The following is a 57,671-nucleotide window of genomic DNA, read 5'->3' on the forward strand; positions in this document are numbered from 1 at the left end:
GCCACTCGTTCAGGCTCGGGGGAAGAAGCAGTTCCTGGCCAGGCGAATACGGGCGGAAAGTGGTTCCCATCAGTCATCCTGTTGCTGAAGAATTTTGATCTATTGTGCCAGAATGTAGCTTCTGCCGCGCAGACTCCTAGGTTGGAACGCTGTCCGAATCCAAGAGCCTTGGCAAAGGGCGTTGTATCACCGGGCACCTCTGAGCCAGTGACTCTCTGGTTGTGGACACTGTAACCTCGCTCTGCAGCCTGTTCGAGAAGCCATGGGAGCTCTCTCAGCGATAATGCATCGAGAATCAGTATGGCTTTGCCCTTGGTTTGCTCTGACCAGAATTGCTTCAGTGCTTCACTTGTTCTTGGTGCAGTATCCTCATAACTCTGCCATAGCTCCCAGGCACTCCCCGAAAGAAGGTTATCCAACTTCGCGCAGGCTCTATCCCTCTCCGTGGTCTGTGCGTCCGCAATATCTGGCCGTAACGGCGACGAGAACCGATCCCAAAGAAGCTTAAAAAGAGCTTGCCAGGCTTCAGCCGCAGGCAGACCGAAGATTTGATCAAGGTCGTTACTTTCCATGAGTTTTTCTTGTTGGGACGACATGCTTACTCTCGCTCTTCCTTGTCGACTTCAAGCCCATAGGTAAGGCCATCAGGCAGATTTTTGAGTAACTTCTCCAATTGAGCACCTGTCAAATTGCCCACGTTCAAATTCAGGTTGTGCAACGATGTGCCAGCATTTACACCCCATGACTCCAGCTTCCCAAGGAGGCTCAGGGCAGATGTGGGCGGAGTTTCCAGCCGCTGTTGACGACCAGAACCACCAAAAAGCCCACCGCCTGGCAGTGGCGACGGTTCAGGCGGTGTAGGTACCGGGTTGCCGGGAGCTGGAGGCTCTTGTATCCCACCCGGTGGATTGGGCTGGGGAGTCGCCCCGCCACTACTTACCGTCGAACCCGGTAGATGCACGGTTGTATCGTCAAGCTGACGGCCTGTACCAAGGCGACCTCGCATACGACGCCACGCATCCTCCTCAGTTTCACCGGGATTGCGCTCCATCATTTCTCTTCCGAGCAGATTGATGGCCACTTTGCCTTGTGCGCAAACCCGAGTAATCAATTCTTTTGCCTCTATTTCTCCCAGCCAGGGGATACAATGTTCCCCACCACCCATGGGCTCTTTGAGCTGATCCAGAAGTTCGCCGACTGAGCGATTGGTGGTTGCAGCATCGGCAACCAATGTCTCCAAATCCTCAGGGATAAACAGTTCCCTGCGGGTGATTTCCTCGATAGCCGGGAGGATATGACTGCCATCGGTATTGTGACTGGTACTCAGGAACACACATCGTTCCGGTTGGCCGAAATTCCACTGATCGAGAATCGAAAAGCGGTCAAAACGGATCTTCAGCTGGTCTCTAAGCTCCTTTTGATACTTCAGGTGCAACGCAGAATAGGCTGCATCGCCTTTCTTCCACTGATCCGCCAGGAAAACCGCTCGGGCAAGCACCATCAGCGCCTTGTCGTAGAAGACGTGTTCGGAGCCCTTCTTCGGCAGAAGGAATCTAACCGTATTACGGTGCTTGCTGATGAACTCTTTCAGCCATCTCCCTAGTTCGGCATCGGTAACACCCGGATTTGGAACAACCACAACAGGTATCCGGTTGTCCCAGTTTTGTGGATGGTCACGTTCGTCGACTTCAGACCACGGGTCCTTATCCCAGTTACGTTTAAGAACAATGACCCTATTCCCCTGGGAGATGCCATCCGCTCCAGAGAGAACATAGCGAATCTCATCGGCAAGGTGGTCGAGATCCGATCCGTTCTCGAAGAGTCGGTCATTCTTGGCGTGCGCCATCAACTTCGCTTGGGGGTTTTCTTCGTTGAGGAAAACCAGTCGGCTGCCTTTTCGATGAATATTGAAACTATTCTCTTCAATCAACGCCAACTCAGCCTGGAACTGATTGTCGTCTATCGGCTGGTTTCGGGTGATATCGACCTGAAGTACGTGTGCCTCTGCTCCGGCTTGGGTCTCAAGTGAAAGAGACCGCAGCCACAGAGAACTGAGGACTTCCTCCAAATGTGGGACAGTTTGACCTCCTGCACGAAGGGCCTGTTCAACGGCTTCCTTGTTTCGCAGGGCTTTGTCCCGAAGGTCTCGATGCATTGCGTTAGCTACCGAGTCCAGCAGCGAAGCGACGACACTTTTTTCATCCGTTATCGAGAAGTCAGCGGCGGTTATGACAGGACTTTTCTCTCCAGCTGTCTTGAAGACGTCGACCAGATAACGAATCAGATCCCTTGTGTCCTGAGCATCGGTCGCAATAAGCACCTGATCATCAAGTAGCTGCATTAGCTCGGGGGAATATGGCCATGCCTCGATGAACTCCTGCAGCTTGGAATCGTGCTCTGATCCCGAAACATGGTTCAAGCGGAGAAACTCACCAAAATGAGGTTGGATCAACGACTTAATATCGCCCGCCTGCACATTCAAGCGATTCTCAAAAATACGGTAGAGCAATAGCCGCTGTCGGTCTTTTTTGGCCTGTGGCCCTTTGAAATCCACACGAATGGGATTAACGCGATAAATTTGCTGAGCGGCATCAGACGCGCCATCCCGGACTGATACAACGAGACTCAATAGGTCCGGATTGTTCTCGGCAATCTGGGAAAGAATCTGAATAAAATTGAATGCCCACGTACGCCATGGATACTGTTTGCTATTCGTCAGGCCTTCATACCATGTCTGAAACTCGTCCAGGATCAGCATTGTGGGCTGCTCCTGGAACATTTTTAGAACGATGTCGTACCCTGGCACCTCAGTTTTCTGGCTACCCTGATGTTCCCAGATTCCCTGCGCTACTTTCCCGTTGGGATGCTGATCGAACAGCAGATCCCACAGAAATTTGTACTGGTGTAGCTCCATACTCTGAGCTATCACGTGCATATTGCTTCGGAGCTTGATCTGCTTTAACGCTTCATTTTTGGTGGCAGCAGCCCAATCTCGGCACCAGGCTTCACCCGCATCAGGATCCTTCAGCATATGAGAGACGGCAGCCATAAGATGGGATTTACCCTGCCCGCGGGCACCAATAATGACCACTGGGCGAGCCTGACCAGGCTGTATGGCTTCAACCGTTTTCAGCAGATCAACAGACGGGTATGTAATATCCAGAAATTCTTTCGCTGTCCGGTCCAACGCGCCCGTGCCGCGCCTGTTTGTAAAACTGATCATCGTCCCGCTAAGGCGGCGGCCGGTAAATTCTTCGCGTAGCTTCAGTCCCAGCATGGGGGCTCCTTGTGTTCAGAATCTCTGATAGCAAATTAACCTGTTAGCCCCACTGGTAGACGTGGAGCAGTTGTCTCAGACTTCAGATCCAGACAAGCAATTCAAGCGCCTGATAAACCACTATTCAAAACATATAGGTAGGGTGCGCTATTATAGACAGATGGCATCAATACTGCTTGATCTGGGGCTAGAATCCAAGCGGGCAGATACATGCGGCATACCATTCAACCGCAGTTTTACCAACGTTTAGAACCGATCTTCTTCGCAGACCAAATACTCCAGCCGGTCACTCTCCACCGCCAGCACATGAGCACAGTAGATGAATTCCCGCCAATGCAGGCTATCAACCGGATGCACGCAGCGGCCGACAATCTCCTGGTGGTCATTCATCATGAACTCGACCACGTCGGTAGAGCGATTTCGCTCCCATGTAAGCTCTACAATTTTCTCAACAGCCAGTATCCTCACAACGTCCGAAGGCACTGAGGGGCTGATGAAAATACACTGCCCGTCGCACTCCGACAGGAAAACTGTCTGAGATCGCTGCAACTCGCCCTCTTTGAACCAAAACTGGAGACCGATCGTTTTCCCGGAATCGACCACATTTACCTTCAGGGCCTGTTGACCGACTTGAATTTCTTGGTCTTGCCGAAGTCGTTCGAGGAGTTGAGAAACGACAGAGCCTGGCGGTCGGTATTGCTTCGGGTCGTGTCTTTCATGAAACCGATCAAGGAGCGCCGTCATATCCCTCTCGACCGTTACGATCTCATCCCCCACCAGCATTTCAGCATCGTATGCCAATCGCCAAACGTTCCTAGCAGTTTGGTAAGCAAAGGTTCTATGGAGCGTCGTCCAGGACTGCTGGTGCATCAACGTCGCCAGTTCAGCATGGGATCCTATCTGGACTTGGGTTCCACGACCGTCCTGGTGATCGACCACGACTCGGGCAAGGATTTCTCCAGATGCCCTGGCTGTCGTCAGCCGGACTTCCGCCATATCCGATACCTGTCCCACCAGGTCGCTGACCTTCAGGTTAACGCTCAATGGCCAGCGACCGCGCTCACCTACACCGAGCGCTGAGCCAATCAGCTGCTTCGCCTGATCGACGTTCGCCTGCACTTGCTTTTGGGTCTCCCTGATCTGCTGTTTGAGAAAACTTAGGTGTCCCATATCAGATCTTGGATCTGCCGGATCAAAAGGACTTTCCAGAAAATCTCTTATCTGGGGCTCTATTCGGGTGCGATCGGCGATTTCGGATTCGGCAATCTCCCCCCTGTCTGAAGCGACGGTGTTTCCGATCTCATGGAGCGAGGCCATGTAACGATTGATGCTTTCCGAGAGTCGACGAATCTGAACGCGCTCAATGCTCTCCTTCACATGAGGGAAACTAACCTGTATTAAGTCATCCTCTTCCGGATCACTGAAGCCTTCACAAGTGAGCCGCCGCTGTGCCAGTGAGCCAACACGGTCAACCCGGCCGTTCTTCTGCTCGATGCTCACTGGCGAGCCTGATACGCCGTAGTGGACAACGCTGTCACAGAACAGGTGCAGGTCTTCCCCTTCCTGAAACACGTTCGTGCTTACAAGTACCAATGGATACCCTGGCATACGAAACTTGCGGGCCTGGGCTGAGCGCTGTCCCGGCGCATTGGTCTCGCCCGTGGCACCAATGACCGGGGCGATCGGGTTAAGCTGATTACTCAGATAGCGGCGATATTCGTTGGTACCCAGGTCGAAAATGCCAGGAAGGTTGGCTTTCAATATTGCCGGCAGCTCATCCGCCAGCCCTTTTAGCTCACGATAGGTTGAGAACCCGGGTACTTGGGACTGTCGAGTTAACTCCGCAACGAAATCTTTAATCCAGCCAATGAGGACGCTGGTATTGAGATCTCCCTCTCCCTGCCTCAGACGCGACACGTACAGATCAATCATGCCGTGGCCCGTGCGAATTACCGTCGATATAAGTGCTGTGTGGATATCGACGGTCCTCAGAAGCGCTTGGATGTCCTCAGGGTTAGTGAAAGCTGCCGTTTCAGTCAGCCGACGAAGCACCTTTCCTAAACTTGGCTGGATTTGCCCCCTCAGCTCATCGCTAGCCTCTAGCTCAGAGAACAGTGTTGGTAAGCAGAGCTGCTCTCGAACGTCCTGGGGGCTAAGGGGAACAGCGTCTTCCTGCACCTTCTGATGACTGAGAGAAGCTTGTAGGTGATCTCGAAGTGGAGAAAAAGCAAAATGTCCGAGCTGGTTGACCCAGGCATCAAGGAAGAACAATTGCGACAGCCTGAATTTCCGCAGGTACTCCTGCGCCTGAACCCTTCCAAGATCAGCAAGGGATGTTTCGGTTGCAGCGGCCAAACATTGCTCGATAACTTGGCGTAGATCCACACCGCTAAAAAAGCAGATGAGCTTTGCCCAATTCACCTCTAACAGAGGGCTAGCGAGGCGCGTGGGTTGGGAAACGCTTTGCCTCACCTGATCCGGCGTTAAAAGATCTCCCCAGTTCTTCTGTTTTTGAGGCTTTGGCGCATCGCCTCGGAAGAACCAGTTGAAGAGGTTGTCGTTCTTCGGTGGCTGCCGGAGTTCGGCCTCTCCAGTGCTGCCCTCCTCGGCGAGGCCTTCATCTATGCGCTCGTCCCTGAATCGGCTGATTTCACTGTATTCGCTGATCACGCCTTGCATAGAACTCAGTGCTTTCGGGCGACCTTGCAGGCGGAAATTCAGGTAATTGATCAGCCAATCGTCATAGCATTCATCGAGTTTCTGCTTGAGTTCTTTGACGCTTTTCACCCGACGCACGAATACAAGCTGTTTGCGGTTCTCCTTAAAAACCGCATTGGCCAACTGCTTTGCAACTGTGTCCATTTTAGGGTGTGGCAGTGACCGCCCGAGGTTTGCATTTACATAGCTGTCGACAATAGCGCCAACCACGTTCCGGTCCTGCGCATCGCGTCCCCTGTCATCGGGGTCTTCGCTATCGAACTCCACCCGGGGGGAGCGAGTGGTTTCACCATAGCTCTCGAAAGATGCGAGCATGCCCATTTGGAAGGACGGAGAGCCATGCTTATGGCCAAGTGCATCGCCGACTTTCTTCTGAACCAGGGCGGTGACCAGCTTCTGTTCATCCGTTTCCAGTTCAATCGCTGCCTTTTGCCCATCGCGCCACTCCGCACGGTACATATTGCGGGTGTATTCCCGGTCGCCGATTTTCAAACGGTTGAGGCGGCGCACCATGAACCGGGCAATCTCTGCTTTGTCCGTTACAGACTGGGCGTTCCTCAGTAGGCCGTCCTTCCCAACCAGAGCAAGTTGGTTTCGTAGCTGTTCCAGGTTGCGGTCGTAAGGCGTGGCTGAGAGCAGCAAGGCATTGCGTACGCGACGCTGAAAAGGTTTGTCCTCAGCGTTTTGGTTTTGATAGAACCCCAAGACCTGAGAAAGTACGCGGTTTCGGTCGCTGCTCTCGAAGTTGTGTTTGAAATTGTGGCTCTCGTCGATAACCACCAGGTCGAAGGTGGGCAGCACGTAATTCAGTGCCCGGGCGAACTCGTCTTTTACTCCACGATGAGTGGGATCACCACTTGGGACCGAAAATGCCGGTAACATTCTCTGCAGTTTCTTGCGCTGCTCGTTCCAGCTTCTGATTGCTTCCTCATCGTATTCATCGGCAGCCTTTTTTAAGCCAAAGCTGAAACTCCCATTGCGAACGAAAAAGTCAGCATAGAAGCCGGAGGCTGCTGTGCGGATGAGGTCTTCCAGGCTATCGCATTTGGCCACAGGGGCAGCCGGCTTGCCCTCCGGAGTACGCACTCGGTAGCTAGCAGTACAGACGTTCCTGTCGATAAAGCTGGCATGTTCCCGCAGCCATTTATCCTGAACATTAGCACTCGGGCAAATATAAAGAACCCGCAGGGCCGGGTTGAAATACCGCATCAGCGCAACAACTCCGAGCGCTATGTAGGTTTTTCCCATTCCGACTTCATCGGCGAGATAACCTAACCCGATATTCTCGGTGTTGATCATGTTGTAGAGAGCCACCGCGCCACGGAGCTGGACCTCGCCGAGCGATTTGAGCTCATCCCTACCACCACTGAAATCAAGAATATGGCGTGCAGAGTCTAGGTCGAGAATAGGGTAAGGTTTCATGCGCTACCCTCCGCTCTTTCGATCCGGTACTGCTGCAGAAATTGAGCCTCAAACCAATCGAAGAACCGGTCTCGATCATCCTCACGCTCACTGGAAAGCTTGATCAATTTGCTCTCGCGTATCTGTTGAAGAAGCGTTTCGATAAACTCCAACTGCTCTGTGACATAGGGGCGACCTGCAAATTCGGCTGATCGATAGACTTCCTTGGCACTGAGTAATAACAGATACGCACTGACCGGATGGAGCGGCTGATCACTCTCCTGCGCGGGTTCGAGTGCAGCTGCAGCCCGGCCTACTAATGTTGGTAGGCTATCCACGCCGGTGCCGGTGAGGTAGTAATCCTGTTTCTTCGGTGAGGATTGCTCGTTGCTGAGGTCACGCCTCAGCATGCGAAATGCGTGGAACAGTTCGGCATATTCGGAAAAGAACTCGTTCTCCAGCGGTGCCTCTTCGATCAGGCTGGTTTCCCCTCGCTCGCCCAGTTCAAACAGTCTCTTAACCCGTGCGTCCGTCAGCAGCAGCTGACGGCGTTCGGGAGACATTCCGGCATAAATAGCCAGGATCTGTTGAGGAGACAGTGTCGCGAGCTCGGGTTGTGGTTTGTGCGACCAGTGTGTTTGCTGAAGCAAAACACGGTGCGGGGCGATTAGTTCACCGGAATCACAAACTCGTCCAGACACGAGGATCAGGGAGCCGTTGGCTAGCGCCTTCTCCAGAGCTTCCGTGTCGCCAGTGTAGTCGCTCAAACAGTTGCCGAGAGGCCAGCCCTTCACTGCCGTGCTATCTACCCCGTCAGGGCCGATTAAATCAATTTCGATCGGGCTTTCAGAGTCCACTCTCCCACGCAGGATTTTGGTCAGCCAATCAAACGTGAGGGAGATCTGCGGCATGATGCCCTGCTCTTCGCCGTCAATCTCGCCCGGGGCTGGTTCGAGTGATCGTTGGCTAACCTCCGGCAAATCGTCGGAGATCGTCTCCAGCAGCGACTCTGGATCTGTATCTACCAGAAAACCGGCTTCAACATTCTCATTGAGCGCTTTGTACGTGAAATTCACTGAGCCAACAAAGGTGAAAGCCCGATCAGCGCCAATGAAATTGAAAATCTTGGCGTGCAGTTCCCTATGAGGCTCTTTTCCTACTCCCAATGGGTCTGATGTTGTTTTAACCCAATCGGACCAGGAGACGTTCTCCAACCTATCAATATGGGCCAGATAATCGATGTTGCAGAGCGCCTCTTGCTTATCATCACGCGGCAACAATAGGCGCACATTACTCACGCCCAGATCCTGAAACGCCTCATGAAGATTATTCCTGGAGTCGTCAGCGAAAAATGGCGAGATAATCTCCAGTTCAACGGGCTTTTTAAGCTGGCTGGTCTCTGCGGATAGAAAATCCAGAAACCGCGTTGTACTGGACAATCCGAAGTAGTGGACTGGTTGTGCTTCAGGATCCGCTACGCAGTTAGCCAAAAATCTCTGAATTTCAGAAACAGCACCATTGCCCGACTGGACTACCTGCTTGCCTTGCAGGTATTCAAGATCCTGTTTCAGTACCCGCAGAAACTCTCCATCGCAATTCTTTTGGCAAATTTCCTCCCAGTGCTGGCATTCAATGTTATCCCACCAACCAGCCTTAGTGAGGTTATTGGAACCGGCGGATATCAGTAAGGAGTCACTTTCCCCAGCGCCGTTACCTACAAGCAGGAACGATAGCTTCGGGTGGAAAGCGCGATTTCCTTCTGAAACACCGTGACAGCCGTATTCCATTCCAGGTGAGCTTTCACCCTGAATACGAAATATGTTCTGATCGTAAAAGACATCAATCGGCAGTTCGGCTTCCCTGAGGGATTCTCGCACCTGGAACTGTTTCACCCGTTCATCGATCGAGAATGAGCTGTTTTCTGGCAATAAAAGAGGAACAACTTCCAGCTCAAAAAATGCGGGATCGAACGTGTAGGTAGTAAAGACAGCGGCTTTTACTAAGCGCCCTCCCAGCCGTTCTTCAAGGTATTGGGATATCTGCGCATTATCCATTACGCCCCTCCAGGTTCGCTTTGGCAATGCGAAAATAAGATCCCAGGAAGTAATCGTAGTCCCAGTCACCCAGAAGAGCCCTCTGGGACCGAAGAACAGCCGTTTCTGACTTAACTTTGACGTTGAGAATGTCGCCGTCACAGGTTACCCATGGAGCGCCACCCCTCGCTTTCATCACCTCCGCATTTAACTTGATGACGGCTCTCACTGCTCCCCAATGGTTGCCAGCCCTCAGATTGTCATTGATCTCACAAAGCGAGTTCCTGCGAGTCATCCCTTGCGGCAGTGTCTCTGGCAGGTGATCATACTGATAAGCCTGGCTTTCAAGCTGTTCTACGACTGAAGAGACCGGTCGATGATCCTGTGTGAGCAGGTAATAGAAAACGTTGTTAGCGGCGACCAGCACACGCTCTACTCGCTGGATCTCCTCCAGACACTTCTGCAACTCAGGTGACGCCACAGTCTGAATTGCATTCAAACTCTGGGGAAACTCACCGGTTAGCTTGCCTGCCCTAGCGAGATTCTCGGTCGCGGAGAAAAGATCCTCTTGAACTGAGGCATTCTGATTCCGGCGACCGCGAAGTAGTATATGAGTGAGTTTTTTTCGGACAACGTCCTTACGAATGGCCTGCCAAAATTGGGGAGCCAAGCGCTCACATTGATCTCTGGAAAGTTGACCGTCGACCCGGAACAGCTGAATGAATTCGTTGGCGTTCAGCCCCTGTGCGATTGTTGCAGCGAGGTCCATCCCTTCCGCTGTGAGCTTCCGATCGCTCCCTTCTGCTAGCCCGGAATCTTTCAGGGCCGAACTGTACAAGCCCCACAAGCCATAACTTGCCTGATTGCTCAGAATTTGAGCCTTCAGGCTAATAGCTAACGACCCCACCTGGGCTGTCATATTTTTGTGAACGCGGGTAATACCCATGATTTCTTTGCTACCGGACTGGTAGCGGAGATAGGCTGCAAGCTGCTCGTAGCGAAGGAACGTCTCCCTGATTAGCCGCTCGCGACTGTCTTTGTCGGCATTCCCACGGATCTGATGTGCCCAATAAAAGCCCAGCAGCGCAACGGTGAAGTTCTCAACGGAGCTGGTGATGGTTGTAAGGTTACCAACCACTTTTCTGCCGAAATGGGTCCAAACCAACTCGAAGCCTAGTGGGTCACGAGAACCTTTGGGTTTGGCTCGGTCGTCAAGGAGTGAAAGGAAGGGCATATCGTTTCAGATCCATCTCTTTATTATTCTGGAACCCTCGCTTTTCATCAGAGGGTCGCGACTACTTTTTTCTCCACATCAAAGGGCACTACTCCCTTTTCGAACATTTTCTGCAGACCATACGCCATCCCCTCAAGCGGTGCCTTTTCGCTGTACCCAAATCTTCGTATTTCTTCCATATAGCGCTGTATAAAGTTTCGCGCGCCGAGCGTTCGCCATTGGATTACGTGCACAAGTTCGTGAAAGTGGATACCAACATCTCTGGCTGCCTCTGGCAAAAGGTAGTAAGTATCTTTGTAGGTGATACCACCGAAGTGGTCCTCGTTATCTATAAAGTCACCCAACCCTGCTTCTCTGAGCTCCGGCATCTTTGGCATGGGGAGAGCGTTCACGACCACGAAATAGGATGAGCGGAGCAGCTCTGGGCGATAATAGCCTCCAAACTGATGCTGCAAAACTGAACAGGGGTGGCGGTCGCTTTTGTGGGCCTCATTGATCTCATCAATCCAGGATTCCAGCAGATCAATCATTTCCTCTCCCAACACTTAAACCCATCCATAGGATGTTAAGCCAACTTCCGGTCACCAGTAGTTAGCCTGCGAATTTGACCAGTCATCAATACTGCTTGCTTCATTGGAAATTTCCAAGGGTTCACTATCCCCTTTCACCAGAATAAAATCGTGAGAGTAACGGACTGGCTGAAGGACGAGGGTTCACATGGCCAAGCTAAAAGCTGACCTTGAATGGCTTCGGGCTCAAGTCATCTCCAACGCTACCGAGCTTTTCGAAGGCGATCAGGAGATGGCGGAAAAGTGGCTTTCAAAACCTCTTCCAGCAATCGGTAACGAGGTGCCAATCAACTACATTGATACCTCCGAGCGAGCACAACAGCTGCTCGATATCATCGGCCGGCTCGAACACGGAGTTTGGACTTAGAAATCCTGCCTGAACGATTTCTCGGCAAAAGATGTGCACCGGTGATGCTCAAACTTCTCCCAGGTGCCCCATAGTGTCCTCCAAATGTACCTGTAATGGACTTTCGGGACGAGTTTCCTTTTTGCTCTTCCCAAGTTGTCGCTCCTAAGTACACTTGGAGTCTACTGAGAGGCCAGTAAACAATCCCGGACTGTATTCGCACCCCACATAATGCCGCATGGTAGCAGGCATCATATTGGTCTTATTGCACTAATTCTGCGTTTACGCGAGTAGACAAGTCCATTCGCGATTTCGATAATAAAAGCTCAACCCGAGCATCAATTGCCCGGCCAGATAGCTAGTCTGGTTAAATAAAAAGCAAGTGTCTCACCGTCGATTATCGACCGGTATCCCTCGGGGCAAGACCCGATCCAAACAGCTCAAAACGAGCGTCCAAGCGGACTGCAGGTTCGCTAATCCAACCGCCCTTCTGGGCTCCGCATCTCTGCGAGCGACCACCGAACGTTAGAGAGATGCATTGACCTGGAACTGGGACCCCCAGTATTTCCAATGCCTCCAAGCCGATCCTCGGACTAGAACTCGTCGAAGACCCTGACTAAAACCAGATTCGAGCGGAATCGTTCCCCCGGTGCGTCACCACCGGCATGCTCGATTCGACCTGTTCGCCCCCAAGCCTGATCCGTATCAGGCACCCATCTTTTGCATCGTCACGCTGACCCCGTGACGGCTCCGCTACCCCAACGAACAGCATTCGCTGATTCGTTAGCCACGGTTCGCAATGGACAAACACGGTGCCTGCAGCGGCACGAACGACACTCCCAACGACCGGAGGAGATTTCCCCATGGTTTTGTATCTGACTGCGGCGACGGGGTGGAGTGTCAGCGAGGGGACCAGGCTCTGCCCCGACAGCCGCAGGGTTTGCCTCGCAACAGCTGCAACTAATCTCAAACCATCAAGAACAGGTAATTTTGCAATGAAACGGAAACGTAAGACGCCGCGCAGCCAGAAGCGCAATTTTGGCTACGGCAAACAACTTTTGTACGCCATTAAGAGGGCACTGGCAGCGCTCTTTGGTCAGCACGACCATTTCGCGACGCGCCGAACTCACGGAATTCGCATCCGGCTCTTCGTCGCATTCTGCCGGCGGCATGGTATCCGGGATGCTCGGTATATCGATCTGCAGCTGGTGGAGGCTTATGGCAGCTACCTGCGTCACCGCCTGTATGATGCCTACGAGTGGGCGGATGGTAAGCGTGACACGACGATTTCAGTGTCATATGCACATAATCTTATCTCGACAGTGAACACCTGTCTGTACGCGATGCGTCGAGATGAAAAGCTGTACTTGTCCGCTCGCAAAGCGCTGGGCGTGGCCAGATCCAATGTCCGCAAAACCCAGATTCAGGCTGATATCGCGGATACAAAAACGGCAGCAGATCTTATGATCGCGTCCGGCAATGAGCGCGGAGCTGCCGTGGTTCTGCTAACACGTGCCTGGGGCATGAGAGCGAATGAGGCCATTCTGCAGGACCTAGACCGTATGATGCGAGAGGTAGCTGCAACCGGGACCGCCGCTATCCTTGAAGGAACGAAAGGGGGCCGACGTTGCCGCAGCCGGACAATCAAAGCCGGCGAGTTTCAGCGCGAGGCACTTGAATTCGCTATCTCCGTTCGGCCGGCAGGCTCCAAATGCATTTTGTCGAAAACAGACAACGTCATCAGCTTTTACCGACGGGAGCTGGGGCGCTGCAGGAGAATCCTCAAGCGATGCGGGATCCCTACCATCCGGGAACTGCGCAGTGGATTTGCGCAGGACGCTTACGAAGAAATCGTGCGTGGACCCAGCCCACTCCGCGGCCCTATCGGGGATCGGGTATTGGATCGCATCGCCCGTGAAAAGGTCGCTCGTCTCCTGGGACATGGGCGTCCTCAGGTAGCCTCTTCTTACATCGGGGGCTACTGATGAATATTCGGGACATTACAAAGAATATCAAATGGCACGAAGAGGCCTCTACGTCGACCAAAAGCCGCACAGTAAGACGCATTCAGACGATGGCTGATGCTATTGAGGCCCAGTTTCCGGCGGTTCGGTACTGCAACCAGATTAAGCTTAAGCACATGGAGTACCTCAAGTACGCCTGGTTCGACAATGAGGGCTTCGCTCCGTCGACCATGGCTGATTACACCCGTGCCATGCGACTCATGATTAAGGCTCTCGGGAAAGACCGGCATTGGTTCGGTCACCTGGGCCTGGTCCAAGACCGGACACGCGGAGGGCGGCGAGTGGTTTCGCGAGTGACGAAAACGAGGTCACGAAATCGTCGATAAACGATCGTCCGACTGTTCGGGTGGGGTTCTTGGGAAAATTTCACAGGCCGAGCCCCCTCCCGGCCCAGGTTCAGATTTCCGATGATCGTAAACAGGCAATGAGAGAACTCATTGCCTGAAATATACGAAACCACAATCTGAACTGGAGTACCCAATGAAACTGACATTCGACAGTTGCATCAGCAAACGAACTGGTGAACCACTGGCAGCTTACGAATCTGAATATGAAGCGTGGAGTTCTTCCGACCACGCGAGCTTGTTCTACGGTCAGGACTTCACATATTACCAATGCCAGCGATGCCAGCACTGGCATCTAACCCCCAAGCACCGATACACGCCGAGTAAGCCCTGCGAGTTCTGCACCGATGGCTCTGGAGGTACCAAGGAACTTTATTCAACCAAGAAAGGAGCAGTGGCTCGGGCAGAAATCATTGGCCGTGAGAGTCACATTCATTTGCGGGTATATGAATGCCCGTACCAAACGGGTTGGCATCTGACTAAACAGTAGTGCCTAACGATGAGAACCCTTAAAACGCACTCAAGAACTGGAGTAGATTCCCATGTCAAAAGGTAAAGGTAGCTCTCGTCCCTCCAACGGTCATCCGGGCGGCAACTGGCCAAGCACAACCGGCCGGCCATCTGGAGGAGGCCGAGGTAACGCCCCTTCCAAGGGTAAGTAGCTGTGCAAGATCAGGCCGCTGAAATGTCGGCGGCCTGTTTCTGATAGTGGCTCCAGTATTTGCTGTAGAACCCGATCGCGTTGAAACGTTGAAGGTCTGGATGCGCACTGAAAATTGAGGAAAGGGTCGCTTCTTCTTCATCGATCAATCGCCCCCATGCCAGCGCAGCCTGGGCTTTCATCCACGCCAGATAATGGTCTGAGTCGTGGCCGGCACAGAGCCTGGCGATGAATGTTTCCAAATCCGATAAATCGGGAATAGTGCCACTCCGCCATCGTTTCAGTTTGCGATACTTGAGCATTGCCAGTGTGTACCCTGCAGGAGAAACAAACTCCTCTCCAGCCGAGTCACCAGGCAACAGCAGGTAGCTGGCCATTCGTCTGTAGCTAAAGTCGCAACCATTAAGCGCAGACAATCGATGCTTCCAGACCTCAAATAGCCGAATTAACGGTCTGTCCTGTTCCGACAGAGTTCCCATGGACGATGACTGGGGGGCAATATCTCCCACAAACCCATGATCGACCAACTGTTGTTTGTGCGCCTCATACACCCCATGCGCTGCAAGATACTCAGCCACATCCAAAGCTAACTCACAGAGCAGTGTGTAGTAGAAATCAACTCGCAGTTGGTGGTTAACCACTCGCAGTATGCACTTCCCCCGACGCCACTCTAAGCTTTCTGGATTTCTGGCTGTGTGGTCGATCTCGGCGATCAAGGAGATGAGTTCCGGATCCACCAGGGTGTGCTCCCTCAAGAACTCTTGACCCCGTCGAATCCAGACGGCGGGGTCATGCTGTTTATTCGGCTGTCGGCTGGTCTCCTGTTTGACCCAGTCGAGAAAAGCCTTCTCTTGGGCCATCCGCTGCTCAAGGAAGCTGGCAACTCCGGATCCTTTGAGGGCTGAGCCAATTTTCGACTTGTCAGCACCCGCCAGTGCAACTACCCACGAGGAGCCATTGTTCTTCAGTTGGAGGCCGTTCCAGGGCTCCACTGCAGCTTCGATCGATTCCAGGAATTGCTCGTCGGGAATACTTGCGTGCCAGACGCGTTTAATTTTCATCGCGGTGCTGAGTGTTACTGGCTTCTGTTCAGCTTTCTTTAACGTGTTCAGATGCGGTGCATCAACCCCGGCAGCATTCGCCATTGTCTTTATCAACCGGGGAAACGAACCTGAGTCGCCGAGCGCGATTCGCAGAAAATCAGACACGTGCGGCAGGAAGAACACATCGAGTGGCGGAAGTGTAACCCTGACTCTGCTCTTCATATGCTCCTCGATACAGTGGCGACAAAACCCTGGAATTCAGACGCTGCCACATTTGATCACATTTCAAAAGGTTTATAGCCATCATCCTCCATTAGGCTTTGAAGCGTCGATTAATCAATGTTGCTGAAGGTCAACCAACAATAAAACCTGAGGAACGAGCGCATGAAAACCGGCATATTGGAACCCAGGAACCTCCCTCACCTTCTGGCACTCGCCAGGGGTGCCAGAGCAGGCAACGTGGAGGCATGCAGGAATTTAGCCCGCCAGCTTCGCAACGCATCGAACGCCAAAGCGGTATTACGCCAACTCAAGCAGCAATTACGTCAGGACGAGATTGAACGAGAGAAACTGGCACTGCAGCGTCGAGCTGAGAGGGAGAAGAAACAGCGTACTTGCTTCCCGCCTACACACCCGCTGTTCCGAAAGAACAGGTCTACCAAGGGCCAGCGGAACCATGATGCAATGCAAAGGGCGATACTGTGTGGCGGGTTCGAAACAAACAGAACCCGCCATTAACCGATATGTTTCTGCCGTCGAATATCCGGACGATTAACTGTCCAGGCCCTCCTCATAGGCTTGCAGGTCAGCCTCTCGCCACCGGGCAGTCTTGGGGGCGAGTTTGACCGGTTTCGGAAATCGCCCTTCACGAATCCAACGCCAGATGGACTTGGGAGAAACGCCGTAACGTTTACTGACTTCTTTGATGCTGTAAAACACGTTATGTACCTCATTCCGATTAATTGGTACTGAATAAGTTAATCGGTAACAAGGGCCGGTTGTCTGGTGTAATTGCCAGAAAACGGCAGAAACTCAGGAATTATGGTTAATAATCCTAGTGCCGGCGTTTCCGTGGCAACTTTCCTGTGTATGCATACCTGGCGTAGGCGTTGAGCAGTTGCAGGCGACGATCCAAGATCTGTTCGCTCAGATAAGCTGCGCGGGTCTCATCGCTGTCCAGGTGCGCCAAACTGAGCTCGGAGACCACATCATCAAAATCTGTCTTAGCTGCGGCAAAATTTTTGAAGCAGCTTCTCATTCCGTGTGCACACGCGATCTTGTTATACCGAGGGTCCATAAATCCTTTGCCGCCAGCCTTCAAAGACTCTTGATGAATTGCCTTCACAGTGTTGTTCAGCGCGTTCTCGCTGATCTGCACTTTTTCTTTGTAACCCGGAAATACGTATCGTCCGGACCGAGGCATGCTCCGGAGGATTTCTATTGCCCGTGGCACCAAAGGCACCACGTGCAGCTCATTCGGGCCCCTGTTCTTCATTTTCGAGCCTGGAATCGTCCAAGTTCCCTCGTCGAGATTGATTTCCGGCCATTCAGCAAATTGAACCTCTGTCGGTCTGGCGATAGTCAGTATTTGAAATTCCAATGCACGGGCGGGCGTCGTGTCTCGCTCCAGCAGAAATTTCATAAACTCGGGCAGGTCATGATGCCGCATCGCAGGTTTATGCCGAGTGTGGTGGATACGCTTTGCCGGTGGCAGCCAGCCATCCAAATTGTCGTCCCAATCTGCAGGATTCTTCCCGGAAACCAAGTTGCGAGATGCCGCCAGCTTCCATACTTGGGCAATAGTCTGACGAATTCTGGTAGCCGTTGGTGTTTGGGTGGTCCATAGCGGATTCAGAACTCGTACTACGTCCTCAACTGTTAAGTCGCCGATTCGGGTATCACCAATCTCCACCAGACATCGATCAATCCCCTTCCGTAGCCGGTTTCGCTGCCTTTGAGGATTCTTGCCGCGAAAAGTCACCTCTTTAATCTTGTAATATTCCTCCGCGATCTCACCAAAGGTGACTTGTTTCCGTTGGCGCTCACGGGCTCTGGCCTTTCGCTCCTGATTCTGTTCAACAGGATCCACGCCATTGCGGATTTCCTCCTTTTTCTGGCGGGCCTGCTCTCGCGCCTCTCCTAGGCTCACATCGGGATAGCCTCCCAGGCCAATCTCGCGACGACGGAGGCCCACCGTCGTAACCAGAAGCCAAGAGCGAGAGCCAATTTCCTGTCCGGCCGCTGGCGGACGACATTGCAAAACTAGACCGTCTACCCCACCCACCCTGTGATAAGCAACACAAGGTTCTCCGGCTTTTCGAGTTTTACTGTCCTTTTTCACTACCCCATGGCGGAGGTTGCGAACTTGGGCAGGCCCCATTTCAGGAACTTTTTTTGGCATCGTTTAGCTCCACACTTCAATCTACCCATCATCTCACCCCTCAAAGAACCTGTCGCAAGATGGGTAAATGTGTCCATAAACGATACCATCAAAAACTCATATAGCAATATTTTTTATTTTAATACAGTAGCTTAGTTACCAGATGAGACATTCTGAGTCCAAATTAGATATTAGTGTGGAACCTGCCGGGGGTACCACCTCTCTATAACCCCGATTCTCGGTCCGTGATATTCAACCTGGCTCCAGGCGAGCTAAACTGCCCCTCCTTACCGACATCAGGACTTCTCAATGGCCCGCTTTACCGAAATCGGAACCGCAACGATCCCCGGCAAGGGAACCCGATTACGTCTTTTACAGCGAAATGATGAATTTTCCATCAAAATTGCCGGCACCACCGGAGAATTGATGAACAGCCGAATCCACGGCTCGGAGGATGCTCTTGCCACCCTGGCGTGCGAACGGATTGCCGATCAGCCTGCTCCCCGGGTTCTTATCGGCGGCCTGGGCATGGGGTTCACGCTGGCAGCAGCGCTGGCCGCTCTGGGCGACGATGCGCAGGTGACGGTAGCCGAGCTGGTTCCCGAAGTAGAAGCCTGGAATCGCGGGCCGCTGGGCTCTGCGGCGGGCAACCCGCTGAACGACCCGAGAGCGCAGGTTCACATTGGTGATGTGGCCGAATTACTCAGAAACAGCGACGGCGAATGGGATGCCATCCTTCTCGATGTCGACAACGGCCCGGAAGGCCTCACCCGCAAAGAAAACAACTGGATCTACTCACCGGATGGCATTGCGGCCGCCCAGAACGCCCTGCGACCAGATGGCATCCTTGCCTACTGGTCTGCCGGCCAGGAGCATTCCTTCACAGAGAGGCTGCGACGGGCAGGATTTTCTGTTGAGCCCGTTACTGTGAGGGCCTTGCGACCCGGCAAGGGTGCCCGCCACGTTATCTGGCTGGCGTGGTAATCATTCATCGGCTCTACCGGAATCTGTCCTGGCTCAATTTGAGATTATTCTTTTGTTATATACTTATTCCAAAGCCAAGAAGCCCGGGAGAGATTCAATGACCAAACCGACCATCACAACAGCCTTGCTATGCTCCTTGCTTTCCATGCCACTTCTCGCGCAACCCCAAGCAGATAGCCCGAAAGCAATGGTTGCCGAAGCACGTTCCCTGGTGAAAAGCTTCGGCGGCTCACTGAAGCAGGCGCTCCAGGCGGCCATCAAAGAAGGCGGCCTCACAAACGGTATTGGTGTTTGCAAGACTGTGGCACCGGAAATCGCCAGCAACAACAGCAGCGGCGGCTGGGTAATCAGTCGGACCAGTCTGAAAGTCCGGAACCCGGAAAACACCCCGACCGACTGGCAGGAGATCCAGCTGCTGGCCATGGACAGACAGCCGGTAAAGAACGGAAAACCGGTGGAGGTCTGGCAGGTCTCCGAAGCGTCCGGACAGCCGGCGTTCCAATATATGAGCGCCATCCCGACACAGAAACTTTGCCTTGGCTGTCACGGTAAGTCCATCGCCCCGGAGGTGAAGGCAAAACTGGCTGAACTCTATCCTGAAGACAAGGCGACCGGCTTCTCCGAGGGCGATTTGCGGGGCGCGTTCGTTGTTACGCGGGATGTTCCAGTAAACTGATGGCACTAGCCATTTCTTCAGCGATTGAGAACAGGTATGTCACTGAACTACAGAATCATTCCGGTCACGCCTTTCCAGCAGAACTGCTCACTGATCTGGTGCGAAAAGACGCGCCGAGCAGCCGTAGTCGATCCGGGCGGGGATCTGGAGAAGATTCGCGCCGCTGTGGCTGAGGAAGACGTGACGGTCGAAAAAATTCTGCTTACCCATGCCCACATTGACCATGCCGGCGGAACTGCGGAGCTGTCCAAAGAGCTGGGTATTCCCATTGAGGGGCCGCAGAAGGAAGACAATTTCTGGATTGTTGGCCTGCCCCAGCAGGCGCAGATGTTCGGGTTTCCGGCCCCGGAAGTTTTCACCCCGGATCGCTGGCTGGAAGATGGGCAGCAGGTCACCGTGGGTAACCAGACCCTGGAAGTCCTTCACTGCCCCGGCCACACACCGGGACATGTGGTTTTTTACCACAAGGAATCCGGTCTGGCGCTGGTAGGTGACGTGCTGTTCCATGGCTCGATCGGACGCACGGATTTTCCAAAGGGCGACCACGCAACACTGATTCGCTCTATCAGGGAACAGCTGTTCCCGCTCGGCGACGAGGTTGCGTTCATTCCCGGACACGGTCCAATGTCCACCTTTGGCCGGGAGCGAGCCACCAACCCCTTTGTTTCCGACCATCGGGGCTGAGCCTGTCGCCAGACCCACGCCGCCGTTCTAAAGGCGGCTTTCCTGATTCAGCCGGAACTGTTCGATGGTTTTCCTGAGATTCTCGGCCATGGCCAGAAGGTCTCCGGCAATTCTCGCTGTCTCCTTGGCATCCCCGGAGGTCTGCTCTGCCGAGCGACTGATTTCAATCACGTTGTGATTAATGGATTCGGAGACATCGCTCTGCTCGTTGGCAGCGCTCTCCATTTCCTGATTGAGGTTGGTGATCTCCCGCACAGCAGAGGCAATGGTTTGCAGTTCAGACTCTACTGTCAGAATGGCTGAAACCTGATGCTCTGCCATCTCAGAGGCATGGCGCATGGTGGCCACACAATCGACAACCTCTCCCTTCAGTCCGTTGATGGTGTTCCGGATTTCCTCCGTTGAATCCTGGGTTCTCGACGCCAGCGCACGCACCTCATCGGCCACCACAGAAAAACCGCGCCCCTGCTCTCCGGCACGGGCCGCCTCGATGGCGGCATTGAGCGCCAGCAGGTTGGTCTGGTCAGCGATATTGGAGATTACCTCCAGCATATCCGACATCTGGCTGGTACGTTGATCCAGCTGCTCAATGCGTTTTGCGCCACTCTGGACCTCGGTGTTCAATGCCTCGATGCTTTTTACTGCATTCCGGGCAAGGCTCTCACCCTTGCTCGCTGATTCCGCAGTATCTGCGGATTTTCGGGTGGTATGAATGGCATTTTCCCGGACCTGAACCGCAGATGCGGCCATCTCGGTAGTGGCGCTGGCCACCTGATCTGTGTTGTCACGCTGGGCAAGCACTTCCCTCTCTGTCGTGTCAGCCTTCCCCGCAATGCTTCTGGCCGCCTGCTCAACCTGTTCGGCGTTGTCCATGACGGTATTCATGCTCTCCCGTATCTTCGCCATCATCCGGTTGAACGCCCGGGACACGGAACCGATCTCGTCGTTGCGGGTAACCTCAAGCTCAATGGTCAGGTCAGAATTTCTGGAGATCTCGTCCATGCGGTCGTGGAGTCGCCGCAAACGGGAAAACACCAGTCGACTCAAAGCGGCGGCGGTCAGGAAAAACACCGCAGCAAAGATGGCTACCTGAATACCGCCACTGGTCAGCAGTTGCTGCTGCAAACGGGCATCGCTGTCAGCCATGGAATAGTCCACCCGAATGGCTCCAAGAACGTCTCCCTCACTGGCCTGATGACAGCCAAGACAGTTGACGCCCTGATAGTTCTCCATCGCGATCACGGGCTCGATCAGTGTGTAGACTCGCCCGTCCTCATTGCTGGAATAGGACTCCACCCGCTCACCGGCAAGCGCTTTCTTGTCCAAAGGTTCCCGCTTCTGTTCCGACGCGTTGCCGTTGCCGAAGATCCGGTTCAAATGGTCACTGCGAATCACCCGCACGTCCAGCACGTCTTCAGACGCCATCACCTTTTTCCGAAGCACATCCCGGTTACCGATGGTGCCGGTGACCATCATGGTATTCAGCCCATCGAAATAGGATTTTGCCAGTCCATCCACGTATTTGTGGCTGAACTCTTCAAGATGATCACGCTGCGAGTCTGCACTGTAGATTACGGTAAACACGAGCACCAGGGAGAAGGCAGCCGCCAGAGCGGCAAGTAAGAGAAAGCGGATGGAATACTGTTTTTTCATGGTAACCCGACACAGAGACCGCGCGGCATGCGGCCAGGACGTTGTTTTGACGTTTCGTGATGACAACTAACTGTCGCCAAACTTTATAGATATGCGTCAATTATTTCCTGACCCAGATCAGATCCGGGAAAAGTCGTTTACACATGAAGGAAGGAGGGAGCCCTCAGCCCGGGACTTCATCGAGTTGGCCTGAAAGCTGCAGAGCATGATGACAAGCATTCGTGATTCCCAACGCTGACTGTTCGGAAACCGCACTCCGGTTGACCGAAGGAGGAAACCCATCCATGTCCCTACTGACATCTCTGATCCGGGCGAGCACCCAGTTCCAGCAGGCCATGGAAAGGCGCCAGACGCCTTCAACAGGGCCGGAAGCCGCGCCCGGCAAAGCACAGGCAAAGGCCATGGAAACCGAGCCGACACCTGGCGATGACCGTTTTACACCCTCGGAGAACAACCAGTCTGACCTCTCACGGCTGAAAGCCCGCCGACTGGCCATGACCGACTACAAACAAACTGTGGGGCAGGATCTTGCCTTCGTTCGAGAAACACTGCGGCACAAACTTGCCGAATACAACCTGCACCCGGCAACCGCATTGAACGTGAGCAAAACGGAGAATGGCAGCGTTGCGGTGGAAGGGAAAATCGCAGACAACACACGCATCCAGATTGAAAAAGACCTGAACGTAAACAAAAACTTCAAGGAAGCGTTCAATCGCCTCAGCGTTAACGAGCCAACGCTGCATTTCATGGACAATGCGCTCAAACTGAATCAGGCGTACGGGGTGAATAACCCGCTATTGGACACACTGATCAGCGAGAACCAGCAATTCAACGGCCTGCAGGACCTCGTGCACCGTTACGACACCATGCGCCGCTCAGTGAGTGCCGAGCAAATCGAAGCTGCAGGGAATAGCCGGGCGTACGCCTTTAATCTGAACGCCCGGGCATAAAGGAAAGACGGATCAGGAGAATCAGACCTCGAAAGGCGCCGGATCCCCCTTACCAACACGGGTAACCACCGGAGCCTCGCCGGTAAAGTCCACGACCGTGGTCGCTTCCATACCGCAGAATCCCCCGTCGATAATCAGATCCAGCTCATGCTCCAGGGTTTCCCGGATTTCATAAGGGTCTGTCATCGGATCGGTTTCGCCCGGCAGAATCAGAGTGCTACTCATGATGGGCTCACCAAGCTCGCCCAACAGCTCCTGAACAATGGCATTGTCCGGCACACGGACGCCTACTGACCGGCGTTTGGGATGAAGCAGCCGCCGGGGCACTTCACTGGTGGCATCCAGAATGAAAGTGTAGGGCCCGGGCGTGAAATTCTTCAGCAACCGGTACTGGGTGTTGTCCACCTTGGCATAGACCCCGATGTCCGAAAGATCCCGGCACACCAAGGTGAAGTTGTGCTTGTCATCCAGACGGCGAATCCGCTTGATCCGATCCGCCGCCTGCTTGTCACCGAGGTGACAACCAATGGCATAGGCGGAATCCGTGGGATACACGATCACCCCGCCACGACGCAGAATATCCACCGCCTGATTGATCAGACGCTTCTGTGGCGTCTCCGGATGAATCTGGAAAAACTGACTCATGAACCCTCTCCCTGTGCGGTCCGCGTCGCCATCGCCGGATCTTTCTTCGACCCGCCCATACAATTCGGAGATTCCGGCGCCGACTGCCCCGTCGCCTCCCATTCTTCCGGTGAGTATAGATGCAACGCCAGCGCATGAACCGGCCCCGCCAGTTCCTCGGCAAGCACCTTGTAAATCGCCTGATGCCGCCGCACCCTCATCTGCCCCTCAAATTCCGGCGACACCAGGGTCACCTTGAAATGAGTTTCAGAATTAGGAGGCACACTGTGCTTGTGGCTCTCGTTCTCCACCTGAAGCACACGCGCATCGAAGGCGTCGTTCAGCTTGGTTTCAATTGCATTCTGGATCTTCATGTTTCGAGACTCCTACAGCTCAACCCTGATGGAAGAGGGCGAATGGCGAACGGTCAGAAGCGGGTGTGGAGATGGCTTTCCCAAAAGTGTGTGTTGCCAAGGATGGCAGCACCAAGCCCCCATGGATGGGTTCACGGCGTCTTTTGGGAAAGCCATCTTCACAGCCGCCTCCACCAACACCCTCAGTCTACTACACATACAGGACACACCCGAGAGCCTTGACACCATAAAGCCAAAGCGCCACATTCCCATCCCGATTCCAAAACACCCAAACCCCATGCACCTGTACATCGCCGAAAAACCAAGTCTCGGCCGCGCCATCGCCGCTGCCCTCCCTGGCCCTCACCAGAAAGGCCAGGGCTGGATACGCTGTGGCACTGGCGAAAATGCTGCCACCGTTAGCTGGTGCATCGGCCACCTGCTGGAACCGGCAGAACCTGCACGCTATAACCCCGCTTGGAAGAAATGGCGCCAGGAAGACCTGCCGATGTTTCCCGACAAATGGGAGGTCATGCCCAAGGACAGTGTTCAGCAACAATTAAAGGTGCTGGAATCGCTGATTCGCCAGGCCAAGACCATTATTCATGCTGGCGACCCGGATCGGGAAGGCCAGCTGCTGGTGGACGAAGTTATCCGCTATTTCGGTGCCAGCGCCCCGGTTCAACGGATACTGATCAACGATTTGACGCCAGCGGCCGTGGCCCGGGCGATCCAGAGCCCCAGGGACAACCGGGAATTCCGTCGGTTATCCCATTCCGCCCTGGCCAGACAACGCGCCGACTGGCTCTATGGCATCAACCTGACCCGATTTTATACCCTCAGTTATCAGCGGCAGGGTGAACAGGGGGTCTATTCCGTTGGCCGGGTACAGACTCCGGTACTTGGCCTTGTGGTTGAACGTGACAATACCATCGAACACTTCCAGCCCAAGCCCTATTACCGCATTGAAGCAAGGTTCAGGGCTCAGGAGGAAGAAGCCGACCAGCAAACCTTCACCGCCCGCTGGCAGCCCAACGAGCAGTTCCAGGATTACCTGGATGAAGAGAACCGCCTGCTCAACCGGGAAGTCGCTGAACAGATTGCCGACAGCGTTCGAAACCGACCCGGCACCATCACCGAGTCCCGCTTTCGGGATCGGTCGGAAGCGCCACCGCTGCCGTTTTCCCTGTCGGCCCTGCAAATTGAAGCAGGCCGGCTATTCCGCATGGGTGCCAAAGACGTCCTGGATACCGCCCAGAATCTTTACGAGCGCCACCAGCTCATCACCTACCCGCGATCAGATTGCCGGTTTTTACCGGAAGGCCACTACAGCCAGCGGGAGCAGGTGATAAGAGCCATTGCCCGAGTGGCACCGGATCTGGAGCAAGCCTGCAACGGCGCAGACCTTGGCCGCAGGACTTCCGCGTGGAACGACAAACAGGTCGACGCCCACCACGCTATTATCCCAACCAGCCGCCCGACGCCGAACGGCAAACTCAGTGACGCGGAAGAAAAAATCTACGGACTGATCAGCCGGTACTATCTGATGCAGTTCGCGCCCGATGCCGTGCACAGGGAGGGTAAGCTAACGGTACGAGTGTCAGAGCACGAATTCCGCGCGACGGAAACGGCCATCCTGGTGCCCGGCTGGAAAACGCTGGAACTGAAACTGCGAGAAGCTCGCAAGGAACCGGAGAAGGCACCGCTTCCCAGACTGGAAAAAGGCGAACCGGTATTCTGCGACGATAGCAACCTCAGCGAGCGCAAAACCCAGCCGCCCCAGCATTTCACCGACGCGACCCTGCTCTCGGCAATGACCAACATTGCCCGATTTGTAACCGATACCGAACTTCGCAAAACCCTACGCGAGACCGATGGCCTGGGCACCGAAGCAACCCGGGCTGCGATCATCGATACCTTATTCAAGCGCGATTACCTGTACCGCGACAGTCGGCATATCCGCGCCACCGACAAAGCCAAGGCGTTGATCAGTGCTTTGCCCGAATCGGTCAGCAAGCCGGATCGCACGGCCGTCTGGGAAGCCAACCTGGAGAGCATTCGCCGTGGCGAGGGCGACCCCAGAAAGTTTCTGGATACCCTCAAAGAGGAGATCCGCGGCTTTCTGGCCAGGCCCCAGGGCCGCCCGACCGTCGACTCGGAGAGCATCGGCACAACCTCGCCAGAGGCACAGCCCCACTGCCCCAAATGTCGCGCCCCGATGCTGGAGCGAGAGGGCAAATTCGGCCGCTTTTTTGCCTGCACCCGCTACCCGGATTGCCGGGGCACCCGACCGCTGGAAGAAGCCACGCCTCAGGATGGCACTGGCCAGAAACCCATTCCATGCCCCCACTGTTTCTCGCCCCTGGTGCGACGAAAAGGGAAAAAAGGCTGGTTCTGGGGCTGCAGTAATTTCCCCGGCTGCCGACAAACACTGGACGACGACAACGGAAAGCCTTCAGTCCGTTTACGCAAGTCTACATAACGATACTGAACGCAGATCCACATTTTGTGATAATTGATTGATATAGCAGAGTAGTCCATTGAAAGCTCTGCTCGATACCAGGCAAGAGAGCGACACTCCGGGAGAGGCTTAATGCGTATTGCTTTGCTTGAAGATGAAACCGAACAGGCACAGCACATCCAGTCAATTCTGTCTGAAAGCGGGCACCACTGCGACAGCTTCCCGACCGGCCAAAATTTCCTGAGCGCGGTTCTGCACCGCAGCTATGACCTCCTGATTCTGGATTGGCAGATTCCGGACATGACCGGCATTGATGTTCTCGAGAGCGTTCGCGCCCAGCTGAACTGGCCGATTCCAGTCGTGTTTCTCACCCAGCGGGACAGCGAGGCAGATATTGTTCGGGCTCTGGATGCCGGCGCCGACGATTACCTGGCCAAGCCGGCCCGTGCGGCGGAATTGGGCGCGCGCATCAATGCTCTGGCGAGACGCTCCAATCCTGACAGCGAAAAGGAAGTGCTTCGCTATGGTCCGTTCGAAATCAACACGCAGCAAAGGGTCATTGCACTCCATGGTGAAGAACTGACGCTGACCGACAAGGATTTCGATCTGACCCTGTTCCTGTTCCAGAACCAGGGCCGGCTGCTGACTCGGGAAATGCTGCTTGAGCGCGTCTGGGGTCTGGCGCGGGATATCAATACCCGTACCGTGGACACGCATATGAGCCGACTGCGCCGTCGTCTCGGCCTGAACCCGGAAAACGGCTTCCGCATCAAGACCATTTACCAGCGGGGCTACCGACTGGAGGCCATGAAGGCGCAGGACCAGGCCTTTGACGTCGACGAACCCGCCAGGGCAGCCAATGACTGACAGCCCGGCTCCGCGATTACCGGCACTGCTGCTGATCCTTTCACTGCTTGCCTGGGCTGCCCCCGCGGCTGCCGAGCTTTCGGTAACGCGCGGTTCAGCCGGGCATTCTGACGTTTCGTCGGCCAACCCGGTGCCCGAGTGGATCTACACCTTGCGGCCGGGAGAAAGCTTTTCGGAAGTGGCCAACGACCTGCTCGCACCCAATTATCCCGCGAGTCGCCTTCTGCAATACAACAAGATTGGCAACGGTGCCATTCTGGGTGCCGGCGACAGTGTGCGAATTCCCCTTGCCTGGCTAAAGCGCCAACCTCAGCCGGCGCGGGCGACATCGGTCACCGGAACCGTACAGCTGATTTCCGGAAATACCGGTCGGAAAACACCCCTGAGTGAAGACGCCCTCATCCGCGTTGGTGATGAAATTCTGTCCGCGTCCGGGACCGCCACCATTGAACTGGCGGACGGCTCGGAAGTAAGGATTTCTCCGAATTCTCGACTCATCTTCAATCGCCTGACCCAATACGGCAAAGCCGGCATGGTCGATACCAGACTCCGACTCGACAGGGGCGAGATCCACACCCGAGTGAAGCCGGTCATGGAGGGAGGCGCACGATTCGAGATTGAAACGCCTTCGGCCGTCGCCGCCGTGAGAGGTACCGCATTTTCACTCCAGACATCGGCAGAGGGCACTCGCCTGCAGGTAACCGAGGGCGACGTTGACTTCGGGGCCCCCGGCAAGACCCGCCGGATCCCTGCGGGTTTCGGAGCCAGCCTGTCCACCACTAACAATGACGGCCTGAGCATTCGCCGCCTACCGCCAGCGCCGGCGCTCGATCCACTGCCACCGAGACTGACCCAACTGCCCACCACCATGACCTGGCAGGAAAGTCGCGCCCCCATGCACCGGGTGGACATCTTCGAAAGCGACACAGGCCGCTGGGTAGAAAGCCGAAAACTGACAGGCAACAGCTTTGATATCGGGCAACTGGATAATGGCAGCTATGAGGTACACCTGGCGGCACTCGATACTCGCGGCACGGCGGGGATGCCACGCGTCGTCCCGCTGGAAGTCGATCTTCAGGCCAGGACTGCCAGCCTGGTTGCTCCGGAAGATGGGGGCACCGTCAACGACGATATGCCCGAGTTTCGCTGGCAGCTTAACGGCGACAATGAAGTGGCTCGGGTAGAGATAGCCGAAGATCAGGATTTCCGGAACCTGATCGCCACCAGCGAGTGGGCACCCGAAACGGCTGCCCTGCCCTCACGCCCGCTTGGGCCTGGCAAGTATTACTGGCGCGTGGTGACCGAAGCAGGCGGCAATTCAGTTGCTACAACGCAGCCGCGGGAGCTGGTGGTCAATGGCAGCCTGCCTCCGGTTCGGATCATCAGCGTGAACTACATCGACAGCCAGGTAAGGGTGTTCTGGGAGAAGGTAGACACGGCGGCAGAATACCGACTGCAACTCTCGGAGGAGCCGGGCTTCAACAATATCATCAAGGAGGCAACACTGCCTGATACCACGGCAGCCTTGCGTCTTATTCCCGGAAGGCGGTATTTTGTGCGCCTGAAAGCTCTTTCTGATGGTCCACTGCAAAGCCGTTGGGGACCAGGGAGGGAATTGTACCTGGAATAATCCGTTGATCGACCGAACCACACAGCAGGGCTCATGAACCGGGATTGGCTGCCAATTAAAACGACCCCCTGGACTCTGGGCCTGATACTGCTGGCACTGCTCCTGCTTATCCAGACAACCGAACTACCTCAACGCCTGGATTACTGGCTGTACGACCAAGCCATCACCTCGAATCCACTGGAAGCCTCGGACGAGGTGGTTCTGGTGACGATCGACGAGCTGAGCCTGAATCGCCTGGGCCGCTGGCCCTGGCCCCGTAATCTGCACGCTGAGCTCATTGCCAAGCTCAACGAGGCAGGCGCAAAAACCATTGTGTTCGATATTCTGTTCGCCGAACCGTCGCCAGACGACCAGCAACTGGCAGAACAGATGCGAAGTCACGGCAACGTTATTCTGCCAGTCTATCTGTCGCCTCCCACCTCCCAGTACCTGTTAAGCGAACAATTGCCGGTTGGAGTGCTGGCTTCAGCGGCCGCCGGTCTGGGCCATGCTCATGTGGAACTGGACAGCGACGGCGTTGCCAGAGGTCTTTACCTGTTTAATGGCCTCGGGAACCAGCTCTGGCCAAGCCTTGCGCTGGCCGCAAGCGGTGTTGGACCACAAAATCCGGAGGCCGGGGATACGCCTTCCTATGTCAATATCCGGGATCAATACCGTGCCGTGCCCCTGATCGGTGGTGCCGGCTCTCTCCAGTCGTATTCTTTCTCGCAGGTACTCACTCAGCCGGCCGCACCCGAACACTTCAGTGGCAAAATAGTCTTTGTCGGTGCCACAGCCGCCGGTTTTGGCGACATACTGCCCACGCCCTTCTCGGGGCTGAGCCGTCCGATGTCCGGCGTTGAATTCCACGCCAACGTGTTGTCGGCATACATGCAGGGATTGTTGATTAAGCCGGCACCGGCGTGGGCGTCTGCCCTGCTGGCCATGACAACCATCCTGATACTCGCCCTCGCCCTGCCACCCATGCGCCCTGCGCGAACCCTTCTCGCCTGCGCGACGGTTCTGGCGGGACTGCTCGGAATCTATCTGTTCGTGCTGCTGACGATGCGATGGTGGTTTCCCCTTGCAAACGCACTGCTGGTTCCACTCTTGGCCTTTCCTGTATCCAGCGGCCTTCGACTGGCCATGACCAACCGATTTTTGAACCGTCAACTGGACGAACTGGCCAGAAGTCCCCAGGTCGCACTGCCCGCACCCTCGGGAAGGAACCCGACACAACTTCTGGAGCACTTCCAGGCCCTGTTTCGCCCCACAGGGTGGCTTTTGATGGAGGAGAACGACATCCTCTCCGCACGTGGACTGTCACAGAGCGATATTCCAGATGACCTGACTCCGGGGCACTGGTTTCACGACAGCAATCGCAGCTGGATTCAGCTATTGCGAGCCGGCACCCGCTATCACCTGGGCCTGCTGTTACCCAATGATCTCGGGCGCGAGGCCATCCAGCGCTATCTGCGCAGGCTTCACCTTGAGCAAGCCGTACCGGCGGATTCTGCAGCCAGACCCAGTGAAAACATTTCTGCACGAATCGAGCGGGTCCGCATCGCCACGGATCGGTTGAACCACATGCAGCAGTTCATCCGGAGAAGTTTTGAGCGCATGCCCGACGGTATCATCGTGACCGACGAACTGGGGGTCATCCGTTTTGCCAACGGCCACATAGAGGAATGGTTCCGCGAGCCCATGCCGAGCCTGGCCGGCCTTCCCCTGGTAAAACTGCTGGAGGGACACGATCCGCGGGAAACGCCACCCTGGCATGAAACCGTTTCCGACACCCTGACCCTATTACAGAGCCGCACCGTAGACCTCAGGATTCGCGACAAAGATTTCCTGATTCATTTTGCACCGTTTTCGCTGCCAGACAGCGACCAGCAAGGCATCATTGCCAATATTTCGGATATTTCGGAATTGCGGGAGCAGCAGCGCCAGCACCGCGAGGCAATCGACTTTATTTCCCATGACGTGCGCTCGCCTCTGGTTTCACAGCTTGCCCTGATCGAACAGTTGAAACGGGATCCCAGCCACATTGAACAGGAACAGCTGGAACAACTGGGGCGGCTGGCCCGGAGAAGCTATCACCTGGCCGAGGAATTCGTGCAGTTGGCCCGGGCGGAACAATTAACGGAAACCCGGTTCTACGAATGCGAATTTCTGGCGATCGTAGAGAACGCCCGTGACAGCGTCAGCGAGCAGGCTGTAGAGAAGCAGATACAACTCCAGTTACAGGGTACCGAGGATTTGTGGCTGAAAGGCAATGCAGAGCTTCTGGAGCGCGCCGTTATCAACCTGCTGACCAATGCCGTTCAATACAGCCCGAGTGGATCAGACGTCAGCATTCAGGTCTTCCGCGCTGGCCATCAGGCCTGTTTGACGATTGCCGATGAAGGTACCGGTATCGATCCGGAGGAACTGCCGCACCTGTTTGACCGTTACCGGCGTCAAAAAAGCACTGAGCTGGCCGGAGTCCACGGAACGGGACTCGGACTATCCTTCGTCAAAACCGTTGTTGAAAAGCATAGAGGGGAAATTTCGGTGTCGTCGCAACCGGGCGAAGGCTCTGCGTTCACCCTCAAATTGCCGATTGCAGACCCGATGGCCTGAGACTTCATACTCCAGGCCCGGGGTTCTAGTCTCAGGAACGGATGGACTTGCTCACAACATCGGAGGGCTCACTGATCAGCCCATTGGTATCCTGAACCTGGATAGTGAAATACCAGGTCCCTGCGTCCAGACCACTCACCTCGTAGGACATTTCCGCTTCGGCCTGAGCATTGGTGACAACCACCTCTTCGCTCAGCTCGTCAGCATCCTGACCGTACCGGATCACATATCTGTCGAGCTCACCCATCGGAATGCTCTCGCCGTTAACGCGAGTCAGGGGAGCGCTCCAGCTCAATACTGCGGAGCGTTCCGGAGACGAGATTCCCCCACTAGAGCTAGTTTGTGTGCCTGAAGAATCGGAAGAGCCACCACCGCCACACCCTGTGAGTAGTGCTCCCATAGCGAACGCGGCAATCCATGCCTGTGACACTTTGATGACGCGCTTCATGTGGTTTAAGCACCATTTTTTCGTCGATTTTGTGAAATTGTATAAAACGGGGCTGATTATCGATGTGAACTCTGTCATTCCCCTAGTTACGAAATTGTCAATTTCCCGTCAGGGACTCGTAATGAAGTTAGAGAAGTTACTGATTGGGAAGGCAAAAATTTGCCCGGAAGGGGCCGACAACAGGCGGCAGCACTGAAAAAATTCTATTGAGGGAGAAGTATGGGAGTAGCTTATAAAACAAAAGGCCCGCAAAAGCGGGCCCTTTCTCTACAGCGGTCTCGGTGACTCAGAAGCTCCGATTAGAAACAACAAAGCCCGCATAAGCGGGCTTTGTTAAATAGTGGTAGCGGGGGCTGGATTCGAACCAACGACCTTCGGGTTATGAGCCCGACGAGCTACCAGACTGCTCCACCCCGCATCAAAACTGGTTGTTTACCGGGCTACCCCGATCAACGTGCGCGTATATTAATGATTGGATTCAAAACTGTCAATCGATATCTTCGAAAAGGTCTGCCCGGTACTGAAGCTCTTCGGGCTCTGGGGCAGCGTGATCTTGATAGAATCCCACTGTTTCAATCACTTCCTGAACAGGTCGAAAGGAGCGGCGGTGTTCAATGGTTGCTCCGAGGCGGCGCAGGGCCTCCAGATGGACCGGGGTCGGATAACCTTTGTGCTGCGCCAGGCCGAACCCGGGGAAACGCGCTTCCAGCGCTTCCATTTCCCGGTCACGGGTTACTTTGGCAATAATAGAAGCGGCGCTGATGGCAGCCACCCGACTGTCGCCTTTGACAACCGGTTCCGACGGCCAGCGCCACTTGGGACAGCGATTACCATCCACCAGAACGTACTCAGGCACCACAGCCAGCCCCGATACTGCGCGCTCCATAGCCAGCATTGTGGCCTGGTAGATATTCAGCCGGTCGATTTCGTGGGACTCGCACCGGCCAATGCTCCAGGCTTTGGCATGCTCGAGAATCTGATCGTAGAGGGCGTTGCGACGCTTCTCGGTCAGTTTCTTTGAGTCAGCCAGGCCTGCGATTGGCCGGTCCGGATCCAGAATGACCGCGGCAGTCACGACGGCCCCGATGAGCGGCCCCCGACCGACTTCGTCCACGCCGGCAAGCAAAGAACCGGTGTAACGACACTCGAAGGGTGGCAAAGGGCTCTTGGGCATCAGTGGACACCCTGCTCTATCAGGTCTGAGATCGCCTGAGCGGCTTTTTCATCAGCCCCCTGCTTCAGTGAATGGTGCAACTCGGTAAAGGCTTCGTTAAGCCTCGCCCTCTCCTCTTTGTTCTCCAGTCGCTCAAGCACTGCTGCACCCAGACTCTCGGCCGTGGCGTCGTCCTGGAGCAGCTCTGGAACAAGCTGGCGCTTCGCGAGGAGATTGGGCAATGCGACATGAGGCACCTTCACCAACTTCGACAGAAGCGCATAGCTGAACCCGCTCAGGCGGTACCCTACAACCATCGGCTTTTTGAGAAGCATCGCTTCGAGTGTTGCCGTTCCAGAGGCCAAGAGCACAACGTCGGAGGCGGCCATAACATCCCTGGAACGCCCACGTACGATGGTAACCGGAAGCTTCACCTCCAACGCATCGACCAGATCGCGCACCTGCTTCTCCCGGTCCCGGTTCACGCAGGGGATCACCAACTGCAGATCAGGTCTTCTTTCCTGTATCCAGCGAGAGGCTTCAAGAAACAAGGTACCAAGTCTCTCCACTTCTCCTGCACGACTACCGGGAAGAACCGCCAGTACGGGTGCGTCCGCATCTATTCCCAACGACTCCCGCATCTTGAGGGTATCCGGCGCCATGGGAATTCGATCTGCCAGTGGATGGCCCACGAAGGCCACAGGCACCTGATGCTCCTCGTAAAACCTTGCCTCGAAAGGAAACAGGGTCAACATCAGGTTGACCGATTTGGCAATTTTGAAGATCCGCTTCTGCCGCCAGGCCCAAACCGATGGGCTGACATAATGCACGGAAAGAATGCCGGCCTCGCGGCAGCGCCGTTCGATCGCAAGCGTAAAATCCGGAGAATCGATACCGATCACAACATCCGGTGGCGTGGCGAAGAAATAGTCCAGGAGCCGGGCCCGGATGCTGAACAATTCACGAATTCGTCCAAGGACCTCCACCAGCCCCATGACCGAAAGACGTTCCATCGGCACCAGGGAATGAAATCCCTCCGCAACCATTTCCTCCCCGCCAATGCCGACGAACCGGGCCTGGGGATAGCGTTGGCGCAGCGAACGGATCAGGCCGGCACCGAGGATATCCCCCGATGCCTCACCGGCAATGATTCCGAATGTGATTTTACGCTCGCTGATGGTCGCGTGAGAAAGATCTGTCACCGACAGGCTCCTGCCGGGTTAGCGGATGATGCCGCGGTGAGCTCCACGCAGGGAGTCAATGAGGGGACGTATTTCTGCAACATCGGAGTAGGACTTCTCAAGCTCTTCGACGGCCTGTTCGGTTGTCAGCCCCTGGCGATAGATCACCTTGTAGGCGCGGCGTAAAGCCAGCAAGACATCCTTGCTGAAACCACGGCGCTTAAGGCCTTCCACGTTCATGCCGTGTGGCTGGGCGGACTGACCGCTCGCCATCACATAAGCCGGAATGTCCTTGAGTACGATGCTGCCACCAGCCGCCATGCTGTGGGGACCAATATGACAGAACTGGTGCACCATGGTACCACCGCCCAGAATCGCGAAATCGCCGACCGAAACATGGCCCGCCAGGGTGGCACAATTGGCCAGAATGGTGTTGTCACCGACGATACAGTCATGAGCGACATGCACGTACGCCATCAAAAGATTGCCACTGCCGATACGGGTTTCGCCACGATCCTGGACCGTGCCGCGGTGGATGGTGCAATTTTCACGAATCACATTATTGTCGCCGATCACCAGAGTGGTGGGCTCGCCCGCGTATTTCTTGTCCTGGCACTCTTCGCCAATACTGGAGAACTGAAAAATGCGGTTGTTGCGGCCAATAACAGTAGGCCCTTTAACGACAACATGGGAGAGGATCTCGGTGCCCTCACCGATTTCCACATCCGGGCCAATGTAACTCCAGGGGCCAACAGTGACGTTGTCCCCGAGCCTGGCTGACGGGTCTACAATCGCCTGAGGATGGACACCCGACCAGTCATTTGTCGCCATCAAACTTCTCTCTCAGCGGTCAGAATCTCTGCCACGCAGACGACTTCACCGTCGACCAGCGCGCGACACTCGAATTTGTAAATACCCCGTTTACCGGAGATGAGTTCCGACTCCATACACAGTTGGTCCCCTGGTAAAACCGGGCGTTTGAACCGGGCCTTGCTGGATCCGGCGAGGTATTGTACCACGCCGTCAGAAGGTTTCCGGCCCACAGTCACAAAACCGAGAATGCCGGACAGCTGAGCCATGGCTTCGATGATCAACACCCCCGGCATGATCGGGTTGTTCGGGAAGTGGCCCTGGAAGAACGACTCGTTAAACGAAATATTCTTGTAGCCCTTGATCGATTTTCCCTTTTCGACCTCCGTGACCCGATCCACCAGCAGAAACGGGTATCGGTGCGGCAGGTATTCCAGAATTTCGTCGATGTTCATCATGTTGATCGGCCTCAGCCCTCTAATTTCTTTTCCAGTTCTTTTACCCGTCTTGCCAGCGCATCCAGCTGCCGGAAGCGGACAGCATTCTTGCGCCACTGACGGTTGCTATCGGCGCTGGTGCCGGATGAATAGACCCCGGGCTCACGAATGTCGCCCGTTACCAGGGTCATACCTGTCAGATGAACCTGATCAGCAATCTCCAGATGACCAGCCACACCCGAGGCGCCGCCGAATACGCAGTGCCGTCCAATGCGGGTACTGCCGGCAATGCCAACCATCGCCGCCATGGCGCTGTGATCGCCGATGCGAACGTTATGGGCAATCTGGATGAGGTTGTCGAGTTTCACCCCATCACCGATGACGGTGTCGTCGAGAGCGCCACGATCAATGGTGGTGTTGGCACCCACTTCCACATCACTCCCCAGAACAACCCGACCGAGCTGTGCGATCCGGTGCCATACACCCTTCTCATTAGCAAAACCAAAACCGTCGGAGCCAATAACGGCGCCACTGAGGATGTGACAACGCTCGCCAATGACCACATCGTGAGCCAGAGTCACCCGTGGCCGGATTAAAGTCCGGGCCCCGACCCTGGCGCGGGCGCCAATAACCGAGCCGGCTCCCACGACGACTTTCTCGCCAATGTCAGCCCCTGCTTCCACCACCACATTAGGACCGATACAGGCATCGTCAGCGATGCTGGCCGACGGATCGACCACAGCAGTCGCGTGAACGCCGGGCAAAGCAACAGGCGCGGGATCAAACCAGTGGCTCAGCTGAGCATAGCCGAGGTAGGGGTTGTCCAGTAACAGGACGTTGGTCGGAGCATCCTTCGCCGAGGCCGGCGAAGCAATAACCGCCGAAGCACGTGTATCCGCCAGATACTTGCCATAGGAAGGGTTAGCGAGAAAACTGATCTGGCCGGGCACGGCGGCCTGCAACGTCGCCAGCCCCGATACCCTGATATCAGGATCACCCCGCAGCTCCGCACCCAGGGCATTGGCAACATCCCCCAGGCGATAGGACCTTTCTGTCATTGCGCGCTCCCAAGCAACGATCAGGGCACCGGGGTGCCCGTCACAGATTAACGGTTCAGTTTTTCAAGAAGCTGAGAGGTCAGGTTCATTTCAGGCTTCACATAGACAACGGCTTCGCTGGGCAGGATCAGATCGAGATTGTTCTCTTCAAGAAGCTCCTTGACCGCCGCGTCCACCTCGGGACGGGCCTGCTCCAGAAATGCCTGCTTACGCTGATTCACCGTTGAATCGAGCCGTTGCTTCAGGAAGTTGAACTCTTTTACCTTTTCCTGGAACTCACCGGCCAGTTTGTTGCGCTCGCTCTCGTTCATCATGGCACCGTCTTTCTCCAGGCGCTCCTGGAGCTTGCGGGCCTCTTCCTGAGCTTCGCGCACCCGGGCCTCATCGCCCGCAAAATCCTTCTGGAGGGATTCGCTGAAGGTCCTGGCATCGTCTGAAGAGAACAGTGCCTGACGCAGGTCCACCACACCAATTCGGGTTTCAGCCATGGCCGGGAATGAAAACGCCATAACCATGGCGGCGAATATCAACATGAATCGGGACATTGGTTTTCTCCTGATTTTCATCCGTAGGTTGTTATTATCCATGCGCTAGAAGGTCTGGCCCAGCGAGAACTGGAATACCTGGGTGTCATCACCCGGCTTGTCGTTCAGCGGCTTCGCCAGACTGAAGGCCAGCGGGCCAACAGCGGTAATCCACTGGAAGCCAATACCGGCGGACATTCTGATTTCGCTCAGTTCCGGATCGAAACCGCGCGCAGTGTCGAACACCTGACCTGCGTCCAGGAAAAACGCCGTTCTCATGGAGCGGGTATCACCGGCAAAGGGCGTGGGGAATATCAGCTCAACACCACCTTCAGTGAGCAGGTTACCGCCGAACGGATCCGGGCGTGAGAGGTCGTTGACGTTGTTCGTAGCAAGGAGACCCAAGGAGTTGGCCCGGTACCCCCGAACCGATCCGTAGCCCCCTGTATAGAAGTACTCGTAAAACGGCATCTGGGTCCGATCTCCGTAACCATCACCATAACCGATCTCTGAACGCGCCCGTAAGATCCAGCGATTATCGTCAGTCACCGGATAGTAGAAATCGGTCTTGTGTGTCACCTTGTAAAAGGTCAGATCGCTGCCCGGCACTGCTACGTCAAGCGACAACGACTGGCTATGGCCATCACTGGGCAGAACACCCCGGTTGAAAGTACTGCGGCGCCAGCTGCCGAAGAGGAAGAAGTTATTGAACGAATCCCCTTCCTCATCAATGAACTGAATGACCTCCTGTGAGGTGAACCGGCCTTCCTTAAGATTGGACTGGGTAAACCCGGCCCCAAAGTTCAAACGGGTGATATTGTCCGTGGGATAACCGAAGGTGATACGGCCGCCATATTCGTCCAGCAGGAAGGCGGAGATATACTCTTCCTCATAATCGGTTTGCCGGGCAAAAAGACTGTAGCCACGGCTTACGCCGTCAACCGTGTAGTAAGGGTCCAGGTAGGAGACGTTTGCGCTTTTGACAAAATTACTCACGTTGACACCGAAAGAGACGCGCTTCCCGGTACCGAAAAAATTATTCTCGGACACGTTGGCGCCAAGAATCACCCCGGACTGCTGCGAGAAACCGACGGAAGCGGAAAGACTGCCCGTCGGCTGTTCTGCCACGGAGTAGTTCACATCAACCAGATCGTCGGTGCCCGGAACTGGTACCGTCTCAACATTCACCATCTCGAAGAAGCCGAGACGCTCCAGTCTGGTCTTGGAGAAGTCGATACGATCCGAAGAAGCCACGCCCCTTTCCATCTGCGTCATTTCCTGGCGGAGAACGTCGTCACGAGTCGACACGTTGCCCTCGAAATTGATCCGTCGCACATAGGCCCGTTTGCCCGGCTCAATGAAAAAGGTCACCGCGGCGGTATTGTCCTCGCCGGGTTCCGGCACGGCGTTCACGCTGGCAAAGGCATAGCCCTCACGGCCGAGGCGGAACGACAGGGCTTCGGAAATTGCCGTCATGCGGGATCGGGAGAATACGTCGCCCTCCTCAACAGGAATCAGCGAGCGCAGCTCCTCTTCACCCATGATCAGCTCACCACGAAGGTTAATCTCGGAAATGGTGTACTGAGGCCCCTCATTCAGGGCAATCGCGATGAAGACTTTTTGTTTGTCAGGCGAAATGGATACCTGGCTGGACTCGACGTTGAAATCCAGATAACCACGGTCAAGATAGAACGACCGCAGCGATTCAAGGTCGCCACTCAGGCGCTCTCTCGCGTACTTGTCCGAGTTTGTAATTGAGTTCCACCAGCTCGTGGTCTGCAGCTCGAACAGCTCTTGCAGTTCTTCGTCACTGAAGTCCTTGTTGCCGATCAGGTTGATATGGTGGATCGCAGCGACCGACCCCTCATTGATATCCAGGCGAATCGCAACGCGGTTTCTGGGCAGCTCCTCGGCCGTTGCCTTTACCCGGGCGTTGTAGCGCCCCTGGGCAATGTAAGAGCGCAGAATTTCCAGTTCCAGACGTTCAAGAGTCGCACGCCGGAATACCTGGCCTTCCTGAAGCCCGGCGCCAGCGAGGGCATCCATCAACATCTCGGTTTCAATGTTCTTGTTGCCCTCAATCTCGATATCGCTGATGGAGGGTCGTTCACGAACCGTCAGGATAAGCACACCGGCATCCCGGCTGGCCTCAATGTCGGTGAAAAGACCGGTCCGGAACAGCGACTTGATCGCATCAGCCAGCTCGGTCTCGTCCACCTGCTCGCCAATATTGACAGGGAACGCGGAAAAAACAGTACCCGCAGATACCCTCTGCAGGCCTTCCACCTCAATATCCGCAACAGTGAACTGATCAGCAAATGCTGGCTTCAGGCCGGACACGGCTACAGCGAGGCCAACGGCTACACCTAGAAGAGAACGTCTCATTCAAATATTTCGCCTGGTTAATGCGCGTAAGGAGCTCGCAATTCTCACAACCGCATCAGGTCGTTGTAAAGAGCAAACACCATTAATGTGAGGATCATTGCCATACCAATTCGTAATCCAAACGCCTGAGCCTGCTCGGAAAGCGGCTTCCCACGGAGAGCTTCGATGGTGTAGTAAACGATATGACCACCATCTAGCACCGGCACAGGCAGAAGGTTCAGAATGCCCAGGCTCACGCTCAGATAGGCAAGAAAACGCACGAAGTCTTCGAACCCGGAACTGACACTGGCTTCAGCAACCCGGGCAATGGTAATTGGTCCACTGAGGTTGGTGGGTGACAACAGGCCGGTGACCATCTTCTTGATGGCCACCAGTGTCAAGCGGGTATCCGCCCAGGTTTCGCTGAGGGCGACCGGAACGGCGGCGAATGGGCCGTAGCTGACATCACGCAGCACCTCTTCTGGCCATGAGATAGCTTCCACACCGGCACCGACAAAACCGATTGACTCACCACTTTCCTGAGTCTTCGCTTCCGGTGTCACGCTGACGGATTGTTCCGCACCATTACGCTCGATGGTTACCTGAAGTGTCTGCTCCGGGGCATTGCGAATAAACTCGACCAGCTCAAACCAGCTACTGATCGGCTCGCCGCCCACGGCCACAATGCGATCCCCGGGCTGCAGGCCGGCAGCCTGAGCGCGGCCACCATCGGAAATCTGCCCCAATACCGGCGGAACAGCCGGGCGCCATGGCGTAATGCCGAACTCGGCTAACGGATTGGGAGTATCGTCACTCAGGCCCCAACCGGAAAGCTCACCGCTGACTGTACCGCGGGCGCCATCTTCCGATACCTCCATGGAAATCAGACCGTGCTCGCCGGTCCGCTCCAGAATGCGCATATTCACATCGCGCCACGAACTGACGCGATGGCCATCCACAGCGTGAATCTCCATACCCTCCTGAAGACCTACCCGCTCGGCCACACTCTCGTCAGCGATCTGCCCGACAATGGGTGCAACATGGGTAACGCCAACCACACTCAGCAGCCAGTAAGCAAAAATGGCGAACAGGAAGTTGGCCACGGGACCGGCCGCCGCAATGGCAATACGCTGGCTCGGAGGCTTGGAGGTAAAGGCCTGATCTCTCAGCTCCTCAGGAACTGGCCCTTCCCGCTCATCCAGCATTTTTACATAGCCGCCCAGAGGAATGGCGGCGACGGCAAACTCGGTCCCATGCTTGTCGTACCAGGAAAACATCGGTTTCCCGAAACCCACGGAAAAGCGAAGTACTTTTACGCCACAACGCCGGGCAACCCAGAAATGACCGTATTCGTGAAGGGTCACCAGGATGCCCAGGGTAAGCGCAAGTGCGAGGACGGTTTCAATAATCTGCATAGCGTTCCTGATTGAATGGCTTCAGCCGGGCAGCATTCTGCTGCGACTATCAGACAGTTAACAGACCTATCTGTTCCCGTGCACAAGCCCGTGCTTCTTTATCCTTGGCGAAGATAACGTCAAAGTTGTCGGCGGGCTCAACGGCGGTCACAGCGAGCGTTCGCTCTATGATAACGGGGATATCCGAAAAACACAGGCTACCCTCAAGAAAAGCGGCAACAGCCACTTCATTGGCGGCATTAAGAACCGCCGGGGCAGTGCCGCCCGCCTCAAACGCTTCGGCAGCCAGGCGCAGGCAGGGGAAACGCACCAGATCTGGCCGCTCAAAGTGAAAGCGGCCGATCGCGAACAGGTCCAGAGGCGGGACACCAGCGTCAATACGCTCCGGCCAGGCCAGGCCGTTGGCAATCGGTGTTCTCATATCGGGACTGCCAAGCTGGGCCAGAACGGAGCCATCGGCATATTCAACCATCGAGTGGATAATACTCTCAGGGTGGACATGCACCTCAACTTTCTGGGGCGTGGTGTTGAACAGCCAGCAGGCTTCAATGAGCTCGAGGCCCTTGTTCATCAGGGTGGCCGAGTCCACGGAAATCTTCTGCCCCATGGACCAATTCGGATGGGCACAGGCCTGGGCGGGCGTTACCGATCGAAGATCCTCGGCAGAATGTTCCCTGAACGGGCCCCCGGAGGCTGTCAGAAGTATACGAGTGATGCCGGCACCGGCAGGGTCCCGGACCTTGTCGGCCGGCATGCACTGGAAAATCGCGTTGTGCTCAGAGTCGATCGGCAGCAATTCTGCCCCCGCTTCGGCCACGGCATCCATAAACAGTTTGCCGGACATCACAAGCGCTTCTTTGTTGGCAAGCAACACCCGCTTTCCCGCCCGCACCGCCGACAGTGTTGGCGAAAGACCCGCTGCCCCGACGATAGCCGCCATCACAGTATCAACACCGGGGGTGGAGGCCACCTCGCACAACCCTTCCAGCCCGCCAAGCACGCGAGTTTCAGGCAGGTCTGCCAGCAATTTTGAGAGGACATCGGCCGCTTCAGGGTCAGCCATGACCGCCACTTTCGGACGGAATTCACGGCAGAGGACCGCGAGCTCTTCCGCACGGGTACTGGCCGTGAGCGCATAGACCGAGAAGCGGTCAGGGTGGCGCCGAACAACGTCCAGGGTACTGAGACCGATGGAGCCGGTCGCCCCGAGAACACTGATAGAGCGGGTTACCATAGTCACCAGTGCCCGGTTGTCAGCCAACCAAGTTGGGTAATAATCAATGCAAATACCGGAATGGCCGCCGTCAGGCTGTCGATCCGGTCCATGATGCCACCGTGACCGGGTAACAGCTGACTACTGTCCTTGATGCCACGGTGCCTTTTGAGCATGCTTTCCAGCAGATCGCCCAACACTGAAACAAGACCCGTGGCGAGGCTGGCAACAATTAGCAGCGAGGTCTGAACCGTCCCCGCCGAAGCCAGCCAGCTGACAACCAGGGCAAAAACCCCGACGGCCATCAGGCCGCCCCAAACGCCCGCCCATGATTTGCCAGGACTGACACGGGGCGCCAACTTTGCTTTACCAAACGCCCGACCGGCGAAGTAAGCACCGATATCGGCAACCCACACCACACAGAATACGTAGAGGATGAGCAGCAGGTTGTTGGTACTGTCACCAAACTGGAAACCGCCGGTTCGCAGGTGATTAAGGCCCACCCACGCCGGCACCAGAACGAACAGCCCCATGACGGCTCTTGCGGGGAGACTGCCCCATTTTTCGGAGCCGCCGGGATAACTGCGAACCAGAAGAAAGCACACGCCCCACCAGAGCAACGATAACCAGAGGACTGCCACAAACGGAACGTTCAGCAGACCGTAAAGAAGGATAGCGGTGGCCAGTGCGTAGCCAACCCGACCGGCAGGACTCTCAATACCGGACATATTCGCCCACTCCCAGGCGCCCAGGGTAATGATGGCGCCGGTAAAGAGCGCAAAACCCAGGGGCGAGAGGAAAAAGATCCCGCCAATGGCGATAGGAGCGAGGATCAGTGCGGTGATAATTCGGGTTTTTAACACGGTTGACGTCGCTATCGTTCGTTATTGTTGTACAGCCTTGGCCGCTATCTGATCATCAGTCTGGCCAAAGCGACGCTGTCGGCCGGCATAGGCCTGCAGGGCCTTGAGCATCTCTTCCTGCTGGAAGTCAGGCCAATACACCGGTGAAAAGTAAAGCTCTGTGTAAGCCAGGTGCCAAAGCATGAAATTGCTGATTCTTTGCTCGCCTGCGGTACGAATCATCAGGTCCGGCATTGGCAGGTCACCGATGCTGAGGTGCTGCTGAATCAGGTCATCGGTGATGTCAGAGGGTGCCAACTGCCCGGAACGGACCTGCTCGGCCACCTTGCGTGTGGCCTGCGTGATATCCCAGTGACCACCATAGTTGGCGGCAATTACCAGGGTCATCCGGGAGTTGTTGCGGGTCAGCTCTTCAGCCGCCTCCATGTGTTCACGCAGTGAGGTGCTGAACGCTGACCGATCACCGATAATGCGCAGGCGGATATCGTTCCGGTGAAGTTTGCGAACCTCGCGCTCAAGGGCGAACAGAAACAGCTTCATGAGCGCCGACACTTCGTCCTTGGGCCGGCGCCAGTTCTCGCTGGAAAAGGCAAACAGCGTGAGCACTTCCACGCCTTCACGGGCACAGGTTTCCACCACTGCCCTGACCGCATCGACACCGGCCTTGTGCCCAGCCACTCCCTTGAGCCGACGGGCCTTGGCCCATCGATTGTTCCCGTCCATGATGATGGCCACATGCCGGGGCCGACTGTCTGCCGACACCGGAATCTCTGCGGATACAGTTCCCGTCATGAAATCCCCTGTGCGGCCGGAGCGCCTCGGTGCTTCGGCCTTTCAATTCGCTTGCAAGTAGGTCCGGACGGTTAAACCGCCATCAGGTCTTCTTCTTTGGCCTTGAGCATCTTCTCGACTTCTGCAATGTAGCGGTCAGTCAGCTTCTGAATATCGTCCTCGCCCTTGCGCTCGTCGTCTTCGGTGATTTCCTTTTCCTTCAGCAGATCCTTGATCATGCTGTTCGCGTCACGACGCGCATTACGGATGGAAACACGACCATGTTCGGCGTCTGCTTTTGCCTGCTTAACCATTTCCTTACGGGTTTCTTCTGTCAGCATGGGCATCGGGATACGGATGATATCGCCGCTGGTCGCCGGGTTCAGGCCAAGGTCTGACGCCATAATAGCTTTCTCAATGGTCGGCATCAGGTTTTTCTCCCAGGGAGAGACCGTCAGCGTGCGGTTATCCTCGACGTTGACGCTAGCCACCTGCTTCAGCGGCGTCTCCTGGCCGTAGTAGTTCACCATGACACTATCCAGGATAGAGGGGTGGGCACGGCCGGTGCGGATCTTGTTGAACGCGGAGTTAAGGGACTCCAGGCTCTTTTTCATTTTCTTTTCGGCTTCTGCTTTGATGTCGTTGATCACTTCAGCATCCTCAATTCGTTCGTCATGTCATTCTGTAATCTGGCGCCACGATCCTGTGGGGCCGGGACAGCGATTCATTCGATCAGTGTACCTTCTTTCTCGCCAGTTACGATGCGAGTAAGGGCGCCGGCACGGTTCATATCGAACACCCGCAGCGGCATGCCGTGGTCACGGGCGAGACAGATGGCTGTCAAATCCATCACACCCAGTTTCTTGTCCAGAACCTCATCATAGGTGAGGTAGTCGTATTTCTCTGCACTGCTGTCGAGGTGCGGATCCGCTGAGTATACGCCATCCACTTTCGTAGCCTTCAGCACCGCGTCGGCCTCGATCTCAATGCCACGCAGACATGCAGCGGAATCGGTCGTGAAGAAAGGGTTACCGGTACCGGCGCAGAAGATCACGACATCGCCATCCTTAAGATCCCGTACCGCGCGACGGCGGTCGTAATGCTCCACGATGCCGCTCATGGGGATCGCGGACATCACACGGGTCCGGATGTTCGAACGTTCCAGGGCATCACGCATGGCCAGACCGTTCATCACGGTGGCCAGCATGCCCATATGATCACCGGTCACCCGATCCATGCCGGCCGCATTCAGGGCTGCGCCACGGAACAGATTGCCGCCGCCAATCACCAGGCCAACCTGCACGCCGATGCCAATCAGCGCACCGATTTCCAGTGCCATGCGGTCAAGAACTTTGGGATCAATACCGAAATCGTGCTCTCCCATCAGGGCCTCGCCACTGAGTTTGAGCAGAACACGCTTGTATCTGGGCTGGGTTTTCGATGATGTCGGCATGATGATCCCCTTGTCGTCTGTTGGCTGCTATCCGGCGTGGTACCCGTTGCAGGCTTGTATCTGACATACTCCTCATAAAAAGGGGTATCTCAGATACAAGCCCGCCACGAGAGCCGGGAATTCCCGGCTAACGTGGCAGACTCAGGTGATACAGTGGCTCAAAGCCCGCTGCATCGAACGAAGGATCAGGCCTTGCCTGTGCCGGCTGCAGCAGCAACCTCGGCAGCAAAGTCCACTTCTTCCTTCTCAATGCCTTCACCCACTTCCAGACGAACGAAGCCAACCAGCTCGCCGCCGTTGGACTTGATCAGCTCGCCCACGGTCTGGTCCGGGTTCTTGACGAAAGGCTGCTCAACAAGGCTGTTCTCCTTGAGGAACTTCTTGATGCGGCCACCCATCATCTTTTCGACGATCTCGGCAGGCTTGCCTTCCATATCCGGCTGGGCCTTGATCACATCCTTCTCTCTTTCGAGTTCTTCAGCCGGCATATCTTCCGGCTTGCCGACACGCGGGTTAACGGCAGCTGCGTGCATGGCGATGTCACGGGCAACTTCAGGATCACCGGCAGTCAGGGCGACAACCGAAGCGATCTTGTTGTTGCTGTGAACGTATCCACCAACAACCGGGCCTTCAACCTTGACGACACGACGAACAGTAATGTTCTCGCCGATTTTCTGAACCAGCGCTTCACGCTTGGATTCCAGATCGCCTTCCATCAGCTTGGCTACGTCGGTTTCGCCATTTTCAAACGCAACGTTCAGCACGTCGTTGGCAAAGTTCAGGAAGTTGTCATCGCGAGCAACAAAGTCGGTCTCGGAGTTCACTTCCAGAATAAAGGCAACGGTGTTGTCGTCAGAGATCTTGATCAGTGAAGCGCCTTCAGCGGCGGTACGGCCGGCTTTCTTGGCAGCTTTCAGACCGGATGACTTGCGCAGCTCTTCGATCGCAGCGTCAACGCTGCCTTCGGCTTCAACAAGTGCCTTCTTGCATTCCATCATGCCAAGGCCGGTACGCTCACGCAGCTCTTTGACCATTGCAGCGGTAATTGCAGCCATGTTCAATCCTCTCAACTGTTCCGAATTCGGTGGGGCGGTGTGCCTCGGAAAACACCAGGCACACCTTACATCTAAACCGTGAAGGTAAAACGTTACTCAGCGGCTGGAGCAGCGCCTTCAGCGTCTTCGCTGACTTCAACAAACTCGTCAGCACCGGCACCAGCAGACTGGGCTGCTTCCATGCAGGTATCAGCAACGGCTTTCACGTAAATCTGGATCGCACGGATAGCGTCATCGTTGCCCGGGATCACGTAATCGACACCGTCGGGATCACTGTTGGTATCAACAACACCGATGACAGGAATACCAAGCTTGTTGGCTTCCTTGATGGCGATACGCTCGTGGTCAACGTCAATCACGAACATCGCGTCCGGCAGGCCGCCCATGTCCTTGATACCACCAATGGAGCGCTCAAGGCGGTCCATTTCACGGGTACGATCCAGTGCTTCTTTCTTGGTCAGCTTGTCAAAAGTACCGTCCTGACTCTGGGTTTCCAGGTCACGGTAGCGACGGATAGACTGACGGATGGTCTTGTAGTTGGTCAGCATGCCACCGAGCCAGCGGTGGTTAACGAACGGCTGACCGGCACGCTCGGCTTCTTCCTTGATGATCTTGGCCGCGGCACGCTTGGTACCAACGAACAGGATCTTGTTCTTGTTCTCTGCCAGCTGCTGAACAAATTTCAGCGCGTCGTTCATGGCAGGAACAGTCTGCTCAAGGTTGATGATATGAATCTTGTTACGGGCGCCGAAGATGAACTTCGACATTTTCGGGTTCCAGTAGCGGGTCTGGTGACCGAAGTGAGCACCTGCCTTCAGCAGGTCACGCATATTTACCTGAGCCATGATAGTTACCTTTTTAGCTTCGGGTTAGTCCTCCACGTATCCGATTACCCCAACCTGACTCCTTTAAAAGCAGGACCAGGCACCCTGGGATAACGTGCCGACACGTGTGTGAATTTGCTGGATTCGTTTCCAGCGGGCGCGTTTATACCATATTCGGCCCGACAAACGCCATTATTTTTGACGGCGAGCTTCCTTGTACCCGGGCAGCAGGCCCCTTAAAATGCCGGTTTGGCACAAACAACGGGAAACCCAATGCAGGTATCGATCAAGACACCGGAAGAAATTGAAAAGATGCGCGTCGCTGGCCGCCTGGCGGCCGAAGTTCTCGAGATGATCGGCGATCACGTCAAGCCCGGCGTTTCCACCGAAGAGCTCGACCGGATTTGCCACGACTATATTGTCAAAGAGCAAAAGTGCATTCCGGCACCACTCAACTACAAGGGGTTTCCGAAGTCCATCTGCACGTCGGTCAACCACGTTATCTGCCATGGCATCCCGTCTGAGAAGAAAATCCTCAAAGATGGAGACATCCTTAATATCGATGTCACCGTAATAAAGGATGGCTACCACGGCGACACCAGCAAGATGTGGATTGTCGGCAAGCCGAAACCTGGCACCGAGCGGCTGATCCAGATAACACAGGAGTGCCTCTATAAAGGCATTGAGCTGGTCAAGCCGGGAACCCGTCTGGGGGATATCGGGCATGTGATTCAGCAGCACGCCGAGAAACACCGCTATTCCGTGGTTCGAGATTACTGTGGCCATGGCATCGGCGCAGTATTCCACGAGGAGCCTCAGGTAATGCATTACGGCAAACCCGGCACCGGTCTGGAGCTGCAGGAAGGTATGACGTTTACCATTGAGCCGATGATCAACCAGGGCAAGTACCAGACCAAGCTTCTGCCGGATGGCTGGACCGTCGTGACCAAGGACCACAAGCTCTCTGCACAATGGGAGCACACCATCCTTGTGACGGCGGACGGTCATGAGGTCTTGACCAAGCGAAAGGAAGAGTCCTTCTAAGTGGACCAAAGCGAGCTGGAATCCCGCATCAGTAATGACCCATCTCCGGTTACGGCGGCCCGGGAGCTGTTAAAGGGCAGGTTTGACGCCGATGCCGAGGCCTTTCGACAAGGCGCCGATGTGCGCGCCCTTGTCCGCTCCCGGGCTGACACGGTCGATACAGTTCTCAGATTGATCTGGAACCGCTACCCGTTTTCCGATTCACCGGACATTGCCCTGATCGCCGTCGGCGGCTATGGACGGGGTGAGCTGCACCCGCATTCGGACATCGACCTGCTCATTCTCACCCGTGCCGGCATCGAAGACAGCTGGCACGAAGACTTGGGCGCGTTTGTTACCCTGCTGTGGGATCTCAGGCTGGATATCGGCCACAGTGTTCGCAGCATCGAGGAAAGCAAGACAGCCGCCCGCGAAGACATCACCATACTGACCAACCTTCTGGAAACGCGCACGATTGCCGGCCCGGATGAACTCCGGTCAGATCTGAGCGAGCAAGTCTATTCCGATGATGTCAGCACCGACCGCGACTACTTTATTGCGAAGCGTGAGGAGCAGCAGCAACGGCATCAGAAATACGGCGATACCGAATACAACCTCGAACCAAACGTGAAGGGTTCCCCGGGCGCCTTGCGGGACATACAGACGATCGGGTGGATTACCAAGCGACATTTCGGACTGCAGAACATCGCTGACCTGACCCGCTTCAGCATTCTTACCGAGGAAGAGCATCAGATTCTGTTCCAGGGTGAAACCTTCCTCTGGCAACTGCGATACGGCCTGCAGCTGCTCGCTGACCGGAATGAAAACCGGCTGCTGTTCGATCATCAGCGGGCCCTGGCCCAGATGCTCGGCTATAGAGACGAAGGTAAGCGGCTGGGCGTCGAATTGATGATGCAGGCCTACTATCGCACCGTCCTGGCCCTCGCCGAACTTGCGGATGTGATTCTGCAGTATTACGACGAAGCGATTCTGGGTAGCCCATCGGAAGACGCCATCCAGCCCATCAACAAGCGTTTCCAGATTCGTAACTACTATATTGAAGCGGTCAACAACCAGGTCTTCGCCTACGCGCCCTATGCCATCATGGAAATCTTCGTTCTGATGGCTCAGCACCCTGAGATAAAGGGCATCCGGGCCACGACGATCCGCTCGCTTCGGGCCCACCGGCATTTGATCGATGATGCGTTCCGATCTGATCTGGCAGTGACTACCCTGTTCATGGAGCTGCTCAGAACGCCCCATGCCCTGGATCAGACGCTGTCTGCCATGAAGAAGTACAACGTGCTCGGGCGCTATCTCCCGGAGTTTGGCCAGATCATTGGCCAGATGCAGCACGACCTTTTCCACATTTACACCGTGGATGCCCACACCATGCGGGTCATCCGCAACATGGTAAGGCTTGGCAGCGCGGAAGCCCGAACCGAGTATCCGCTGGCATCCCGCCTGATTCACCGGCTGCCGAAACTGGAAACCCTCTATATTGCCGGCATTTACCATGATGTGGCCAAAGGCCGGGGTGGCGATCACTCGGAACTGGGTGCCATCGATGCCGAAGCCTTCTGCCAGCGGCATCACCTGAGCGAACGGGACACCCAGCTGATTTCCTGGCTGGTGGAAAACCACCTGCTGATGTCCATGACAGCCCAGCGCAAAGACATCTCCGACCCGGACATTATCCACGGGTTTGCCAGGGCAGTGCCGAGCCAGGCGCACCTGGATTACCTGTACGTTCTAACCGTATGCGACATCAGCGCTACCAATCCCAAGCTATGGAACACGTGGCGGGCCTCGCTGTTGCGCCAACTCTATATCGAGGCCAAACGGGCTTTGCGTCGGGGCACTGAAACGCCCATCGACCGACAGGAATGGGTTCGCGCTACCCAGTCGGAAGCCCGGGAAATCCTGCATGCCCAGAACATGACCGATGAACAGATCGACGCCATCTGGGACACCGTGGACGAAGACTATTTCCTCCAGGACTCGACCGTGGACATCGCCTGGCAGACTGCTGCCATCATCAGACACGGCGACAATACGGACCCGCTGGTGCTGATTCGAGACACGCGGGGCGGCCCGACGGACGGCTACTCCCAGATCATTATCTACATGAAGGACCGGGTTGCCCTGTTCGCTGCGACAACGGCGGTCCTCGAACAGCTGAACCTGAACATCGTGGACGCGCGCATCAGCTCAAGCGAGGGGCCCTACTCGATCAGTTCCTATGTGGTACTTGATGAGAAGGGACAGCCTCTGGGCATCGACCCTGCGAGAAAAGAACGGGTGCGTTTGCGCCTGATCGAAGAACTGGACGACCCGGATGACTATCCGGACATCATCCACCGGCGCACGCCACGCCAGCTCAAGCATTTCGCTTTCCCGACGGAAGTGACGTTCTCGAATGACACCATCAACCAGCGCACCGTAATGGAAGTGATCACGCCCGACCGCCCGGGGCTTCTGGCCCGCATCGGCCAGGTGCTGCTGGAGCACCGGGTACGCCTGAGCAACGCCAAGATTGCCACCCTGGGCGAGCGCGTGGAGGACGTTTTCTTCGTGACGGACGAACACGGCGAGCCCATCCGGGAGCCGGCGGTATGCCAGGCCCTGCAGCAAGATCTCTGTAAAATGCTGGACGACATTCAATGAATCCGAACCTCGACAGACTTCACCCCTACCCTTTTGAAAAGCTTGCCAAACTAAAGGCAGGCATCAGCGTGCCCGATCATCTCCGGCCGATTTCCCTGGGGATTGGAGAGCCGAAGCACCCGTCGCCCGATTTCGTCAAACAGGTCATTGCGAACAATCTGGACAAGCTTGCCAATTACCCCACCACCCGGGGTACGGATGAACTCCGCGAGGCCATCAGTGGCTGGGCAACCCGCCGATTCAATCTGAAGGCCGGCAGCCTCAGCGCGGCGAACAACATCGTGCCGGTAAACGGCACACGTGAAGCCATCTTTTCCCTGGTTCAGGCTGTCGTGGATGCCACCAAGCCTGCCACCGTAGTCAGCCCCAATCCGTTTTATCAGGTTTACGAGGGAGCCGCCCTCCTTGCAGGCGCGACGCCCGTATACCTCCCCTGCGATGGCTCAAATGGCTTCATTCCCGATTTTGATTCAGTGCCCGAATCCATCTGGCAAGAATGCCAGATACTGTTTCTGTGCTCCCCGGGCAATCCCAGTGGTGCTGTTATCTCCCGGGAGGCGCTGACCAGGGTGATAGCCCTGGCCGACAAACACGACTTTATCGTTGCTTCCGACGAATGCTACTCCGAACTCTATCCGGAGGAAGGCAACGCGCCGGAAGGCCTCCTGCAAACCTGCGCCGCCATTGGCCGGGATGACTACGCCCGCTGCGTGGTGTTCCACAGCCTGTCCAAACGCAGCAACCTGCCCGGCCTGCGATCGGGTTTCGTAGCCGGGGATGCCAGCATTCTTGACGGCTACCTGAAGTACCGCACCTATCACGGCTGCGCCATGCCCATCCACAATCAGCTGGCGAGCATCGCCGCCTGGAGCGACGAAGACCACGTTCGGGAGAATCGTGCAGCGTACCGCGCCAAATTTGAGGCAGTGGTCCCCATCCTCCGGGAAGTTATGGATGTTGATTTTCCGGATGCCGGGTTTTACCTGTGGCCGATAACTCCGATGGACGATGAAACGTTTGCCCGGGAGCTCTCGGCACAACAGAACGTGCACGTGTTGCCTGGGCGATATCTTTCCCGAACCGTGGATGGCCATAATCCCGGAGAAAACCGTGTCCGGATGGCCCTGGTCGCCCCGCTGGAAGAGTGCGTAGAGGCAGCGGAACGCATTGTTGAATTTGTTAAGGCGAACAAGCCATGAAACTGTACGGCATCAAAAACTGCGACACCGTAAAGAAGGCCCGGAAGTGGCTGGACGAACAAGGTATCGACTACGAATTCCACGACTTCAAGAAGGATGGCCTGCAGAGTGATTTGCTGTTCCGCTGGGAACACGCGGTCGGATGGGAAACCCTGCTGAACCGCCGTGGCACCACCTGGCGCAAACTTCCGGAGGACGTTCGTGATACCATTGACGCCCAAAGCGCTCACGAGATCATGCTGGAGAACCCATCCATTATTAAGCGTCCCGTTGTCGAAAACGGCGGTGATGTGCGCGTAGGTTTCAGTGCAGACGAATGGTCCGCATGGCTGGCCTGAATCTCGGGCAAACCAGATCCAAACTTTAATTTCAGGGGTCTTCAGGCATTGCCCTGGCCCCACATTCATAACAGGAGCAACCATCAGATGAGCTTTGCATTCGGTATCGGTATCGGCACCCAGAACAACCAGGGCGAGTGGCTGGAAGTGTTTTACCAGCAGCCGGTCATGACACCCGATAACACCCTGATGGACGTCATCTCCAACGCCCTTGATTACAAGGGTGGTAACCAGGCGATCAGCGCGACCGCCGAGCAGCTCAGCCAGCTCGCCAACGCCTTGCGTCAGATCGGCCAGACAGGCCAGGCATCACTGGCGGACAAAGCAGCCGCCAGCAAGCGCCCGGTGGTTGTCACAGTACTCGAAACAGATGACACCGCGTCCAGCACCCCGGAGGTTTACCTCAAGCTTCACCTGATTTCTCATCGCATGGCCAAACCTCACGGATTGAAGCTGGACGGCATTTTTGGCCTGCTGCCGAATCTGGCATGGACCAGCGAAGGCGCGATCGATCTGAACGAACTGTCCGACCGCCAGCTTCAGGCTCGCCTGGAAGGCCGCACACTGGAAGTCAAATCCGTGGATAAATTCCCGCAGATGACCGATTACGTGGTACCGAAAGGTGTCCGCATTGCCGATACCGCCCGGGTTCGCCTTGGCGCCTATGTGGGTGAAGGCACCACGGTCATGCACGAAGGGTTTATCAACTTCAACGCCGGCACCGAGGGCACCAGCATGATCGAGGGCCGTATTTCCGCCGGCGTCATGGTTGGCAAGGGGTCTGATCTGGGCGGTGGATGCTCCACCATGGGCACCCTTTCCGGTGGAGGCAACATCATCATTGCCGTTGGCGAGAACTGCCTGATCGGCGCCAACGCCGGTATCGGCATCCCGCTGGGCGACCGTTGCAAGGTCGAGGCCGGGCTGTACATCACAGCCGGCACCAAGGTTGCGCTGCTCGACGACAACAACGAGCTGGTTGAGGTGATCAAGGCCCGCGATCTGGCCAACCAGACAGACCTGCTTTTCCGCCGTAACAGCCAGACTGGCGCGGTGGAGTGCAAAACCAACAAGTCTGCCATCGAGCTGAATGAAGAGCTGCATGCAAACAACTGATTCCCCGACCCTCGAACTTGCCGTTGATCTGATCCGCCGGCAGTCTGTCACGCCAGACGATGCCGGCTGTCAGGAACTGATGATGTCGCGCCTTGCGCCTCTGGGCTTCACCGGCGAGAACCTGCGCTTTGGCGATACCGATAACCTCTGGGCCCGAAAGGGCTCCGAGGGGCCGGTGCTGGCCTTTGCCGGCCATACCGATGTGGTACCAACCGGGCCGGAAAAGAACTGGTCGCACCCACCCTTTGATCCCGTGATCAGGGATGGCTACCTCCTCGGCCGTGGCGCCGCGGACATGAAGGGCAGCCTGGCAGCCTTCGTAACCGCATGCGAGCGCTTCGTTGCAAGCTACCCGGACCATCGGGGTTCCATAGCCCTGCTGATTACCAGTGACGAAGAGGGGCCAGCCCAACACGGTACGGTCAAAGTGGTGGAAACTCTCGAAGCCAGGAACGAAAAGATCGACTGGTGTCTGATTGGCGAGCCGTCCAGCACCCGAGAAGTGGGTGATGTGATCAAGAATGGTCGACGGGGCTCTCTGCATGGTTACCTGACCGTGCATGGGGTTCAGGGCCACGTAGCCTATCCGCACCTGGCCGAGAACCCGGTTCACCTGGTTGCGCCTGCCCTGGATGCGCTTGCAAAGGAATTCTGGGATAACGGCAACGACTTTTTCCCGCCAACCACCTTCCAGATTACTAAGCTGGAGGCCGGTACGGGCAGCAACATTATTCCCGGTGAATGCCTGGTGCACTTCAACTTCCGCTACTGCACGGAAAACACTGCAGAAAGTCTGGAGGAACGGGTGGTAGCCATCCTGGACCGCCACAACCTGAAATACGATCTGCAGTGGCACCTCAGTGGCCGTCCGTTCCTGACGGACAAGGGCGCACTCGTGTCTGCCAGCCAGAGCGCCATTCGCACGGTGACAGGCCGGGAAACCGAACTTTCAACCTCCGGCGGCACCTCGGATGGTCGCTTCATTGCACCTACCGGCGCGCAGGTGGTCGAACTTGGCCCCATCAATGCGACGATTCACAAAGTGGATGAGTGCGTAAAGGCCGAAGATTTGAATACCCTGTCTGAAATCTACGAACAGATTCTGATCGAACTGCTGGCATAAAAGCAGGAGCCGGAATCCAACGAAAAGGGATCAGATGAAACCTTCATCTGATCCCTTTTTAATGCGCCACTTTCAATAATGAGGGGGAGGTGTTTCGTCCTGCTCTGACTTGATATTGGACGGTGAAACATCTTTCAACTGTTTGTGCAGCAGCCGCTTGGCCTCCCACAACTCACGGATATCCATTTCCTGCTTGGCAACCTGTTCGCTCAGGGTATTGATAACGTCGTCCTGAAAGGCCAGCCGCGTTTCCAGCTCGTCCAGTCGGGTTTCCAGATCGTTCTGGCTCATCGGGTATTGGTACTCCCCTGGGTAGTTCTCTCTAGAATGTGATTGATGACACTGCTTATTCCGTTGCTTGGTCAGCGCTCGGGATAATCTGGTATCATGCCGCTTTTGCCCGCCAGCACTCCCGTTTTTCGGGGTACTGTCGGTTTTCACCGGCCGGATGTGCGATTTTACCCGATATCCGGTTTTTATCGTTAGCGTTACAAGAATGGAGAAATTTCAGTCAATGCGTAATCCATCCAAAGCGATCCTTTTTTCTCTCCTGATCGCCATCCCCGCACCGCTGGTGCTTGCCCTGTTGCTGTCTTTTACACCAGAGCCTCTTCGCCTGATCGCTGCAGGTCAGCTTATTGAGGCCCTCGGTAGCACTCGTGGCATCGCAGCCTACATTATTACGCTGATCGTTTTCGGCATTGCGGGCTTCCTGGCCATTGCGCTTTCAGTCAAGAAACCGGCCGAACAGCAAAGCCCATCCCGGCCGAGCAACCGTGCCCCCAGCCAGAACCACAATGATGACGATGATGATGGCTATGACGAAAGCAGCCCTGAGGGTGATGAAGAAGGCACCGTAAAGTGGTTCAACGTCAAGAAAGGCTTCGGCTTTATCGTGCGTGACAGCGGTGACGAGGTATTTGTTCACTTCCGGGCGATTCGTGGCCGTGGGCGCCGGGTCCTGCGACAGGGTCAACTGGTCCGCTTCAATGTTGTGGAGGCAGACAAAGGCCTTCAGGCCGACAACGTATCCATCCTGAGCGATTGAATCGCCCACTGAAAACAAAGAGGCAGCCCAAGGGCTGCCTCTTTCAGTTCCAGACGACCTGTTGCTCGCCCCGGTGGTCCAGACGCCACCATTTCTCATCCTCTACCGGCTCGCCCTCTTTCCAGTCTCCCGGACTGCAGCGAATCTCGGTATCCATGGCACGCCAGGCACTGCGCGCGCAGTCAAGGTCACTGTTCCAGGGCACCCTTGGCCCCTCGATGACCACTGAGGTGAAACGTTTGCCAAATGCCCCCGGATAAAGCGATATCCGCAGTCTCTCGCCCTCGAAGCGGGCAAAGCCCTTGATCACGCCTGTTACCTCAACGTCATCCAGTTCCAGTTCTTCAAGGTGGTTCTCAAGCCACCCGGAAACCGCCCCCGGCTCCAGATCACGAATGTAAATTTCCAGATCCTGCACCCGCTGAATCTCCATCCTGATTATTGCAATGCCGCACATAGTGAACCGGCCCGGGCCGCGCTGCAACCCAGCGTTCCAGTTCCTGACGCAAATCTTCAGTGCATAGCTGCCGGAGCTTGCCGGCTGCCTTGCGTTCATGCCAGGCAACCTCTGCGGCCACGCGATAGAGCTGAATTTCACCCAGCGAAGCCTCGATGTCGTCGAGCGGCTCTTTCCGCGCCAAGGCAACCAGGGACTGACGCCTCAGAGTATCAGCCTGTCCAGCCAGGGCCACCGCCTCGGCCGGGCCTCTGCGGGCAACGAGGTTCAGCCGGGCGGCCGCCCGTTCCAGCCACTGCAGCATTCCGCCCGGCGTGCTCACGCACCGGCTCCGGCGAGAAGCAGCAAACCGGATCGCCGACCGAGGCACCTGCACATTCCACTGCTTCTCGATGGCGGCCTGGTGGGCTGTCAGAATGGCCTGACGCTGAACCACGCTTGAAACCGGCATATCAAAGGTGTCGAGGGTGCGGCCCAGACGATGCTGCAGCGCCAGGGCGGCACTGCTTTCGCGAGGCTCTTCAGGCCCCAGCAGAAGTATTGGACCTGCCCATTGAAGTACCAGCGCTGACGCCAGCCCATCAGGAAGATCCATCAGCGCAATCAGGTCCGCTGGCGAGATATTGTCCAGTACCAGTACCGGCCAGCGTGGCCCTTCCTCTCCCGGACCGCCCTCCGATGAAAGCGCCGGAAGAACCGGAAGATCACTGGCCATGATCTCCGCTTCACGCCTGAGATCCAACTCAACGTAATCCTGCTCCAGTACCGGAAGCAGCGATTGCAGCCAGGCGGTCTTGCCCGCTCCACGCTCGCCACGGACCCAGATCATGGCTGACGGCGACGCCGCCAGACCGATCGCGACATCCTCAGCCAGCTCAACCCATGCGGAATCCGTCACTACCACGGGCGCTCTCTGGAAGTTATCAATCGGCGCCGGCTCCCGCTCCCCGGACGAATCGGGCCAGCGTGGGACCAACTCAAAAACCGCCACATAGGCTTTTTCCTGCAGCCGCTCCGCGTGGCGAACCAGCGCCCCCAACAGTTGAGACCATCCGAGCCATGGCGAATCGTTGGTTTCCCGGGCCGCCGCGAACCAGTACATCAATTGGGAAGATAATTGCCCTTCGCCGCCCACTTCCGTCACGATCGGTTGTTCGCACTGAATGGTGCGGGTGAGTTCGTCCATATCCACGCCGCAGCCACGCAGAAAGCGGGCTATAGCGGGTGCGGAGTCCAGCAGGGCAAGCAGGTAATCTTCAACGGTAATCACCGAGCCACCACGGCGTTCAACACTTTCCCGGGCTCGTAATAAAGCGGTCTGGCACTGGGGATCCAGGCATCCTTGCCAATCGTCCATCAAACTTCTCCATGTTCTGAATGCATCGTCCTGATGCGAAAGCTATGTTTCAGGTTGTTATTGTATCACGCTCAAGCCCCTTGCGGCGCCCCGCCTGCGGGCTTACCATGTGCCAGTGTTTTCCATGCTGGCCCAGGGTTCCTTCGGTGGCAGCGCCTCGCCTTTCTGCAGAAGCTCAATCGAGATGTTATCCGGCGTGCGGATAAAGGCCATATGGCCGTCACGGGGCGGACGGTTAATCGTTACCCCATTGGCTTTGAG

General features: G+C 55.9%; 48 protein-coding genes, 1 tRNA gene and 1 pseudogene (1 of these 50 running past the window's edge). 17 read left to right on the forward strand and 33 right to left on the reverse strand.

Annotated features, from left to right (window positions below):
- The 6 genes and pseudogenes from AC13DD_RS12345 to AC13DD_RS12370 all read right to left on the reverse strand — a co-directional run.
- Positions 1-596, reverse strand: a pseudogene (locus AC13DD_RS12345) (hypothetical protein); the annotation flags it as partial.
- A gap of 2 nt (positions 597-598) precedes the next feature.
- Positions 599-3,277, reverse strand: coding sequence for a DUF499 domain-containing protein (locus AC13DD_RS12350; RefSeq protein ID WP_482931230.1), 2,679 nt, complete (start codon positions 3,275-3,277; stop codon positions 599-601).
- Positions 3,278-3,523: 246 nt separating this feature from the next.
- Positions 3,524-7,417 (reverse strand): DEAD/DEAH box helicase, encoded by a 3,894-nt coding sequence (locus AC13DD_RS12355; RefSeq protein WP_482931231.1) that lies wholly within the window; start codon positions 7,415-7,417, stop codon positions 3,524-3,526.
- Positions 7,414-9,450: a phospholipase D-like domain-containing protein gene (locus tag AC13DD_RS12360; RefSeq protein WP_482931232.1), complete on the reverse strand. Its 2,037-nt coding sequence runs from the start codon at positions 9,448-9,450 to the stop codon at positions 7,414-7,416. The genes AC13DD_RS12355 and AC13DD_RS12360 overlap by 4 nt, the downstream gene beginning before the upstream one ends.
- A complete protein-coding gene (locus AC13DD_RS12365; protein ID WP_482931233.1) occupies positions 9,443-10,663 on the reverse strand; it encodes a hypothetical protein in 1,221 nt (406 codons plus the stop codon). Before AC13DD_RS12365 ends, AC13DD_RS12360 begins: the two co-directional genes overlap by 8 nt.
- 47 nt (positions 10,664-10,710) lie before the next feature.
- Positions 10,711-11,193, reverse strand: a complete 483-nt coding sequence (locus AC13DD_RS12370) for a hypothetical protein (RefSeq protein WP_482931234.1) — start codon at positions 11,191-11,193, stop codon at positions 10,711-10,713.
- A 187-nt stretch (positions 11,194-11,380) separates the two neighbouring features.
- Between AC13DD_RS12370 and AC13DD_RS12375 the strand changes: the two genes are divergently transcribed.
- Both AC13DD_RS12375 and AC13DD_RS12380 read left to right on the forward strand, forming a co-directional pair.
- On the forward strand, positions 11,381-11,599 hold the full coding sequence (locus AC13DD_RS12375; RefSeq protein ID WP_036206388.1) for an antitoxin Xre/MbcA/ParS toxin-binding domain-containing protein: 219 nt from the start codon (positions 11,381-11,383) through the stop codon (positions 11,597-11,599).
- Positions 11,600-12,573: 974 nt separating this feature from the next.
- Positions 12,574-13,563: an integrase domain-containing protein gene (locus tag AC13DD_RS12380; RefSeq protein WP_482931235.1), complete on the forward strand. Its 990-nt coding sequence runs from the start codon at positions 12,574-12,576 to the stop codon at positions 13,561-13,563.
- Between the two features lie 1,055 nt (positions 13,564-14,618).
- On the opposite strand, the gene AC13DD_RS12385 is transcribed toward AC13DD_RS12380, so the two are convergent.
- From AC13DD_RS12385 to AC13DD_RS12395, 3 genes are all read right to left on the reverse strand, one after another.
- Complete coding sequence (locus AC13DD_RS12385) at positions 14,619-15,872, reverse strand: hypothetical protein (RefSeq protein WP_482931236.1); 1,254 nt, start codon at positions 15,870-15,872, stop codon at positions 14,619-14,621.
- Positions 15,873-16,421: 549 nt separating this feature from the next.
- A complete protein-coding gene (locus AC13DD_RS12390; RefSeq protein ID WP_482931237.1) occupies positions 16,422-16,589 on the reverse strand; it encodes a helix-turn-helix transcriptional regulator in 168 nt (55 codons plus the stop codon).
- Between the two features lie 115 nt (positions 16,590-16,704).
- Positions 16,705-18,051 (reverse strand): tyrosine-type recombinase/integrase, encoded by a 1,347-nt coding sequence (locus tag AC13DD_RS12395; protein WP_482931238.1) that lies wholly within the window; start codon positions 18,049-18,051, stop codon positions 16,705-16,707.
- A gap of 288 nt (positions 18,052-18,339) precedes the next feature.
- Here AC13DD_RS12395 and AC13DD_RS12400 point away from each other — a divergent pair, with 288 nt between their 5' ends.
- The 3 genes from AC13DD_RS12400 (at position 18,340) to AC13DD_RS12410 (ending at position 20,374) form a co-directional block, all read left to right on the forward strand.
- Entirely contained in the window at positions 18,340-19,014 is a 675-nt protein-coding gene (locus tag AC13DD_RS12400; protein WP_482931239.1) for a spermidine synthase, read from the forward strand.
- A 97-nt stretch (positions 19,015-19,111) separates the two neighbouring features.
- Positions 19,112-19,690, forward strand: coding sequence for a Tll0287-like domain-containing protein (locus AC13DD_RS12405; RefSeq protein ID WP_405419067.1), 579 nt, complete (start codon positions 19,112-19,114; stop codon positions 19,688-19,690).
- 36 nt (positions 19,691-19,726) lie between these two features.
- A complete protein-coding gene (locus AC13DD_RS12410) occupies positions 19,727-20,374 on the forward strand; it encodes an MBL fold metallo-hydrolase (protein WP_053114847.1) in 648 nt (215 codons plus the stop codon).
- 27 nt (positions 20,375-20,401) lie between these two features.
- On the opposite strand, the gene AC13DD_RS12415 is transcribed toward AC13DD_RS12410, so the two are convergent.
- Positions 20,402-22,027: a methyl-accepting chemotaxis protein gene (locus AC13DD_RS12415; RefSeq protein WP_092033993.1), complete on the reverse strand. Its 1,626-nt coding sequence runs from the start codon at positions 22,025-22,027 to the stop codon at positions 20,402-20,404.
- Between the two features lie 284 nt (positions 22,028-22,311).
- Between AC13DD_RS12415 and AC13DD_RS12420 the strand changes: the two genes are divergently transcribed.
- Positions 22,312-22,977, forward strand: a complete 666-nt coding sequence (locus tag AC13DD_RS12420) for a hypothetical protein (protein WP_008171411.1) — start codon at positions 22,312-22,314, stop codon at positions 22,975-22,977.
- A 21-nt stretch (positions 22,978-22,998) separates the two neighbouring features.
- Here the strand turns inward: AC13DD_RS12420 and AC13DD_RS12425 are convergent, their stop codons facing one another.
- Positions 22,999-23,622: an L-threonylcarbamoyladenylate synthase gene (locus AC13DD_RS12425; RefSeq protein ID WP_008171409.1), complete on the reverse strand. Its 624-nt coding sequence runs from the start codon at positions 23,620-23,622 to the stop codon at positions 22,999-23,001.
- Positions 23,619-23,975, reverse strand: coding sequence for a BolA family protein (locus tag AC13DD_RS12430; RefSeq protein WP_008171407.1), 357 nt, complete (start codon positions 23,973-23,975; stop codon positions 23,619-23,621). Before AC13DD_RS12430 ends, AC13DD_RS12425 begins: the two co-directional genes overlap by 4 nt.
- A 277-nt stretch (positions 23,976-24,252) precedes the next feature.
- Here AC13DD_RS12430 and AC13DD_RS12435 point away from each other — a divergent pair, with 277 nt between their 5' ends.
- From AC13DD_RS12435 to AC13DD_RS12450, 4 genes are all read left to right on the forward strand, one after another.
- Positions 24,253-26,436 (forward strand): DNA topoisomerase III, encoded by a 2,184-nt coding sequence (locus AC13DD_RS12435; protein ID WP_092034027.1) that lies wholly within the window; start codon positions 24,253-24,255, stop codon positions 26,434-26,436.
- Between the two features lie 111 nt (positions 26,437-26,547).
- Positions 26,548-27,282, forward strand: a complete 735-nt coding sequence (locus AC13DD_RS12440) for a response regulator transcription factor (RefSeq protein WP_008171403.1) — start codon at positions 26,548-26,550, stop codon at positions 27,280-27,282.
- Positions 27,275-28,912, forward strand: a complete 1,638-nt coding sequence (locus AC13DD_RS12445) for a FecR family protein (RefSeq protein ID WP_008171400.1) — start codon at positions 27,275-27,277, stop codon at positions 28,910-28,912. Before AC13DD_RS12440 ends, AC13DD_RS12445 begins: the two co-directional genes overlap by 8 nt.
- Positions 28,913-28,945: 33 nt before the next feature.
- Entirely contained in the window at positions 28,946-31,513 is a 2,568-nt protein-coding gene (locus AC13DD_RS12450; protein ID WP_273084759.1) for a CHASE2 domain-containing protein, read from the forward strand.
- Between the two features lie 31 nt (positions 31,514-31,544).
- On the opposite strand, the gene AC13DD_RS12455 is transcribed toward AC13DD_RS12450, so the two are convergent.
- From AC13DD_RS12455 to rpsB, 17 genes are all read right to left on the reverse strand, one after another.
- Positions 31,545-32,039: a fibronectin type III domain-containing protein gene (locus AC13DD_RS12455; protein ID WP_482931240.1), complete on the reverse strand. Its 495-nt coding sequence runs from the start codon at positions 32,037-32,039 to the stop codon at positions 31,545-31,547.
- A gap of 263 nt (positions 32,040-32,302) precedes the next feature.
- Positions 32,303-32,379, reverse strand: a tRNA-Met gene (locus AC13DD_RS12460).
- Positions 32,380-32,448: 69 nt separating this feature from the next.
- A complete protein-coding gene (gene rnhB, locus AC13DD_RS12465; protein ID WP_053114841.1) occupies positions 32,449-33,135 on the reverse strand; it encodes a ribonuclease HII in 687 nt (228 codons plus the stop codon).
- Positions 33,135-34,316, reverse strand: a complete 1,182-nt coding sequence (lpxB, locus tag AC13DD_RS12470) for a lipid-A-disaccharide synthase (RefSeq protein ID WP_092031647.1) — start codon at positions 34,314-34,316, stop codon at positions 33,135-33,137. The genes rnhB and lpxB overlap by 1 nt, the downstream gene beginning before the upstream one ends.
- A gap of 18 nt (positions 34,317-34,334) precedes the next feature.
- Entirely contained in the window at positions 34,335-35,126 is a 792-nt protein-coding gene (lpxA, locus tag AC13DD_RS12475) for an acyl-ACP--UDP-N-acetylglucosamine O-acyltransferase (protein ID WP_482931241.1), read from the reverse strand.
- Positions 35,126-35,563, reverse strand: a complete 438-nt coding sequence (gene fabZ, locus AC13DD_RS12480) for a 3-hydroxyacyl-ACP dehydratase FabZ (RefSeq protein ID WP_008170365.1) — start codon at positions 35,561-35,563, stop codon at positions 35,126-35,128. The genes lpxA and fabZ overlap by 1 nt, the downstream gene beginning before the upstream one ends.
- Positions 35,564-35,574: 11 nt before the next feature.
- Positions 35,575-36,600, reverse strand: a complete 1,026-nt coding sequence (lpxD, locus tag AC13DD_RS12485; protein ID WP_104270325.1) for a UDP-3-O-(3-hydroxymyristoyl)glucosamine N-acyltransferase — start codon at positions 36,598-36,600, stop codon at positions 35,575-35,577.
- Positions 36,601-36,647: 47 nt separating this feature from the next.
- Positions 36,648-37,145, reverse strand: a complete 498-nt coding sequence (locus AC13DD_RS12490; protein ID WP_092031642.1) for an OmpH/Skp family outer membrane protein — start codon at positions 37,143-37,145, stop codon at positions 36,648-36,650.
- 45 nt (positions 37,146-37,190) lie between these two features.
- Positions 37,191-39,509: an outer membrane protein assembly factor BamA gene (gene bamA / locus AC13DD_RS12495; RefSeq protein ID WP_482931242.1), complete on the reverse strand. Its 2,319-nt coding sequence runs from the start codon at positions 39,507-39,509 to the stop codon at positions 37,191-37,193.
- Between the two features lie 44 nt (positions 39,510-39,553).
- Positions 39,554-40,903 carry an RIP metalloprotease RseP gene (gene rseP, locus AC13DD_RS12500; RefSeq protein ID WP_008170369.1) on the reverse strand — a complete coding sequence of 450 codons (1,350 nt, stop codon included), beginning with the start codon at positions 40,901-40,903 and terminating at the stop codon, positions 39,554-39,556.
- A 49-nt stretch (positions 40,904-40,952) separates the two neighbouring features.
- Entirely contained in the window at positions 40,953-42,137 is a 1,185-nt protein-coding gene (gene ispC / locus AC13DD_RS12505; protein WP_273084795.1) for a 1-deoxy-D-xylulose-5-phosphate reductoisomerase, read from the reverse strand.
- 2 nt (positions 42,138-42,139) lie between these two features.
- Positions 42,140-42,979, reverse strand: a complete 840-nt coding sequence (locus AC13DD_RS12510; protein ID WP_273084738.1) for a phosphatidate cytidylyltransferase — start codon at positions 42,977-42,979, stop codon at positions 42,140-42,142.
- Positions 42,980-43,000: 21 nt separating this feature from the next.
- Complete coding sequence (gene uppS / locus AC13DD_RS12515; RefSeq protein WP_008170374.1) at positions 43,001-43,771, reverse strand: polyprenyl diphosphate synthase; 771 nt, start codon at positions 43,769-43,771, stop codon at positions 43,001-43,003.
- 71 nt (positions 43,772-43,842) lie between these two features.
- On the reverse strand, positions 43,843-44,400 hold the full coding sequence (gene frr / locus AC13DD_RS12520) for a ribosome recycling factor (RefSeq protein WP_008170376.1): 558 nt from the start codon (positions 44,398-44,400) through the stop codon (positions 43,843-43,845).
- Positions 44,401-44,474: 74 nt separating this feature from the next.
- Positions 44,475-45,203, reverse strand: a complete 729-nt coding sequence (gene pyrH / locus AC13DD_RS12525; RefSeq protein ID WP_008170379.1) for a UMP kinase — start codon at positions 45,201-45,203, stop codon at positions 44,475-44,477.
- 185 nt (positions 45,204-45,388) lie between these two features.
- Positions 45,389-46,258, reverse strand: a complete 870-nt coding sequence (gene tsf, locus AC13DD_RS12530; protein WP_008170381.1) for a translation elongation factor Ts — start codon at positions 46,256-46,258, stop codon at positions 45,389-45,391.
- Positions 46,259-46,350: 92 nt separating this feature from the next.
- Positions 46,351-47,103 (reverse strand): 30S ribosomal protein S2, encoded by a 753-nt coding sequence (gene rpsB / locus AC13DD_RS12535; RefSeq protein WP_008170383.1) that lies wholly within the window; start codon positions 47,101-47,103, stop codon positions 46,351-46,353.
- Positions 47,104-47,355: 252 nt separating this feature from the next.
- On the opposite strand from rpsB, the gene map reads away from it, so the two are divergent.
- The 6 genes from map to dapE all read left to right on the forward strand — a co-directional run bounded on the left by map (position 47,356) and on the right by dapE (position 54,548).
- Positions 47,356-48,126, forward strand: coding sequence for a type I methionyl aminopeptidase (map, locus tag AC13DD_RS12540; RefSeq protein WP_482931243.1), 771 nt, complete (start codon positions 47,356-47,358; stop codon positions 48,124-48,126).
- On the forward strand, positions 48,127-50,772 hold the full coding sequence (locus AC13DD_RS12545) for a [protein-PII] uridylyltransferase (RefSeq protein WP_482931244.1): 2,646 nt from the start codon (positions 48,127-48,129) through the stop codon (positions 50,770-50,772).
- Positions 50,769-51,971, forward strand: a complete 1,203-nt coding sequence (gene dapC / locus AC13DD_RS12550; RefSeq protein ID WP_008170389.1) for a succinyldiaminopimelate transaminase — start codon at positions 50,769-50,771, stop codon at positions 51,969-51,971. Before AC13DD_RS12545 ends, dapC begins: the two co-directional genes overlap by 4 nt.
- Complete coding sequence (locus tag AC13DD_RS12555) at positions 51,968-52,309, forward strand: ArsC family reductase (protein WP_008170391.1); 342 nt, start codon at positions 51,968-51,970, stop codon at positions 52,307-52,309. Before dapC ends, AC13DD_RS12555 begins: the two co-directional genes overlap by 4 nt.
- Before the next feature lie 87 nt (positions 52,310-52,396).
- Entirely contained in the window at positions 52,397-53,425 is a 1,029-nt protein-coding gene (gene dapD, locus AC13DD_RS12560; RefSeq protein ID WP_008170392.1) for a 2,3,4,5-tetrahydropyridine-2,6-dicarboxylate N-succinyltransferase, read from the forward strand.
- Entirely contained in the window at positions 53,412-54,548 is a 1,137-nt protein-coding gene (dapE, locus tag AC13DD_RS12565; protein WP_008170394.1) for a succinyl-diaminopimelate desuccinylase, read from the forward strand. The genes dapD and dapE overlap by 14 nt, the downstream gene beginning before the upstream one ends.
- Positions 54,549-54,620: 72 nt before the next feature.
- Here dapE and AC13DD_RS12570 read toward each other — a convergent pair whose 3' ends face one another.
- The gene (locus tag AC13DD_RS12570) at positions 54,621-54,839 is read right to left on the reverse strand and encodes a SlyX family protein (protein ID WP_008170396.1); all 219 of its coding nucleotides are present in this window, start codon (positions 54,837-54,839) and stop codon (positions 54,621-54,623) included.
- A 223-nt stretch (positions 54,840-55,062) separates the two neighbouring features.
- On the opposite strand from AC13DD_RS12570, the gene AC13DD_RS12575 reads away from it, so the two are divergent.
- Positions 55,063-55,596, forward strand: a complete 534-nt coding sequence (locus AC13DD_RS12575; protein ID WP_008170398.1) for a cold-shock protein — start codon at positions 55,063-55,065, stop codon at positions 55,594-55,596.
- Positions 55,597-55,639: 43 nt separating this feature from the next.
- Here AC13DD_RS12575 and AC13DD_RS12580 read toward each other — a convergent pair whose 3' ends face one another.
- From AC13DD_RS12580 to AC13DD_RS12590, 3 genes are all read right to left on the reverse strand, one after another.
- Positions 55,640-56,014: a hypothetical protein gene (locus AC13DD_RS12580; protein WP_008170400.1), complete on the reverse strand. Its 375-nt coding sequence runs from the start codon at positions 56,012-56,014 to the stop codon at positions 55,640-55,642.
- Positions 55,986-57,410: a hypothetical protein gene (locus tag AC13DD_RS12585; protein ID WP_273070268.1), complete on the reverse strand. Its 1,425-nt coding sequence runs from the start codon at positions 57,408-57,410 to the stop codon at positions 55,986-55,988. The genes AC13DD_RS12580 and AC13DD_RS12585 overlap by 29 nt, the downstream gene beginning before the upstream one ends.
- 102 nt (positions 57,411-57,512) lie before the next feature.
- Positions 57,513-57,671, reverse strand: partial view of a VOC family protein gene (locus AC13DD_RS12590; RefSeq protein WP_008170405.1) — the end only. Its footprint extends 282 nt past the window's final position; only the last 159 of its 441 coding nucleotides appear in the window; the start codon falls outside the window, past its right edge — the gene reads right to left on this strand; its stop codon occupies positions 57,513-57,515.

This window comes from Marinobacter sp. L-13 (assembly GCF_056857715.1).

Excerpts from the sequence above, each read along its gene's own strand:
- AC13DD_RS12350 (WP_482931230.1), bottom strand. The coding sequence starts at position 3,277 with ATGCTGGGACTGAAGCTACGCGAAGAATTTACCGGCCGCCGCCTTAGC.
- AC13DD_RS12355 (WP_482931231.1), bottom strand. The coding sequence starts at position 7,417 with ATGAAACCTTACCCTATTCTCGACCTAGACTCTGCACGCCATATTCTT.
- AC13DD_RS12360 (WP_482931232.1), bottom strand. The coding sequence starts at position 9,450 with ATGGATAATGCGCAGATATCCCAATACCTTGAAGAACGGCTGGGAGGG.
- AC13DD_RS12365 (WP_482931233.1), bottom strand. The coding sequence starts at position 10,663 with ATGCCCTTCCTTTCACTCCTTGACGACCGAGCCAAACCCAAAGGTTCT.
- AC13DD_RS12370 (WP_482931234.1), bottom strand. The coding sequence starts at position 11,193 with ATGATTGATCTGCTGGAATCCTGGATTGATGAGATCAATGAGGCCCAC.
- AC13DD_RS12375 (WP_036206388.1), top strand. The coding sequence starts at position 11,381 with ATGGCCAAGCTAAAAGCTGACCTTGAATGGCTTCGGGCTCAAGTCATC.
- AC13DD_RS12380 (WP_482931235.1), top strand. The coding sequence starts at position 12,574 with ATGAAACGGAAACGTAAGACGCCGCGCAGCCAGAAGCGCAATTTTGGC.
- AC13DD_RS12385 (WP_482931236.1), bottom strand. The coding sequence starts at position 15,872 with ATGAAGAGCAGAGTCAGGGTTACACTTCCGCCACTCGATGTGTTCTTC.
- AC13DD_RS12395 (WP_482931238.1), bottom strand. The coding sequence starts at position 18,051 with ATGCCAAAAAAAGTTCCTGAAATGGGGCCTGCCCAAGTTCGCAACCTC.
- AC13DD_RS12400 (WP_482931239.1), top strand. The coding sequence starts at position 18,340 with ATGGCCCGCTTTACCGAAATCGGAACCGCAACGATCCCCGGCAAGGGA.
- AC13DD_RS12405 (WP_405419067.1), top strand. The coding sequence starts at position 19,112 with ATGACCAAACCGACCATCACAACAGCCTTGCTATGCTCCTTGCTTTCC.
- AC13DD_RS12410 (WP_053114847.1), top strand. The coding sequence starts at position 19,727 with ATGTCACTGAACTACAGAATCATTCCGGTCACGCCTTTCCAGCAGAAC.
- AC13DD_RS12415 (WP_092033993.1), bottom strand. The coding sequence starts at position 22,027 with ATGAAAAAACAGTATTCCATCCGCTTTCTCTTACTTGCCGCTCTGGCG.
- AC13DD_RS12420 (WP_008171411.1), top strand. The coding sequence starts at position 22,312 with ATGTCCCTACTGACATCTCTGATCCGGGCGAGCACCCAGTTCCAGCAG.
- AC13DD_RS12425 (WP_008171409.1), bottom strand. The coding sequence starts at position 23,622 with ATGAGTCAGTTTTTCCAGATTCATCCGGAGACGCCACAGAAGCGTCTG.
- AC13DD_RS12430 (WP_008171407.1), bottom strand. The coding sequence starts at position 23,975 with ATGAAGATCCAGAATGCAATTGAAACCAAGCTGAACGACGCCTTCGAT.
- AC13DD_RS12435 (WP_092034027.1), top strand. The coding sequence starts at position 24,253 with ATGCACCTGTACATCGCCGAAAAACCAAGTCTCGGCCGCGCCATCGCC.
- AC13DD_RS12440 (WP_008171403.1), top strand. The coding sequence starts at position 26,548 with ATGCGTATTGCTTTGCTTGAAGATGAAACCGAACAGGCACAGCACATC.
- AC13DD_RS12445 (WP_008171400.1), top strand. The coding sequence starts at position 27,275 with ATGACTGACAGCCCGGCTCCGCGATTACCGGCACTGCTGCTGATCCTT.
- AC13DD_RS12450 (WP_273084759.1), top strand. The coding sequence starts at position 28,946 with ATGAACCGGGATTGGCTGCCAATTAAAACGACCCCCTGGACTCTGGGC.
- AC13DD_RS12455 (WP_482931240.1), bottom strand. The coding sequence starts at position 32,039 with ATGACAGAGTTCACATCGATAATCAGCCCCGTTTTATACAATTTCACA.
- rnhB (WP_053114841.1), bottom strand. The coding sequence starts at position 33,135 with ATGCCCAAGAGCCCTTTGCCACCCTTCGAGTGTCGTTACACCGGTTCT.
- lpxA (WP_482931241.1), bottom strand. The coding sequence starts at position 35,126 with ATGGCGACAAATGACTGGTCGGGTGTCCATCCTCAGGCGATTGTAGAC.
- fabZ (WP_008170365.1), bottom strand. The coding sequence starts at position 35,563 with ATGATGAACATCGACGAAATTCTGGAATACCTGCCGCACCGATACCCG.
- lpxD (WP_104270325.1), bottom strand. The coding sequence starts at position 36,600 with ATGACAGAAAGGTCCTATCGCCTGGGGGATGTTGCCAATGCCCTGGGT.
- AC13DD_RS12490 (WP_092031642.1), bottom strand. The coding sequence starts at position 37,145 with ATGTCCCGATTCATGTTGATATTCGCCGCCATGGTTATGGCGTTTTCA.
- bamA (WP_482931242.1), bottom strand. The coding sequence starts at position 39,509 with ATGAGACGTTCTCTTCTAGGTGTAGCCGTTGGCCTCGCTGTAGCCGTG.
- rseP (WP_008170369.1), bottom strand. The coding sequence starts at position 40,903 with ATGCAGATTATTGAAACCGTCCTCGCACTTGCGCTTACCCTGGGCATC.
- ispC (WP_273084795.1), bottom strand. The coding sequence starts at position 42,137 with ATGGTAACCCGCTCTATCAGTGTTCTCGGGGCGACCGGCTCCATCGGT.
- uppS (WP_008170374.1), bottom strand. The coding sequence starts at position 43,771 with ATGACGGGAACTGTATCCGCAGAGATTCCGGTGTCGGCAGACAGTCGG.
- pyrH (WP_008170379.1), bottom strand. The coding sequence starts at position 45,203 with ATGCCGACATCATCGAAAACCCAGCCCAGATACAAGCGTGTTCTGCTC.
- tsf (WP_008170381.1), bottom strand. The coding sequence starts at position 46,258 with ATGGCTGCAATTACCGCTGCAATGGTCAAAGAGCTGCGTGAGCGTACC.
- rpsB (WP_008170383.1), bottom strand. The coding sequence starts at position 47,103 with ATGGCTCAGGTAAATATGCGTGACCTGCTGAAGGCAGGTGCTCACTTC.
- map (WP_482931243.1), top strand. The coding sequence starts at position 47,356 with ATGCAGGTATCGATCAAGACACCGGAAGAAATTGAAAAGATGCGCGTC.
- dapC (WP_008170389.1), top strand. The coding sequence starts at position 50,769 with ATGAATCCGAACCTCGACAGACTTCACCCCTACCCTTTTGAAAAGCTT.
- AC13DD_RS12555 (WP_008170391.1), top strand. The coding sequence starts at position 51,968 with ATGAAACTGTACGGCATCAAAAACTGCGACACCGTAAAGAAGGCCCGG.
- dapD (WP_008170392.1), top strand. The coding sequence starts at position 52,397 with ATGAGCTTTGCATTCGGTATCGGTATCGGCACCCAGAACAACCAGGGC.
- dapE (WP_008170394.1), top strand. The coding sequence starts at position 53,412 with ATGCAAACAACTGATTCCCCGACCCTCGAACTTGCCGTTGATCTGATC.
- AC13DD_RS12570 (WP_008170396.1), bottom strand. The coding sequence starts at position 54,839 with ATGAGCCAGAACGATCTGGAAACCCGACTGGACGAGCTGGAAACGCGG.
- AC13DD_RS12575 (WP_008170398.1), top strand. The coding sequence starts at position 55,063 with ATGCGTAATCCATCCAAAGCGATCCTTTTTTCTCTCCTGATCGCCATC.
- AC13DD_RS12585 (WP_273070268.1), bottom strand. The coding sequence starts at position 57,410 with ATGGACGATTGGCAAGGATGCCTGGATCCCCAGTGCCAGACCGCTTTA.